We start from the raw sequence: 55,517 nt of genomic DNA, 5'->3' as shown, positions 1-55,517 counted from the left end.
TGACCCAGGCCAGGTCGAAAATCGACAGAACCAGCAGTACACCGCAGGAATGGAGTACGATCTTGAACGAAATATGGCTGACATAGGTCAGTATCCCCAGGATATCGCTGTCAACGATGTAGACCAGATTGACCACCTCGTCGCGCAGGACCCGGTAAGCCATCCAACCGACGATGAAGAGTTTCAGGACCGACTTGAGCGCCTCGACGGCCGCATCCTTGTTGAAGAGCCGCTTCATGCCCGAAACCGGGTTCAGTTTGTCCAAGGACAGCGACATCCGCTCCCAGGAGATGCTGAACGGCTCCTGGACAATGGTCACCAGGAAGGTCGCGATGAGTATGACCACCATGTATGGCGCGAGTACCGCCCCCATCATCAGCATACACTTCAACATCAGGGAGTAGACCCCGGCCGGAGTAACGTCCTGGACCCGCAGGTTGGCCAGAATGTCGTGGGTTCCCCCCTTGAGGGTCGCCAGAATGAAGCCGCTGATGACATACAGGGTGACAATGGCGGCCAGAAGCGTGGCGGTGCTGGTCAGCTCCCGACTGCGGGGGAGATTCCCCTTGTTCTTGGCCTGGGAGATCCGCTTGCCGGTCGGCTTTTCGGTACGTGAGTGTTTGTCCTGTTCGGCCATGGCGTGTTCAGGAAAGGAGTTTGAAAATCGTTTTGAGTTGGAGCGGGAGCTGGCCGAACGTGCCCTGGAGCGTCTTCAGGAAGGCCAGAACGGTGAAGCCGAGCACCATGAAGCCGATACCGATATTGAGCGGCAGGCTGACAATGAAGATGTTCATCTGGGGAAAGGCCCGGGCCATGACGCCAAGGACCACGGTTGTCGCCAGCAGGGACACCATTACCGGTGCCGCCAGTTTGATCCCGATGACAAAGATCTGTCCCACCAGACCGATGATGAATAGTACCAGCTCTTCCTTCACCTGCCAGCTACCGACCGGCAATGTCTGATAGCTGTCAACCAGTGCGGAAAAAAAGAAATGATGTACCCCCAGCGACAGGAACAGGAGCATGGCCAACAGGTTCTGAAAGACCGCCATGGCGGTGAACTGTCCCTCCATGGCAGGATCGAACTGCACCGCAATTGAGAGCCCCATCTGGGTGGCCACCAACTGGCCGCAGAATTCGATCCCGGAAAAAATCACCTGGGCCAACAGCCCCAGGGTAAACCCGATGAGCGCCTCTCTGACCATGAGAATCATGAGCCCTATGGCATCACCATCAAGAGGCGGAACCCTGGTCCGCACCAACGGGAACAGGAGCAGTGTCATAGCCAGGACAGCAACGGTCTTTATCCGCACCGGGACGGCTCGGCCGCCGAACGAGGGAATCGACGAAAAAATCCCGGCCATGCGTCCGAAGACCACGGCAAAGGCCATGAACTCGTTTATGGTGGCAAACGGCAGCGAAGGAATCATTTAAAGGCCGTGACTGGTAACTGCTGACTCGTGATTGGGAAAACCTTAGCGCTCTACTTTCGCATCGTGGCGATCAGGGAAAATATTTCCCGCGTAAAGTCGGTCATATAGGTCATCATCCAGGGAAAGAAGATGATAACTGCCACCATGACCGCCACGATCTTCGGGACAAAGGTAAGGGTTGCCTCGTTGATGGAGGTGACAGTCTGAAAGATGCTGATAAGCAGGCCGATAACGAGACTGAAGATCAGGAGCGGTGCCGAAAGGAGCAGAATGGTCTCAAAGCTGCGCCGGGCGAGTTGGACAACTAGTTCAGGGGTCATGGGAACCTCGAAAAACCGTGACTAGTGACTGGTGACTCGTGACTGGCAAGCCAGAAGCATCAATCACGTTGTTTATCCGAAACTTTTCACCAGGGAACCGATCACCAACCCCCAGCCATCCACGAGCACGAAGAGGAGGATCTTGAACGGCAGGGAGATCATAACCGGAGGAAGCATCATCATCCCCATGGACATGAGGACCGATGCAACCACCATATCAACCACGAGAAACGGAATATAGATCAGAAAACCGATCTGGAACGCGGTCCGTAGTTCACTGATCATGAACGCCGGGATGATGGTAATAGTCTGAATGTCATCTGCATTGCGGGGACGGGGCTGCTTGGCAATGTTTAAAAACAGGGCGAGATCCTTCTCCCGGGTCTGGGAGAGCATGAATTTGCGCACCGGCATGATGGCACGCTTGAACGCCTCTTCCTGGCTGATGGTCTGGGCCCGGTAGGGCTGGAGGGCCTGGGTATTGATCTGCTGCCAGACCGGTCCCATGATGAAGAAGGTGAGGAACAGGGAGAGCCCGATGATGATCTGATTGGACGGGGCCTGCTGGGTGCCGATGGCGTTACGGAGAAAAGAAAGCACCACCACGATCCTGGTGAACGAAGTGGTCATGATGAGGAGTCCCGGAGCCAGGGACAGAATGGTCATCAGGAACAATATCTGGAGAACAACGGAGATTTCGCCGGGTTTGGTGGCCTGCCCCACCCCCACACTGATGGTGGGAAGCGCCACCGGCTCGGCAATGGCTACCGATGCTGTAAGGAGCAGCAGGCCGCATACGGAAAGGACCACACAGAGAGGTCTCATCGACCGACCTCACTTCCAGCCGTTCCGCTTTTGACGCTACTGTAAGAGGAAAGCGGGCGGGTCGTTCGTCGCAGGCGTTCCCAAAAGGTCGAGGCAATTGTTTGCCGTTCTTCTATACCGCCAATCACCTCTATCTCTTCCACCATGTCGATCTGTTTTACAAAATTGAGCTGCTCACCGGAACTGGCGAGCAGCAGGTACTCTCCGGCCACTTCCACCAGGAAGAGCGATTTTTTGGGTGCCAGATAGCGGGTCTCCACAAGCCGGATGTAGCGTTGACCAGCAGCCGGACCGCCGCCGGCATTTAGCCAGCGCCCCCCCAGCAAGGAAAGAACCAGGATCAGCCCCACCACGACCGCCAGCGCTGCAATCATCTGAACGAGGCTGGAAAGGAATCCGAACCCCTCGCTCGTGCCATCGGCAGCAAAAACCGCTGCCGGAAGCAGCAAGATCATGCCCGCCGGAGGCAGAGAATTCACAGCACCTTCTCCACCCGTTCGTTGGGACTCACCACATCCACCAGCCGCACCCCGAACTTCTCGTTCACCACGACCGCTTCGCCACGGGCAACCAGCTTCGAGTTGACGAACACGTCCAACGGTTCGCCGGCCAGCTTGGTGAGTTCCACCACCGACCCCTGGTTGAGCTGGAGGACATCCTTCACCAGGAGTTTGGTCCTGCCGAGTTCGACGGTCAGCTGCAACGGTATATCAAGGATGAAATCCAGATTTTTCCTATCGGGAACCGATTCACGCTGCTCCCCAGCCGGTACGGTATCACTCATATGTCTCGTCCCCTTCCTTCTTCAACACCTGGGTTATCTGTACTGCCTTGTTGCCGCGCCGCACACCGCCGATCCCCTTGTACTTGGGAGCATCCCCCACCTTGATCGTCAGCTCTGCCGGATCGGACTTGTCAATGATGATGGTATCTCCCGGCGCCAGATTCAGGAGTTCGTCCATGGTAATGGTCGTACTCCCCATCTCCACGGCAACTTCCAGGGGGGTATCCATCAGGTCGCTGACCAGTCGCTGGGACCATTGGGGGTCGACGGCCATCATGTCGAAATGCGAACCGGCCTTGAGCTTGTCCCTGAGCGGGTCGATGGTCATATAGGGAATGGCGAAGAGCATCGATCCCACCGAATCCTCCACCTGGATTTCCAGTTCCGCCGATACCACCTGATACTCAGGCGGCACGATATTGACCAGTCTGGGGTTTATCTCGATCTTGAGCAGGCTCAAATGGACCTGCTGAAGCGGGTGCCAAGCCTTTTCCATGTCCACGAGTAGGTCCTTGGCAAGCTTTTCCACCAGGCGCAGCTCTATGGAGGTAAATATGCGGTTGGTCGGTACAATCGGTTTGCCCGTGCCACCGAGAATACTATCCACAAAAGTAAAGATAAGGGTGCTGTCCATGGCCAGAAGCGCCGCCCCTTTCAGGGGTTCCAGCTTGAAAATAGCCAAACAGACCGGTGTAGGAAGCGACTGGAGGAAATCGTCGAATTTGCAGGCTCGAGACCCTGCTTTTCGGTACTCCACCGACTTACGGAGCCGGCTGGAAAGACTTACGCGGCTGTACCGGATAAAACCGTCGAAGATGATGTCCAGGTTGGGGACATATCCCTTATGGGATTCGGTACTGAACAGGTCGTATTTGGCAATGGCCCCTTCCTGCCGGGCCAGTTCCTTTTCCGGGTCGATCCGTCCATCGAAGACTGCCGACAGGAGGGCTTCGATTTCTTCCTTGGTAAGGATGTTTTCCATATCAATCCCGGCTATACCTGTCGATCAACGCTACGTGCCACACCAAAGGACCTATTGAACCACGAAGTCGGTAAAATAGACACGGGTCACTTTGCCCGGAGCGAGAATACGCCCGACCGCAGAGAGGATTTCCTCACGCAGCTGGTTTTTCCCCTGCAGGTCCTGAATGTCGCGAAGCGTCTTGGTGGTGAGAAGAACCAGTATCGCATCCCTGAGCGGTGCCTGCCTGGCATCGAGCTCCGCCTTGACGCCCGGATTGGCCATTTCGAACTCCACTTTCAGCTTGAGATAACGGATCTCCTGGCCGTCGTAGATATTGACGATGAACGGTTCCAGCGAAGCGATATTGGCAGCTGCACCGGCGGCCCCCTCTTTACCCTTCTCGCCTCCACCGCCATGGGCTTCGCCTCCACCCTCAGCGGGCTTGGCTTCGGCGGCAGCCTCCGGCTTGGCAGCCTTGTCATCCTTCTTGCCACCGCCCATCGTGAGCACGAGTATCACGGCGATCACGACAGCGAGGACCGCTCCTCCGATGATGAAGAGCATCTTCTTGTTCTTGGGGGATTCCTTAACCTCCGCATCCTGCTCAGCCATTAAACCCCTCCTTATATGCGTGAATAGAGGCAAGTATTGCCAGAACTACTGAATATGCAACCTGGGTGCCAGAGCCCCGTGTCCCGCATCCGGCGCCACGGCGGCCCATTGTGCACTGACGTCTTCGATAAATCAAGGCTTCTGTGCGGCTTATCCACCACTCCACGCCAAAACCGCATGTCAAACGTTTGACTGGCAACGCGAGATCTCCGTAGCCTGACCCGGCACGAAAACAGGGGAGCGTTGCCGCGTCCCCTGAAATCTCGCTGTAAGCCGTCACTACGACCGTCACCAAATCATTTTAAAATCTTTAAACTTGTCCATTGCATCCATCCACGTCCAAACAAGCTCCACTGTTTCCTCACGGTCATTCACTCTTATCCTGATATGAAGCGATCTTTGTCCACGGACAATATGGATCTCTTCAAAATCAAGCGCTCCCCGTTCATCGAAGAGCCGCAGATTTGTTCCCATGTGAGGAGTGACGGATAAGCTTTTCAGGTTTTCCTTGTATGCATCCATGATCTCTTCATATGCCTTGGGCGCACGGCCGTGCAAACTGCGGAAAAGCTCCGCCAGTCTCAGCTGGAACCGCTCGTTCACCTTGATCCTGTACATCTGGCCCGGCCCTTTCAGGGCACCAACTCCCTGTCCAAGGCCTCAAGGTATGTCAAGTGATCGTCAATGGAAATATAACGTCCTGTGTCTTCCGTATGCCTGGCCGCGGCACACGTTGCCCTGTCAATTTCTTCCAGTGTTTCCAGTTCGGCGAGCACGCGCCTGTATGAAAACCGTATGAGGTCCTGCGGCTTCCGGCCGTGCCGCTCGCAGTAACCTGCTATTCGGCTGAACTCCTCGTTGTCAATCTTGACATTGATCTGATGCTGTTTCTTAACAGTACCCATAGTACCCTCCGTATCCTTGGTACCACTATATAGCCAATGGCATCAAAGTCAACAAAACAACGAGGAATGCTATCGCCGTAACACATCACACGGAAACAGATAAGGCTCTAAGTGCATGTACTTAGAGCCTTATCTTTACACATTTATCCTAGGTACCCGTCATCGCTTCAGATTGAGGACCTCCTGGGTCATCTCGTCAGCCGTGGTAATGGTCTTGGAGTTGGCCGAGTAGGCCCGCTGGGTCATGATAAGGTTGACGAACTCCGTTGCCATGTCCACGTTGCTCTGTTCGAGCGAATTGGACAGGACCTTGTTGCTGGTACCGTTAGGAGCGTTGGCGGCCAGAGAGAATGCAACTGCAGGAATCCCCGCTGCAGCCGTAGGGTTGTACAGGTTGCCACCAGCCTTCTCAAGCGCCGAAGGATCAACGGGCGAAACGATGGCAAGTTTCTGGACAGTCAAGGCATTGGCAGGGGTAGTGGCAACGCCGACCGTACCCGATGTGTTGTAATAAAGGGTCGAAACACCATCCTTGGCAAGGTAGCTGATCAGGCCGTTTGGCTCAATCTTGACAACCTTGGAAAAGTCGGTGGCCACTGCGGCACCGGTATCAAGGAACTTGATCGGGTTGCCTTGAGTGTCGAGCACCTGATACCCTTCCGGATTTATCAGGGTCAGGGTGCTGTCCACATGAAAAGATCCGGCCCTGCTCAACAGTGCCGAATTTTGCGCGGGCACCGGCGCCGCCGTCGTCGGCGGCTTGAGGGCGAAGAAGCTATTCCCCTGAAGCGCCAGATCTGTCACGCTGCTGGTATTCTGGGTGGACCCTGAGGAAAATATATTGTCGATCTTCTGCATGGCCATGCCGCGGCCGACCTGGGAGTTGTTGCCAATGCTTGTGTACAGCATGTCATCAAACAGGGTGCGGCTCGATTTAAAGCCAGTGGTATTGACGTTGGCGATATTGTTGCCGATGACGTTGATGGCTTCACCGTTGTTCAAAAGGCCGCTGACGCCGGTAAACATTGCGGATGTTACGCTCATTTTCGTGCCTCCTTTAGCACTGTTGGGGGATGCGTCTGTCGGTCGGCATCCCGCGGGCTTCCTTCAGGAGGGCCAGCCCGGTTGTTGGTTCAAAGTTCAAAATTCAACGTTCTAGGTTTTGCTTTTACCAGTCACGAGTTACCAGTCACGAGTTACCAGTCACTGGTTACGGCTTCTAGACTATGACTGCCGAATCGATCTTGGTAAAGACATTCCCCTGCATAGCGGCCCGGTCCACGGCGGTAACCACGGTCCGGTTGCTGACGCTGACCACGAACGCCGCGTCACCCATCATAATCAGGGAATCCTTGCCCCCTTTTTGTGCCACGCTGTTGACGGCCCCTTCCAGTTTCTGCAGATCGACATCGTTCAGGGAAATCCCCCTGGCAGCCAGCCGCTCCCGGGCATGCTGGGAAAACTTGAGCCCCTGAGCCGGCAGTTTCTGACCGAGAATGGTTGCAAACGATGTGGTCGGCTTGGCCGAATGGCTCGGTGCCCGCCGTGCCGGTTGCGGTGTCGTTACCTGGATCGGTTCAGGGATGAAGATCTTGTCGATCACGTTCATACCCCTTTCACCTGCAGAACAGCACCCATGCCAATATCAATGCCGCCGGCCGTGAGGATCGGGGTACTCCCATCAATCCTGACCCCGTCGATACGGCCACTGACCAGCGAAGTTCCGGCAACGGCCCCGCCGCTGGCATTCATACCAGTAACCTCGAATGTGTAGGTGCCGGACGACAGCAGTAAACCATTGCCACCCTTGCCATCCCAGGCGATACTACCGTCCCCTGCCGCGGTCTGTCCCGAAGTCAGGGTTCTGACCAGGTTGCCGGCCGCATCCCTGATATCGACCTTCAGGGAAGACGCCGGTTCGCTCAGCCTGAAATTCAGGTTAGCCGGACTGCCGGCCGTGAGAGCCACCTGGTTTCCTGTTGCCAACACATCCTTGCCGATGAAGGAAACGGCCGATACCACCGTGTTGTTATTCTGGGCCGCCAACAGGCTCTGCAGGTTGGTGTTGGTGTTGTAAGCCTGCTCGACCTGGGAAAGCTGGGCGAGTTGAGCGATGAACTGGCTGCCGTCCTGGGGTTTCAACGGATCCTGCTGCTGAAGCTGGGTCACGAACAGCTTGAGAAAGTCGTCCTTGTTCATGCCGGTTGCTTTCTTCATGGCAGCCGCGCCATCCGCAGCATTAGTTGTTGCTGTAACTGCATTCACCATACGTTCCTCCTTTCCAGCTTGCACTGTCCTTAAAAACGGACATCCAGCAAGCTGCTCTCTTGGGGTGCCCAATAGGCGTTCATTGCCCGGCGGCCCACAACCTCATCATCTTCGGCCTGTGCAGTCAGAATACGGCCGGGCCGATTGCCCCGTCCGTCCAGAACCTGCTGCCGATGTTCCTTGAAGAGCTGTTGTTGATCATGTCCCTGCCCACTGGTTACCTCAAACCGGTCCACTACGATCTGTTGCCGGGACAAGGTTTCTTTCAGGCTGTCCATGTTAGCGGTAAGTGCTTCCCGTACTGCCGGGTTCTCGGCCACGATATGAAGCCGCAGCCGCTGGTCGTCAAGTTTCACGTCAATTCTGAGAGAGCCGAGTTCCTCGGGATGAAGCCGCAGGACCACCCGCCCGTCGTCGGCACGGAACTCGGCCTTGCCGAGCTGTTCCTTGACCTGTGCCAGTATCTGCTCATGGCTGGGTGCTTTTACCGCCTCACCGGCTGTCGGGAGCACTGCCGGTTCAACCTTCATCGCGCCGGCACCACCGATCAGCGTTTGCGGTGACTTGCCCACTGTCGCCAGATCCGACGACAGGTCAGCCTTGGCAGGTTTTGCGGCCAATTCAGCCGACTGATTAGTTACAGCATCTTCCACAACTACTTCCAGTAGCGGTCGGTTGAAAATCTGACCACTGGCCGCTGGTGCCGGCGCTTCGGTGCCGCGAACCGATACCGGATCGTGTGCCCCCCTGACCGGAGCCTTTAACGGCTTCCCGCTGAACTGTGCAGCCAGCGCTGAACGTTCTTCTCCAGCCATCGGCATGGCTACCCGATCAGCTTCTATTGGCACGGCCTGAGAAGCCGTGACCTTTTGGTCTTTGGCAATTTCGGCAACAGGGGTTGCCACCGCCATCCGCAATGCCGGTTCCACCATACTTGCCGGTTGTGCAGGTACGCTCAGACCTGGTACCGTCACAGCAACAGCCGGCTGGGCTCCCTTTGTACGGGTATCAACTGAACCAGTAGGATTAACATCGACAGGATTGACTGTGTTGACAAGATTAACGGTGTTGACCGTCTTAACGGCACTCCGGTCTGATGATTCCGACACATCAGGTCGCTTCGGCAGTTGGCTGGTCGGCACAGGTTGCGACAGAAGTTGCAGCGTGGCAGCCAACAGAATTTCGGTGGTTTCCGGGGACGGCTCTGTTGTTACTGCCTGGCCACTCTCCGCTGTTGTTTTCTTAGCATCTTTTGGTGCCATCTCACTGCCTGTATCATTCTGAACAGGTACGAGAAGCATTCCTGCGTCACCAGCCTCCCCCGCCTTCTGCGGGGTTTCACCGTTCCCGGGCAGAGACGCCGGTGCTGCCTGGAAGGCGAACAGTGCGGAGATAGCCGTTTTATCCGGTAACAGGGAAGAAGGGACGTTACCGCCTGCAGCCGGAGGCGTTTGGCCAGACTGCTCTCCTGTTGCCGGCAGCATATCCACGGGAATTGCCATGGTTCGAACCGGGACAGCCGGGACCGGCATTGTCACCGGCATGGATGCTCCTGTCGTTCCAGTCAGCATTCTGCCGAACTGGGACGAGATCGCGTCTCCGCCGGGGGCTCCCGGCAGTTCCGCAGCCACGACGCCGTTCTGGGGCATGGCTGGCGGTACGAGTACTGCTATTGCATTGCTTTCCATTGTATATCACCCCCTTTCCGCGTGGATTGCACCCCAATATCCAAACCGGCTCCGTTGACCGGCGTAGTATCACTTCGACAGATTGAGCCGGGACCATTTGAGGACCCGTGGTTGATTCAGGAACGGAATGAGCTTGATGGCGGTCTTCTGGTCCATCTGATTGAGCATGCCGACAACCGTATCCTCGTCCAGTTTGTCCATCAGCTTGCCCGCTTCCTCTGGTTTGAGCCCCTTGTAAATTTTCAGCATTCGCCGGTAACGCTCGTCCATCTCCTGCTTCTTGGCCTTGACCGACTCGTCCAGGGACTTCTTCACGGCGTTGATTTCAGCAAGCCTGGTATCCAGCTTGGTGGCAAGCTTTTTCAACTCCTGCTCCTTGGCGTTCAGCGCCGCTTCCTTTTCCGCCAACTGGCGACGCCGGATCTCAAAACCGGCCAGTTCGTCGCTGGAAGGTCCCGAACCAAACAACGCCGTTTTTTCGCCGTCCTTGGTCCCTGTCGCGGGAACAACGGCATTTGCCGCCTCGGCGTGGCCAACCCGGCGAAGCAGATCGCTCCCGAGCAACCAGAATATCAGCACCGAAACAAGAACCACTGCACTGAGCAACTTCTTCACTTTTTACTCCGACTGTTTCCCTGAATGGCAATCTCATCCAGAAAATTTCGTTCCTTGGCGGCCACGTCCAGGCGATGGGCCGCGGTCGTCTTATCCTTGAAGGATTCCAGTACCTTTTTGTCCTTGGCCGCGCTCAGCAGGATCTCGCGCTTCTCCTCAACTTCTTCGTTCAGGGTACTTACCGCTTCGCGCTGGTTTTTTATATCCGATGACTGCTTGCGCGAAAACTCGGCGTAGAGTTGAAACTCCAGGGCCAGAATGCCGGCCGTCTCCTTTTCCTTCAACTCCCGCGAAAGCCGTTCGGCCTTTTCCTCTTCGCTCTTGAGGCGCCGGGTGGCGTTATCGAACTCGCTCCGGGCCACCGCTAACTCCTGCTTGCGGGCCTTTTCCACCTCGCGCCGGTAATTCAGCACCTGCTGAAGACGAAACCCATCCTTGGGCATCTTCCGCTCCTCAACTCACTGCAGCAATGGCGATTACGCTGCAGCCGTTTCATCGAACAGTTCCTGAAGCCCGCTTACCGCCTGCTCCACACTGACTCCCGTATGGATGTCCTGGCGGATGTATGCGTTGACTTTCTCCATCTTGGCAATGGCATAATCGATGGCCGGGTTGCTTCCCGCCTTATAGGCACCGATATTGATCAGGTCTTCCGCCTGGCGGTAGGTTGCCAGCAGTTCCTTGAAGCGCGCCGACAACTGTTGATGCCCTTTGATCGTCACGTCCATCATGACCCGGCTGGCACTGGACAGCACGTCGACCGGCGGATAAATGGCCCGGGACGCAAGTTCGCGTGAAAGCAGAATGTGACCGTCCAGAATGCTCCGCATGGCGTCGGAAATGGGCTCATTGAAATCGTCGCCTTCGACAAGCACTGTGTAGAGGCCGGTGATACTTCCCTGAAGGAAGTTGCCGGTCCTTTCCAGAAGCTTGGGCAGGGCGGCAAAGACCGAAGGGGTATACCCCTTGGTGGTGGGTGGCTCGCCGATGGCCAGACCGACCTCGCGCATGGCCATGGCAAAACGGGTGGCCGAGTCCATCATCAAAAGCACCCGCTTCCCCTGGGACTGGAAGTATTCGGCGATGGTGGTGGCGATGTAGGCCCCACGCATCCGCACCAGAGGCGGCTGATCAGAGGTGGCAACGATCACCACCGATTTTTTCAGCCCCTCCTCCTGCAGGTCCTTTTCGATGAACTCCCGGAGTTCCCTTCCCCGCTCGCCGATGAGCGCGATTACGTTGACATCGGCCTCGGTATAGCGGGCAATCATCCCCAGAAGCGTCGACTTGCCCACGCCGGAGCCAGCCATGATCCCGACCCGCTGTCCTTCACCGCAGGTGAGGAGCCCGTTGATGGCCCGGATGCCGAGATCGAGAGGCTTGCGGATCGGTGCACGCTTGAGGGGGTTCACCGGCATGGCATAGATCGGGTACTCCTCTTCGGTGAAAATGGGTCCCAACTCGTCAATCGGGTTACCCAACCCATCAATGACCCGGCCCAACAGGCTCCGACCGACCCCCAGCGACGACTTCTGGCGACGGACCGAAATGAGACTCCCCAATCCCACCCCGCGCAGTTCACCAAGGGGCATGAGCAGGGCCTTGTTTTCACGAAAACCTACCACCTCGGCCTGGATACGGTCGCCACCATGGGTATGGATCTCGCAAAGAGATCCCACCGCCGTATCCGGACAGTACCCTTCGATGACCAGCCCCACCACCTGCGTGACCTTGCCATGGAAGCGTATCTGCCTGTTGGCGGCAATTCCCGGCATGTAGCGGGTCAGATTGATTCTATCGGTCTGCATCATTGCCGCCTCCTTCACCGACACCACTGATGAAGTCAATCGGAGTTCCACGCTCCTCCATGAATCGGTGGAAGATCTCTTCGAGCTGGGTCTCGATACGGGCGTCGATCGTGCCGGTGGGGGTATCCACCATGCAGCCGCCGCGCATGATCTGCTCATCAGGGGTGAGGGTTACCTGATTGTCGCGACCGATGCCGGTGATGAACCGCTCCCGGTCGCTGTTCACCAGTGCGTAATCCTCCGGGTTCAGGCGGATCGTTACCCGATCGAGATCGGTAACGGCATCGAGTGCCGTCGTGATGACGCCGGCGAGGATCTGCTGATCAAGGGTGATCTCCCGCTGGATGATCTTGCGGGCAACCATGATGGAGAGCGCCAACAGGTCTGCTTCGCTCTCCCGCATGACCTTGTCACGAAGATCGGTGAGGCCGGTAATACCGTCCCGAAGTGCCTTGAATACATTGGAGAGACCACGCTCCGCCTGACGCCTGCCCTCTTCCAGCCCACGGTTGAAGGCATCCTGCAGCTGAAGCTGCAACTCGTCCTCGCTTATGCCGGCGATCGCCGGAAGGTCAGCTGGCTCATCTTCCGGCGTGTCGACCTCTTGTTCGGAAAGAGGCGGGACAACTGCCACCGGCTGGGTACAGTCAAGGATCTGTAGCGGAATGAACTCATCGCTCTCCGCAGGAGCCGGGAATGCTCCCCCATCGGCGGACAGCGGCGAAAAGTCGAAAGAGCGGACGGTCTGATCCTTGAGGAGATCAGACTTGATGATCTTGGATGGTCTAAACGAGCACATCGTCTGCCCCGCGCCCGGCCAGCACAATCTTCCCTTCTTCCTCCATCTTCCTGACGATCTTGATGATTTCCGACTGGGCCTTTTCCACATCCGAGAGCCGAACCGGTCCCATCACCTCCAGGTCTTCCTTGATCATGTCCGCAGCGCGGCTGGAGATATTACGGAACACCTTGTCCTTGATCTCGTCCGTCGAGGCCTTCAGTGCCAGGGTCAGGGTATCGTTCGATATCTCGCGCATGATTGCCTGGATGGAACGGTCATCCAGCCTGAAGATATCTTCAAAGGTGAACAGGTGCTTCCTGATGACCTCGGCGAGCGGCGGATTCATCACATCCAGCTTATCCAGGATGTGCTTCTCTTTGCTCCGCTCCAGGTGGTTGAACATCTCGACAACCTTTTCCACCCCGCCGACCTTGAACCGTTGGGTACCGCCCATGGCAGACAGTTCCCGCTTCACCACCTCGTCGATATCGTTGAGGATCTCGGGGGAAACCTGATCCACATCGGCAATCCGGATGATAACCTCGGCCTGGAGGTCGATGGGGAGATACCCAACGATCTCGCTGGTCTGCTTGGGGCGGAGTTTGGCAACGATAACGGCAATGGTCTGGGGGTGTTCCTGGGAGAGGAAGTTGGCAATGGTCTTGGCATCCATGTTGGACAGGATGTCCTCGATATCGCCGAAGGCGGACGACTGCATCTCCATAAGGAGGAGTTCTGCCTTCTGGGGCCCGAGCGCCTTTTCCAGAATCTTCCGGACGTACTCCTCACCTTGGGCGAAGAAGCCGGACTCCGGGTCGGTAATCCGCTGGTACTCATCCACGACTTCCTGGATCACCGGCAGCCCCACATGACCGAGATTAGCCATGGCTGAGCTGATCTTCTTGATCTCGTTGTCCTCCATGTGCTGAAGGATCTTGCTGGTCGCTTCCGTCCCTATGTAGAGAAGGAGGATGGCAGCCTTCTCGGTACCGGACAACGAAGCTACACTTTCTGGCGCAGATGACATTGATTCCCTCAGCGCGTTATTATCGGCCACTGGCTACTTCCTGCTGCTTTCGAGCCAGTTTCGCAGCACCTGCGAAGCCTGATACGGATCCTGCTTAACCTTGTCGATGAGATCCACCTGGGCGGCCGATTGCTGGGTCAGCATCGCTTTACGTGCCTCTACCATTTTACGCACTTCATCTTCGGCATCCTGTTCAGGAACAAAGGAAGTGGGAACACTGGACCGCAGCGTTGTCAAGAGAGGTCTGATCACCATAAATATCAGGACGAGGAATCCTGCCCCAATCAGCAGGTTCTTGAGCAGGCTCATGAATATCGGCGCTGACCACCAGCTAGCCTGATCACCGACACCGACGTCGCCCGTATCCTGAAACGAAATATTGGCAACCGTTACCTGGTCGCCCCGCTGTGGGTTGAATCCGACAGCGCTTTTGACCAGTGCCTCGATCTTCTGTAGTTCGTCAGGGGTGCGGGGAGCATACTTCGGCTTTGCCCCCTCCTTGGCTCCCGGCGGCAGTTCGTACTTGCCGTCCACAAGGATGGCCACGGAGACCTTTTCCACGTTACCCACCGGCTCTATGGTCCTGGCGGTCGAGCGGCTTACCTCGTAGTTGAGCGTTTCGTCGCTCTTGGAACCTCCACCGGTTGCCGGCATCGCCGGCATCGCGCCGGGACGCCCGAGATTGGACTGGACACCGGGAACGCCTGTGGCAGCCGAGGAAGACGAACCTTTTTCCTCGGTGCGCTGCTCGCTCCTGACCGCAGCAGCCTCTGGGTCGTAGCGCTCCTCGAATTTCTCGACCTGCTTGAAATTGAACGATGCCGTTACCCTGGCAGCTGAACGGCCACTCCCGACCACCTTATCCAGAAGCGACTGAAGCCGGTCCTCCAGGTTCCGCTCGTAGTTGCGCTGGAGGTCCTGCATTCCGGCAGTCAGCTTGCTGGACTGATCGCTGGGCCCTCCCTTGCTCAGTATTTTCCCACGCCCGTCCAGCACACTCACATGCTCCGGGTCCATCCCCTCGACCGACGAGGCAATAAGATGGACGATCCCCTGCACATCGCTTTCCCGCAGGGTCCGGTTGGACTTCATTTTCAGCACGACCGAGGCGGTCGCAGGCTTCTCGTTTTCCTTGAACAAGGACTTTTCAGGGATGGCCAGATGTACCCTCGCCTGCTCAACCCCGGCCAACTGGGTTATAGTTCGGGACAACTCTCCCTGCAGTGCCCTTTGGTAGTTGAGTTTCTGAACAAATTCGGTGACCCCGAAGTTCTTGCGATCAAAGATCTCGAAACCGATTCCGCCTCCCTGGGGAAGCCCGTCCGACGCAAGGGAAAGGCGGAGCTCATACACCTTGTCCGCTGGCACCAGGAGTGCCTTGCCGTCCGAAGAAATCTGATAGGGGATCTTCTGCTCCTTGAGTTTTTTGACAATCTCCCCGGCATCTTCGCCGGTCAGGTTGGCAAAAAGCGGACGATAGTCGGTTTTGTTCGCCACAATAATGAGAATGGCAAAGGTCGCAAGCGACAGGCCGACTATTCCTCCGATCAGCCAGCGCTTGGCCGGGGGAAGAGCAAGGAAGGGTTCCAGCAGTTTTTTCAAGCCTTCCGGCATCGAGTTACTCCGCGGATAGAAACAAGGTACGTAGAGAAACGTTGCTCACCCATTGATGCGGGGGGAGCGGGAAGGAAACAAAACCAACCGGGTCAAACCGGCATGCGCATGACTTCCTGGTATGCTTCCACCACCTTATTGCGGACCTGGGTCAGGAACTGAAACGAAATGGACGATTTCTCCATGGCGATCATCACCTCGTGCAGCCCCCTGGCCTGCCCCGTTGCCAGTTCCTGGACCGCCTTATCCGACGCTTGTTGGTCACTATTGACCTGGCTTACCATTTCACCGAGATAAGATGCAAAGCTTACTGCGGGAGACTGCGTCTGTACAGCCTCCTTGGCCGGCTTAAATGCCTGCTCCAAACCGCCGCCCGTCTCTATTCCCTTGATTATCATTATTGAATCTCCTCACCCTATTCCAACTGTCAACGACTGATTTCCAGTGTTTTCAAGGCCATGCTCTTGGTAGCCTGCAACGTGGTCACATTGGCCTCATAGGAGCGGGTGGCAGCGATCATGTCAGCCATCTCCTCCACCACGTTGACGTTCGGCATGGCCACATATCCCTTGGCGTCGGCGTCCGGATGGGACGGATCATACTGTAGCCGCGGGGGATTCTGATCCTCAACCACCTGCAACACGCTCACCTTGTTCAACTGTTGGAGCCCCGCCTTATTAAGAGCCGCACTGAAGGGCTGACTGAGCGGTTGCGCCGCAAACACCGCATCTTTGCGTTTATATGGCCCACCTTCGGCAGTCCGGGTGGAATTGGCATTGGCCAGGTTACTGGAAATAAGATTCATCCGGGTCCGTTCGGCCGTGAGGGCCGAAGAACTTACATCCATTGCCGTAAACAGATCCATCAGTTAGTCCCCTTTATCGCCTGCTTGATTCCTTCAAACTTCTTGGCGAGTATCTGTACCGAGGCGTTGTAGAGAATCTGGTTCTCGGCCATCTTGGCCATCTCCTGCTCCAGCTCCACCCTGTTGCCATCACGCCCCGGATTAGGGGCCGGAGTCTCCTCCAGAGTACCCTGCACCTGGTCAAGAGATCTTCGCATCCCCTTGACCGGAATGTGACGGGGGTGGGCCGGAACCAGTGTCGTCCCCTTTTTCTGGCCTTGGAGCGCCTCCTTGAGCTCTCCCTCGAAAGAGAGCCGGGTCGGCATGTAGCCCGGGGTCTCCGCATTGGCCATATTGGCGGAAATAAGATTATGATTTCTGGTCCTGAGGTCTATGCTCTTCCCCAGAAGTTCAACCGTGTTACTGAAGAGTCCGTCTACTGGCATGACAACACCTCCGCGACTCATGATGAGAGCAAAACCCATACCAGCCCACATACAAACAAATTTTAAACAATTACCATATGTTGAGAAGAGTCGGACCGACAACCGGCAGGAGCATTTTGACACAAGACATTATTTTGACACGAGGGATTTCACGTCAGACAGTTCCTGCTGCAGATCAAGGGAGGCAATCGCCTGGCCAGCCAGCTTACGCCACTGTTCATCGCTCCCCTCTTTGGCAAGCTTTTCCCATTGAGCCCGTGCCTCGGGAATGCGACGGTCCTGGATCAGCAACTCTCCCAGCTTGTACAGGAGTTGATCGTGCTCCCCTTTAGTAGCCACCGCCAGCCCCCCCTTACAGGCATCTATCGCCCCGCGTCTGTTTCCCGACGCCTGCCGGGTCAGCACGAGGGTATAATACGCATCGGCCCTATAGGCTGCCTGGGAGCTTCCCTTCCTGGCCTCGATGAATGCGGACAAAGCACGGTCCGCAACCTGAGGCTTTCCTTTGGCAACCAGGGCCTTACCCAGGTAGTAGTAACTCTCCGGCATCTCGGCCCTGACGTTCGGTTTCAGGAGGTGCGAAAGTTCTGCAATAACGCTCTCCGGGCGTCCTTCCTGAAAACGCAGGGCAGCCAGCCGTTCACGCATCGACCCGGCTTCCGGGCGTTTGGGAAAGCGCTCCAGAAACATGGTGGCAGCTTCTTCCGCAAGCTTGTTGTCGGCGAGCCGGTCAGCATCCGCAAGTATTCGCAGGATCATCTCCGGTGACTGGCTTTTTCCCAAATCATAGCGCATCAGATAGGCCAGGAGTCCAATCTCAGCCTTGATCTGACCGGTAGCGGCAAATGCCTCCATGAGGCTTGGCAGGAAACGGGGATCGGCCACGCAGCCTGCCAGGCCAGACCTGTTGTCTTGGACCAGTTGCAGAAGCCCGTGATAGTCTCTCGCGGCAAACAGTTCCCAGTATACCTTCGGCAGCAGCAGTTCCTTTACCGATTTGGCCGTTGCGACAAAAATACCTGTTGGGAAACGCTTTTCATATTCATCTATCTTTGCCATGGCCAGGATGGTTGGGCCATACAGTGATTCGAGCAGGGCCTCCCTGAATGAAGCCTCATCCTTGAGCGAAAAATCACCCGACGTATTGCCAATCTCCCGATAGGTACGCAGCAGCACGGGATACGTTTCCAGGTTCTGGCTGAAAAATTGCCGATCGGCCAGTTGCATTGCCGCATGATTGGCCCCCCGTGATCCCGGGAAGAGCTTGATGACGGTCCGATAGATCAACAGGGCCTCGGCATCGTTCCCCTGCCTGGCAAGCACATCGGCCAGCCTGGCAACCATGAGAGACGCATACGGTTTGTCGCTGAACGCCGCAATCAGGTGTGAAAAAGTTTTTCTGGTCGGGCTGCCACCTACACGCACCAGAGTATCGGCATACGAGAAGGCGGTTATCGGACGCTCCTGCAGGTATGAAGGGAGTTTCGCCTCGCCCTGGCGAAAGGCATCCAGAGCCGGTTTATACTTGTGGAGCGCATAGCGGGCCTCGCCGAGTCGATAGGCGGCAATGGTCCCGACAGGATGTTCCCGTTTGGCAAACGCGGCAAAAACAGTCTCAGCCTCGGCCGCCTGCCCTTTGTAGAGAAACGCTTCACCGATTGCAAACTGCTTGAGATCTGAAGCGGGAATAATCTGTTTCAGCGTCTGGGGGTCTGTCGGAATGAACGGAAAATCAGCGGTAAGCGGAGGATCATACTCCCTGACCAGTTTTCCGGCCCCGAGCAGGATCTGTTGACGGTCGGCAAGAACCTGCTGCGACTCCTTCATTGCCAGCGACTTACCGACATCGACAACCAGTATTCCGGCCTCTGCCAAGGGGAGCACACGGAAACCGCTTGCCTGCTCGTTGAGACCAATATCGGCCACAACTGCCCCCATCAGATTCCTGACGGTCACACCCTGCACCTGGCGATTGGTAAAAGAGCGCAGCTTTTTAAAGTGCGGAGAACTGGCATGGTCGAGGCGGATACGCAGGCGATTGCCGGGAACCATATCCACCGTATATGAGGAAGTCTTGTCCAGCTTGAAGCGCAAGCGGGTGTACTGATCGCCCGACACGATATCGAGACGGCAGAGACGCGCCGGCAATGGTTCGGCGGCCCCCCCGGGCACCACTGTCATGAGCAGTGCGCAGAGGACGAGCAAAAGCATAGTCCCATGGCGCAGCGCCAAACCGGGAACAGTTGATATCAGGTTTCTCGTGGTGAAAGAAAGCACTCCGCTGCCGTCTCCTACCGATCCCCGCCGGACGAGCACGTCGGTCCCGTGCGGAAATTCGGGCATACATTCGGATACTTCAGAGGCAATTCACATGCCCACTCGAAAAAACTTTTATTACGACACAATATCAACAGGTTAGTTGTGACAAAGTAGAGACGGGCCGAAACAGGCGAGACAATATTGACGTTTTTTTGACACTAGGCAGCCTTCAGGAACTTTTTTACCTTGGCAACCAACTCTTCTCCACTGTATGGCTTGAGAACAATGTCCCTGGCTCCATACTTTATCGCCTTGAGGACACCGCTGCGCGTCCACTCCGGCGCACACATGATAATGGGAAGGGGCTGATCCTGGCTGAGCGACGAAATTTTTATACAGAGGGCAAGTTCCCGATCCTCGGTATCGGCCACACCGACCACGGCAACCCGGGGACGTCCCTGCTGGAGCAGTTCCCTGATATCAGCGCTCAGGGCGCCATCGAGAAGCTTGAGGCCGGTCGATGCCAGGCATTCCCGCATCTTTTCACGCTCCTGCTGATTGTCTTCGAGGATGATGATGGTTTCCTCCGCAGAAACGGCAATCGTTTCATCGACAGCGGCGGCAATCGTTTCATTGGCAGCGGCGGCAATCGGTGGAGCTTCCTCGACAACCGCATCTGCCGGCTTTTCCTCAACAGCAGGGGGGGGATCGAACTGCTCGGCCAGGGGAAGAGGGACCAGGATGTCCAGGTGGTCCATCTCGTACCCGTCCATCTTGGGCGAAGTCCTGAATAGCAGGAACTCCCCGTCAGGGACCGGATCCACCTCGGTTATCGGGTCGACATCGGGGACATACTTCTTCGGTTTGACAAGTTTTAGATGGACTTTGTTGGGGAAACTGGGCTTGAAAATCATGTTGAATGAACCGATGAGCTGGTTCATGATCTCGCCAAATGCATCGGTATCGTCATTCTCGACGATAGCCAGTTTCCGCTTCTCGGAAATCCTGGCAGGAGGAATCCCGAGAAGAAGACCGCTCATCAGGATGGCATCCCTGAGCGTAAAGAGGAGATAGAACTCTCCCGTATACTCTTCCTTCGACTCTACGGTTGCGACAAGGATGGCACTGTCAAGGCCGGTAAAATAGCTTACCCGATTCGTCTTGAGCGAGTCACCTGCCTCGAAGGTAAGTGTCTGCCCGAGGAGCATACTGCTCTCCTCGCCGGCCTGGGCAACAGACCGGGCGAGAACGTCCGTCAGCGTAGCAAACTCAGCCATCAACCCTACCCATTACTTACCCTTCCTTCTGGAGTTTGAGCCCGACGAGAAAACGGTCGCCATCGTTGGTGAAGGGGATAATAATACAATCGCTGTCGGCTGTCGAGTTTACTGTGTATTCCTCTCCGGAAATTACGGTCGGAATGGACAGATTTATATCCAGCCCCCCTTTGGAAAGAGTCTGTTTCACATACCCCCCCAGCATATTGGCCAGTTCGCCAAGGGCATCGTTCACGTCCTCCCCCATTTCAGTTACATCCATCCCCAGCATGCTTGAAGTAATGCGCAGGGCAAATGTCTGCGGACAGTGGATGGAAAGAATGCCGGTATAGGTTCCGGCCAGGCCGACCATGCTGGTGACACTACAATGAAAATGGGTAATGGGCTCCTGAAGAGGGTAGCTGTCATCCAGTTCCATCATCACCATGGTATTGAAGACTTCCTTGGTGGCATGGATCAGGTAGCCAACCATATCCTGTTCTTCCATGCCTACCGCTTCTGAAACATTGGTATTCAGGGTCATGACAGGAGTCCTCCGAGCTTTTCCTGAAGCTGGTCGGGAGTAAACGGCTTCTTGATGCTGTCGCTGGCGCCGCTGTTGATGGCCTCTTTCAGGATATCCTCCCCTCCTTCGGTCGTGATCATGACGATGGGAACGGAATTGCCGTTGCTCCGCACCTGTTTGATGAATTCCAGCCCGTCCATGTTGGGCATGTTGATATCGGAGAGGATCAGGCCTACCTTGTTCCCCTTGAGCGCATTCAACCCCTCGATGCCGTCACCGGCCTCGTAGATTTCATCGACGGCCAGCCCTGCCTGACGAAGGGAGCGGGAGATGATCTTGCGCATAGTGGATGAATCATCGACTATCAAGACGTTTGCCATGGGTGTTCTCCTTTCATAACTGATGGGTTTGAAGTTAATTTTTCAGAATGCTCTGGTGGAATGACATCGAGTGCATCCGCTTCCAAACGTACACGTCAAGCTGCCATACCTGCGTTATTAAACCGTTCCGACCTACGCTAGTGCGTCTTTTTTTCGTGCGTTACCATTCCGGGTATCAGGACGGTGAAGCAACTCCCCTCACCCTCCTGGCTCGTTACGTCAATTTTTCCGCCATGGGCCTCCACAATCGCCTTGCTGATGGCGAGCCCCAGGCCGGTTCCTTTAAAGCCGATGGCACCTTTGGCCCGGAAGTATTTATTGAATATCTTGCCAAGATCCTTGGCTGGGATACCGATGCCCGTGTCGGCAACCGTGAACATAAGGATATCGTCCTCCATCCGTACCGCAACTGACACCCGCCCGCCCTTGGGAGTAAACTTCACCGCATTGCCGACGAGATTGGCAATAACCCGCCAAAGCTGCTTCTCGTCCAGTTTCAGCGGTGGAATGTCCGCCGTAGCGGAGAAGGTGAGCGCTACCCCCTGCTCTTTCGCTTCCTGCTGAAACCCCGCCCCCCAATCTGCCAAGAGTTTTTTCAGATCGCAGTACTCGCGCTGGATCTTTAACAGCCCCACTTCCAGGCGATAGGTATCAAGAATATTCTCGATCATCCTCAGCATCTTGCCGCAGGCCCGCTCTGCCTCTTGGAGACAGAGCATGATCCGATCCACCGCTTCACCTTCTGCAAGTGCCATTGCCATCGACTGCAGGTAACCACCCACAACGGTAAGGGGAGATTTCAGATCGTGGGTCATCATGGCCACGAACTCTTCACGTTGACGCCTCTCCTTCCGTTCCCGGGTAATGTCCCTCACTTCGTAAAGAATGCCGTGCTCTGTTCCGGCGGGATCGGTAAACCTCTGTGACCTTACTGTCAGCACAAGGCCACCGCTGCTCACCTCTACCCCCGCTCCCCTGCTGTTTTCCCCGAGAATCTTGAACAGGGGAGCACGAATGGGGAGCATGTCGACCCGTTTCCCCTGCACATCATCCGGGTCTGCGTTAAGAAGACGGCAGGCCTCCCGGTTGATCGTCCTGATGCCACCCACACGGTCGACAAAAATCACACCGTGTCTCAGTTGATCAATGATGAAGGGAGCCATGCCCTGTTGATCAACTGCTAATCCCCGGTCGTTGCCGGTTCCCTCTTGATGGCGAGTCGAACGGTCCATGACCTTCCATATCGGGCACGATTCTGGCAACTTTAGGAAAAATCATGGCACAAATCGGCACAAAACAGTGAAAATGCTCAAAAAACTTTACGAGATTCCACCCGAAAATGTCTAACTCTCAACAACATAAAAAAGGGGGATGAGCCCGGCCCACCCCCTTTCCCGATTGAAAGAGCGACTCTCTATCCTTGTATTCGTTCAGCGCTCGATGGGGTACCCGCTACGATACCACCCCACAATACCGTCTTTCATGTTGTAGACCTGCCGATACCCCTTTTTCTCCAGAAAGTCCGCAACAGGCCCGGACCGTGAGCCAACGGCGCAGTAGACCACCACCGGCCGGTCCTTGGGGACTTCGAAGTAACGACGCTCGATTTCGCCAATCGGAATCAGGGTGGCACCACGCAGCCGGGCCTGGCGGAACTCCTCCACGGTGCGCACGTCGAGGAGAAAAATCTTCTTGTCCTTGTTGAGCATTATCTTTACGTCGCCGGATGTGACGTTGTGGGCGGGCGAGGCCGATGCTACCCCGACGACACACAGCAGGAACAGAAAAATAACTGCCACCATTCTCATAACCGAACCACCTTTTTCATTATTTACACCTCCAGACAATAGCCGACCGCTGTCGGCTGAAACGCCCCGGGGAACTCGTGCGCCAGGCGGGCTGCCGCCGCAAAACCGGTGCAATGGCTTGCGCAGATCTTCTTGACCCGAAAACGGCGCAGCGCCTGGATCGTTTGCTCCAATTGACTCCCAGTGCAGAACCCCAGATGGGTCCCCCCCACCACAGCATAGACCTCATCTTCGCCGGTCAGTTGCCGGGCCGCTTCAATGGTGTTCACCAAGCCGGCGTGGCAGCAGCCGAGCAATATGGTCAGACCGCGCTCGCCCCTGATGACCAGCGACTGGTCGTCAGGGAGCAGATCAATATGTTCTTTCACGGGATCGCTGTACAATCCCCGATCCCCTGTCTCGAAATCAGTACGGTGCGGCACCTCGCCGGTGAGAAGCAGACCGGCTGCCACTTCCCGTGGCTCACGACTGAGATCGAACCGGGCACCGTGCTCCTGGAGATACTCCTCTGTGTACGGTATTCCGATGGCAATGGCCTCTCCCGTATCCTTCACCCGGTAGCGCGAGGCGAAAACCCCCGGATGGGCCAGCACCCTCCTTGGCCCGCAGATCCGCAGAAGCGGCAAGAGCCCGCCGGTGTGGTCGCAGTGCCCGTGGGACAGGACCACCGTCCCGACCCGGTGGAGATCCTTGTTCAGCCGCTGGGCATTGGCCAATAGCGTCGCCCCTTGCCCCGTATCGAAGAGGAGCGCTCCAGCGGGATGCTCCACCAGGGCGGCAAAACCGTGCTCGCCCAGGGTACCGGTTACCGGCCCGACCGTATTGTCGCACAGCACCGTGATACGATGCTTCATCGCTTGCTGCAACACTCTTTCGGGAACCGGGGTACACCCAGTTTTTCCAGGATGCTGAACATCGGGCAGAACTGGGTGAAGCCGGACTGGAACAGGTTCAGCCCGACAAAGCCGGTGAACCAGAGCCAGTTCTGGCTGTGGAAATGGGCCAGCAGCAGAGAGATCAGCACAAAACTGCCGGCAATGATCCGGACGACCCGCTCGACATAGAATCCTTCTTTCATGACATGCTCCTTTTCACGTTCTCGACAACAGTTCGGCAATCTTCCCCGCCACCTCGCCCGTCAGCACCGGGCAGGTCTCCTTCCCCTTATGGGTCTGGCGGATGGTCTTGCAGCAGGTGACCCCATATTTCTCCTTGAACCAGCCATGCAGCTCACGGGTCAGATGGGTTGTCAGCTTCTTGTCGTTCAACACCAGACCCAGCGCCACGGTGCCGCCCGACACCGCGCCGCAGATACAGCCGACACCGGACCCGCCACCGAAACCGCTCACGGCATTGACAACCGCAGCCGGGGTATCCGGACTGAAATGCCGCCGCACCACCTCCAACACCGCTTCGGCGCAATGATACCTGCCCGAGCGGTAGAGCGCCTCACCTTCCACTTGACACAGCTCAGCCAGTTCCAGCGTTTCCAGGGAAGGCTCTTTCTTCTTTAACCAGTGCATGTATTCCTCTTTTTGCGTGATGTTTCCTTAGTCATCAACGGCTTCACCCACATGATGCCGTTCTTTCCACGATTGCACAAGATAGTAAAGGATCGGAATCGTCACCCGTGACAGTGCGGTGGAGGCGATCTCGCCGCACATCATCGCCAGGGCCAGTCCCTGGAAGATCGGATCGAAGACGATGACGAAGCTCCCCACTACCACCGCAGCCGCAGTCAGGAGCATGGGACGGAAGCGGACCGCTCCGGCCTCGATGATCGCCTCATCCAGCGGCAGCCCCTCCCGCCGCTTCATCTCGGCGAAATCGATGAGAATGATGGAGTTGCGCACAATTATCCCGGCCAGGGCAATGAAACCGATCATGCTGGTGGCGGTAAAAAAGGCGCCCATGATGGCATGGCCCGGCAGGATGCCGATCAGGGTCAGGGGAATGGGGGCCATGATCACCAGCGGCGTGGTGAAGTCCCTGAACCAGGCCACCACCAGCACGTAGATGAGGATCATGACCGCACCGAAGGCCAGCCCCAGGTCACGGAAGACTTCATAGGTAATATGCCATTCGCCGTCCCACTTCATCCCCACATGGTTCTCGTCCCACGGCTGGCGCGCCGCCAGCAGCTCGATCCGGGTCCCGTCCGGTGTAGGGATCTTCTCGATCTCCTTTTGCATCTTCAGGATGGCATAGACCGGCGCCTCGATGACCCCGGCCACGTCGCCGATGACATAGACACTGTCCTTCAGGTTCTTGCGGTAAAGTGTCTTTTGTTCCGCGGCCTGGCTGACCCGCACCAGTTGCGAAAGCGGTACCGTGCCGCCGGCAGTCGGCAGATTGATGTTGGCAAGAGCCGCGGCGGAACTGCGGTCGGCAACCGGCAGGCGCAGATTGATGGTGACCGGCTCCTTCTCCCTGGGAAGATGGAGCAGCCCCGCATCCATGCCGGACAGGGCGAGGCGCAGGGTACTGGCCACCTCGTCGCTGGCAATGCCGGCCAGGGCGGCCTTCTCCCTGTCAACTGCAAACGTGACCTTCTGCTGATCGTCCTCCCGGTACCAGTCCACATCCACCACGCCGGCAGTCGTGCTGAAAATCTCCTTTACCCGCCGGGCAACCTCGGCCCGGGTTGCCGCATCCGGGCCGTAGATCTCTGCCACGAGTGTGGAGAGAACCGGCGGCCCCGGCGGAATCTCGGCCACCTTCACCCGGGCGCCGTACCGGTCCGCCACCGTCTTCAAGAGCGGCCTCACCCGCTTGGCAATATCGTGTGACTGGTCGTGGCGTTCGTCCTTGTGCGCCAGGTTCACCTGGATGTCGGCCAGGTTGCTCCCTTTCCGGAGATAGTAGTGGCGTACCAGGCCGTTGAAGTTGAACGGTGCGCTGGTCCCCACATAGCTCTGGAAGTTGGCGACTTCCGGCACAGTCCGCAGGGCAGTCCCCATCTCGGCGACAATCCGCGCCGTCTGCTCCAGCGTGGTCCCGTCCGGCGCATCGACGATCACCTGCAGTTCGTTCTTGTTGTCGAACGGCAGCATCTTGACCGTCACCAACTTGAAGTAGATCAACGAACAGGAGAGGAGCAGAAGGATCACCACACTCGCCAGAAAGCCGTACCGGAGCCGTTTCCGGTGAATGAGCGCCCCCATGGCGCGGCGATAGAAGGCGGTCAGCTTCGAATCGTCAGCCTCGGCACTGCTGCCGTGCTGCGACTCCCCTTTCATGAACCGGTAGGCGAAATAGGGGGTAACGATGAAGGCAATGAGGAGCGAGAAGAGCATGGCCATGCTGGCACCGACCGGGATCGGCCGCATGTACGGACCCATGAGGCCGCCGACAAACCCCATGGGGAGGATGGAGGCAATAACCGCGAACGTAGCCAGTATGGTCGGGTTGCCGATCTCGTCCACTGCCCTGATCGCCGCCTCCAGCGGCTTGAAGCGGGTTGTGGTGAAATAGCGATGGATGTTCTCGACCACCACGATGGCATCGTCCACCAGGATGCCGATGGAAAAGATCAGAGCAAACAGGGTGATCCGGTTCAGGGTGTAGCCGATCAGGTAAAAGATCAGCATGGTCAGGGCCAGGGTCACCGGAATGGCGATGGCAGCCACGGCGCCGGCCCGCCACCCCATGAAAACGGCAATCAGGATGGTGACCGAGATGGCCGCCAGGAACATGTGAAAGAGCAGTTCATTATTCTTTTCCCGGGCGGTCTCGCCATAGTTGCGGGTAACCGTCACCTGCACGTCCGAAGGGATGGTTTTCCCCTTCAGGAATTCCACCTTCTTCAGCAGGTCCTCGGCTACCCAGGTGGCATTCGCCCCCTTGCGCTTGGCAATGGAAATGGTGACCGCCGGGTAATCGGCCTGTCTGTTCAGCTGCACGGTCGAGTTGTGCATCGCCCCGGCATGCGGTCCCAGGCCGAAAAAGACGTAATCCTGCGGCTCCTGCATGCCGTCCGTTATTGTGGCCACGTCGGCAAGGTAGACCGGGCGCCCCCCCGCAACGCTGACCACCAGGTTGCGCACGGCATCGATACTGTCCAGGAACTGGCCGCTGTCCACCAGGAACTCCCGGTTCCCGGCGGACATGCTGCCGGTCTGCAGGGCAGCATTCCCCTTCTGGAGGGCTCCCGCGACCTGGAGCGGCGAAACCCCGTGGCCGGTCAGCCGGGCCGGATCGAGCATAACCCTGACCTGGCGCGAAAAGCCCCCTTTGATCTCGGTCTCGGCTACGTTTTCCGACTTTTTCAGCTCATCGCACAGCTCACGGGCCACCCGCCTCAGGGAGCCATGGTCATAGCGGTCCGACCAGAGGGTGAGGGTGACGATCGGGACATCGTCGATGGATTTGGGCGCCACCAGCGGCTCGCCCGCGCCGGGAGGCAGTATCCCCCGGTTGCTCATCACCTTGTTGTAGAGCTTGACCAGGGACTCTTCCATATTCTGCCCCACCAGGAACCGGACCGTAACGATCCCCAGACCCGGCCTGGCCATGGAGTAGAGGTACTCGACCCCCTTGATCTCCCACATCCGCGCTTCGATCGGCTTGACCACCCGCTCCTGCACCTCGCCGGGGGTAGCGCCGGGAAGCGGCAGATAGATGTCGACCATCGGCACCACGATCTGGGGCTCTTCCTCACGGGGTGTCATCTTGACCGCAAAGAGACCCAACAACAGGGAGGCCGCAACGATCAGCGGGGTCAGCTTCGAGTCGATGAAGGCCCGTGCAATTCTGCCGGCAACGCCGAGACCGGTCATGGATATATCTCCGAAACGTTTGTCATGGTTCGACCCGCATACCTTCGGTTACCTTCTGCGTATTACCGACGACAATCGTCTCACCGGGAGAGAGGCCTGATACTACCTCAACGCCACCGTCCTGCTCCTTGCCGAGCTTGATCAGGCGCAGTCGGGCGATATGCTCCCGATCCAGCACCCAGAGCGACGTGAGCGCCCCCCGTTCCACCACTACCCCTTTCGGCACCACCAGTCCCGGACGGCTGGCCATCGTGAATCCGGCCCGTCCGAACATGCCCGACCTGAGCCCCTTCCCGGCCAGGTCGATCTTGACCGTAAAGGTGTGCGTGGCAGGGTCAGCAGCCGGAACGATCTCCACCACCCGACCCTTCCCTTGAATTGTGGCACCGTCGATCGTCACTCCCACCACCTGCCCGAGCTTTACCACCTTCATGACCGACTCCGGCACCATCGCTTCGAGACGGTAGTCCCCCTCTTCTTCGATGGTGACGAGCGGCATGCCCGGGAAAACCGTCATCCCTGCGGCTACGCTTTTTGCGGTGACCACCCCGGCCAGCGGGGCAACGACACGGCCATAACCGGCAACGGTGCCGGCAGCCCGTGAGCCCTGGCGGGCCTGTTCGAGCCGGGCTTCGGCCCGGGCAACCGACTGGAGAGCCACGTCGCGGTCAGCCTTGCGTATGTCCAGCTCCTGCTTCGTTGCCGCCTCCTCCCGGTAGAGGGTGCTGAACCGGGCGTACGTAGTCTCTGCCAGGGCAAGACGGGACCTGGCTTCGTCCAGGCCGCGGCCGGCCTCTTCGACGCCGGCCCGGCCAGCGGCGGCAGTGGCGCTCTGCTCGGTTGCCTCGATAGTGAGAAGGAATCGTCCCTTTGTGACCCGGTCACCCTCCCTGACCGCCAGCGAGGTGACGGTACCGGCAATCCGGGCCGCAACCGCAGCGCTGTTCCTGGATCGGACCGTGCCGGCGGCCACGAACTCTTCCGCTACCGTCGCCTCCCGAACCGTCTGCACCAGGACTCCCTTCACAACACCCGGCTGCACTGCTCCCGGCACAGGCTTTTCCTTCGAGCCGCAACCGCCGGCCAGCAGCATACCGATGACCAGGACAACGGGTATCACGCGTAGTGTACCACTCATTGCATAACCTCCTTGAGGAGCATCCCTGAGGCATGGAGCAGTTGCACCGATGCCCGGGCGGATTCCACCTCCATCTCTGCCACCTGGGCCCGTGCCCGGTTCAGGACGGTCTGCGCATCCAGCAGTTCAACCATGAGCGACACCGAGCTCTCGTACCGCCTGGTCAGGAGCCGTACCCCTTCGGCAGCATCGGCAGCCGCATGCCGCGAAACCTCCAGCCGTTTTCCCGTCTCTTCCCGCCGCAGGCTGCTCTCCGCCACCTGCAACCGGATCTCCTGGCGCAGTTCGGCCCGGTACTCCTCTACCGACCTTTTCTCCGCCCTGGCCTTTTCGGTATCATGCCCCCGTTTGTAACCGTCGAACAGCTCCCAGCGCAACGTGGCACCAACCAGCCAGGCATCGTTGTCCCGACCGAACGGGATGTCCCGATCGTTCTGCTGATAACGGGCAATGCCATGTACAGTCGGGTAGTAGGCAGCCCTGGCATTCCGGATGCCGAGTTCAGTCTTTTCCACCTCCGCCCCCATTTCTTTCAGTTCCAGTCGATTCTCCAGGGCCAGGCGTTCCAGTTCGCTACGGTTACCCGCAACTGCCGGAGCCTCATAGTTTACTGCGATATCGAGCCCTTTGCCATCGTCAGTCCCGGTCACCGCGGCGAGCCTGAGCATGGCCATCTGCACGGCATTTCCGGCAACTATGGCCTGCTGCTCCTGGTCCGCGACAAAGGTACGCGCCCTCAGCTCGTCGGACTTGAGCCCAACCCCGGCCGCCCCCCTGACCGAGGCCAGCCGCAGGTGCTCACGGGCATCCTGCACCGCCTGTTCAGCAACCTGCGCCTGTGCCTTGGCCTTCTGCAGGTCCAGGTAAACGTTCACAGTTTTGAGTGCAATATCCTCCCGCCTCCGCTGCAGGGCAAGATCCCGTTTTTCTACCTCCTTGCCAGCCATGGCCACGACACTGCCGATACGGAAATCCAACAGCGGCTGTTCAAGGGTGATCGCGGTCTGGAAGTCGCCGGTAACGTCCGGGTGGTTCAGGTCGCCGGCCAGAGAGAAGCGCCCCTCGTCCAGCCGCATCATGAAGGCCCGGGTCGGGGAGTTGGTCAACACGGCGCTCTCCTCCAGGGTGAGACGGGGAAGGTAGCGGCTGCGGCTGGCCGACCGCTCAGCCGTTGCTGCCGCCTGCTCGTGGGAGGCAGCCAGAAGGAGATGATTTCTGGCAAGGGCCTGCCGGACGGCATCGCCCAGCGAGATGGACGCATCTGACGCCCAGACTGTCAACGGTGCCAGGATTGAGACAACAAGCACCAAACTATTTGCGAGATGCACGGTATACCTCCACGTATTACATATAATTTTTTATATATATTTTATTTCATATGCAGTCAAGCGGAATCATGCAACAATCGTCGGGCATTTTTGCAATATTAACACACACCAAGCATGCATCCATACAGAACACGAGATTGCCGTGAAATGCATTGACAAGAAACTGGGCGGCATCTAGACTGCAAGCCGCCAGCGGGGAGATGACAGTGTTCGACAAGGAAGTCTGGAAAAAACGTTTCAAGGAGATCCTCTCCCTCGACAGCCACCCCGGCCATATCGCTGCCGGCTTCGCGGTCGGGGTTTTCATCAGTTTCACCCCCTTTTTCGGCATCCACACCCCCCTGGCCATTGCGGCCGCCTTCCTCTTCCGACTGAACAAGCTGACCTGCATCACCGGCGCCTGGATCAACACCCCCCTCACCGTGGTCCCGGCCCTGGGGCTCAGCTACAAGCTCGGCCGCATGCTGCGCGGTCTGCCACCCATCGAGATGAAAGTTAAGGGGCTGGAATGGCAGCACCTGAAGATCTACGCCAAGTCCCTGCTCCTCGGCTCGTCGCTGATCGGTTTCGTCTGCGCGGTCATCGGCTACTTTGCCTGTTACTATCTGGTGGTGCGGTTCAGGAAAAAGGATGAGGCCCTGGCCGAGCTGACCAGGGAGATGGAAGAGGTAGGAGAAGAACTGGACTAAGAAGGCGGGATGATCTCCCGCCTTTCTCATATCCTGAGCCAGCTGGAGTGATTCGTCTATTTGCCGAGAAACGGACTGAGTACGAGGTAGGTAACCCCCGCCACCACCGCCGAGGCCGGAATGGTCAGGACCCAGGCAACCACGATCCGGTTGGCCACGTTCCAGTTGACCGCCGTGAGCCGGCGGGACAGGCCGACCCCCAGAATGGCGGAGGTGATGACATGGGTGGTGCTGACCGGCATCCCAAAGGATGAAGCCCCAAGGATCACCCCTGCCGAGGCGGTCTCCACGCAAAAGCCGTGGACCGGCTGGAGCTTGACGAAGTCCTTGCCGACAGTCTTGATGATCCGCCAGCCGCCGCCAGCGGTACCGAGCCCCATGGCCACGGCACAGGCAATCTTTACCCAGACCGGCACGACAAAGGTGGGAAGCATGCCGTAACTCACCAGGGCCATGGTGATGACCCCCATGGACTTCTGGGCATCGGCCGTACCGTGGGAAAAGGCCATGACGGCGGCAGACAGGATCTGGAGCTTGCGAAATCCCTTGTTCAGCACGTGGGGGGCCTTGTCCTTGACTATCCAGAGCAGGGCGACCATGAATACGAATCCGAGGACGGTGCCGATAATGGGGGAAATGATCAGGGAGAGGATGATATTTTTCAAGCCGCCCCAGTGCAGGGTCCCCAACCCGTCATGGGCGATGACGGCCCCCATGAGACCGCCGATAATGGCGTGGGAGGAGGAAGAGGGAAGCCCGTAATACCAGGTGACCAGGTCCCAGATGATTGCACCCAGGATACCTGCCAGCACGACCATCTGGGTGATGTGGCTGGCGTCGACGATACCCTTGCCGATGGTGGCAGCCACCTTGGTGGAAACCATGGCGCCGAGAAAATTGAGGCCGGCGGCCATGAGAATGGCGCTTCTGATCGAGAGCGCCCGTGTCGAAACACAGGTGGCGATGGCGTTGGCAGTGTCATGGAACCCGTTGATGTAATCGAACGCCAGGGCGGCGAAGATCACCAACGCCAGCATGACGAGCGCCAGATCAACCATTTTTCACCACCACGCTCTCCAGGATGTTGGCCGCGTCCTCACACTTGTCGGTGGCCCGCTCCAGTGTCTCGTAGATCTCTTTCCACTTGATCAACTGGATCGGATCCTTTTCCTCGTCGAACAGACGACTGATGGCCTCGCGGCAAACCCTGTCCGCCTCGTTCTCCAGGGCATTCACCTCGACGCAGTACTCGGCGATCGGTTCCAGCTTCCCTCCCAGCAGGGCAACCGCCTTGTCCAGGGCCTGACACGACTTGAGGATGATAAAGGCAAGCTGTTTTGCCTCAGAGGTCGGCTTCTCCACGTTGTACATGACCATACGCTGTGATGATGCATCGATCAGGTCCATTATATCGTCGAGCTTGGATGCAAGGGAGTAGATATCTTCACGATCGAACGGGGTGATGAAACTCTTGTTGAGCTTCTTGATGATGTCGTGGGTAAGGGAGTCCCCCTTGTGCTCGGCATCCTTGATCCGCCGCTGGCTCCCGGCTGGGTCCTCGAAATCGTCGATCATCTCCTTGAGGAGTTCGGCCCCCTTGATGGTGTTGGCCGTCATCTCCTTGAACATCTGGAAAAACTTTTCTTCTTTGGGGATCAGTCCGAACATGTGGTCCTCCCTGACCGATAGTGTACGGTGCCGGCATCCCTATTCCCGGGATATCCGGCTAAAGCCGACCACTGATAGCACACTTTTGCCGTACTGCCCAGAAGAATTGTCACAATGTGGTTACAGCACCCCCCTGCAAACCATTTCTCCTTGATTTCACGTGTCTCATTCCGTAAGGTGAGGCGCATAAACTTGACTACGGAGAATCGCCATGGAACCGCTACATGCCCTCATCCTGGGTGCCATTCAAGGGCTGACGGAAGTCCTCCCCATCAGCAGCTCGGCCCACCTGATCCTGATTCCGGAGATACTCCATTGGCCCGAATCCGGCCTTACCTTTGATGTGGCTCTGCACCTGGGGACACTCTTCGCTCTCACTGCATATTTCTGGCGGGACATTGTCGACCTAGTTTACCATTTTTTCAACGGCCTCACCGGCAAGGGCTTTCACACTCCGGAAAGCCGCCTGCCGTTGTACATAATCGCCGGAACCGTCCCCGCAGCCATTGCCGGCAAGACCCTGGAAGGACCTGTAGAAGATTTTTTTCGCGGTAGCCCGCTCCTCATTGTCTCTTTTCTGGTAGCCTTCGGCCTGCTGCTCGCCCTATCCGACACCATCAGCGCCAAACGCTGGAAACTGGATCGGATGAACCTTAAAAACGCTCTATTAGTCGGCTTTGCCCAGTGCCTGGCCCTGATGCCGGGGGTTTCCCGCTCAGGGATCACCATTACCGCCGCACTTTTTCTGGGCTACAACAGAGAGACTGCCGCCCGCTTTTCGTTTCTGCTCTCCCTTCCCATCGTTGCCGGCGCCGGCATTCTTAAAGTCGGAAAACTACTGAAAACCGGTATCCCAGTGGGTGAGGGAATGCCGCTTCTCATTGGCATCGCCAGTTCCGCCATTTTCGGCTACCTGAGCGTGGCACTCCTGCTCCGCCTGGTGCAGCACCGAACCTTGTATACATTCGTCTGGTACCGAGTCCTGGCCGGAGCCGGCTTTGTCGTCTATTTTCTGGGAGTGCGATAAAGACAGGGAGGTGCCGTGCCACCCATCACCAACTGGCCTGAGGACGAGCGTCCCAGGGAAAAAATGCACAAGTTCGGCCCCGATGCGCTGAGCGACGCCGAACTCCTCGCCCTCATCATCCGCTCCGGTGACCACGCTTCTCGACAAAGCGCCATCGACCTGGGAAGGAATATCCTCAAGGAATTCGGCGATCTGCGCAATATTGCGGGCGCCACCATGGCCGAAATCTGCGCCATCAAGGGTGCCGGACCGGCAAAAGCGGCGTCAGTGCTGGCGGCACTCACCCTTGCGCAGCGGATAAACACCGCCCGACTGGCAAACCTGGAGCGTTTCACAACCCCGTCCCAGGTCTTCCAGCATTTCCACTACCGCTTTAGAGACCGCCGCAAAGAGTATTTTCTGATCCTTCTCCTGGACGGGAAAAACAGGATTCTGCGCGAGGTACAGATTTCCGAAGGATCCCTGAACCAAAGCATCGTTCATCCCCGGGAGGTCTTCAACCCCGCGGTGAGGGAATCGGCTGCAGCCGTCATTCTGGTCCATAACCACCCGAGTGGCGACCCAACCCCGAGCAGAGAAGACCTGGAGATTTCCAAACGGCTGAAGGAGGCCGGCGAACTGCTCGGCATTCGCGTCCTGGACCACATAATCGTCGGCGACAACGCCTATGTCAGTTTCGTTGAACGAGGCCTTTTCTGACCCTGCACCCGTGGTTAATCAATGGAGATACCTTCTTATTGCCGCCTCAAATCCCTCCGGCTCAAAACCGAATGTCTTTCGCCATTCACCGCCACACACATTTCCCTCCGTCAACATAGTCAGTTGATCCATGGTCAGCGGAAAAAACGAAAACCTCTGGAATAGCGGGACCACCAATTTCATGAGACCAAGCGGATTCGGCACCTTCAAAACCCGCGCTTTGCCCAGAACCCGGCCGATGACGTCCAGCAGTTCATTGTAGGAAAAGCGGTCCGGGCCGCAGAGCTCAAAGGTATGGCCGATGGTTTCCGGCATCTCCAGAGCAACGGCGAAACAGCGCGCAACGTCGTCGACGCTGATGGGCTGTAGCTGATACCGGCCATCGCCGATTACCGGCACGGCCGGGTAAGACCGGATGTATCCCGCCAGCATGTTCACGAAAGCATCGCCCTGGCCGAAAATGAGGGATGGCCGGAAAATGGTGAAATCGAGTCCGGACGCACGGACCAGTTCTTCTGACTGAAATTTTGTCTGGTGGTAGCGGGAGATGGCGCCGGGGCGCGCCCCCAGTGCCGACATCTGCAGGTACCGCTTGACCCCGGACTGGCGGACAGCTGCCACCATGGCCCGCGCTGCCTCAACATGGAGGCGGTCGAATGTTATCCCCCGACCTGGAAACTCGCGGATAATCCCCACCAGATTGACAACCGCGTCGCACCCCCGCAACGCCTCGACATAGCTTTCAGACCGGGTCACATCCCCGGCAATCATCTCAACCCCCGCCACATACGAAGTCTGCCGCTGATGGGTCAGCAGCCTCAGCTGGTGGCCACGTCCCAGGAGCTCCGCACAGAGATGGCCACCCACAAATCCGGTGCTGCCGCTGGCAAAAATCTTCATCCACGCGCCTCCTTCCTGACAACGGACAAATATATAGCCCTTTGATGATATTTTAACGCACCTGCCGGTCAACGCTACCAGGTACACGCAGATACAAATATGGGTGTTCAAAATCACAAAACCGACCAACAAGGCATAACGCCTTTAATTACAACAACTTTATCCATTTTAATCTTTTCACCCTGTTCACCTCTTTACCAGCACAGCACGTCCAAAAACACTTTACGGCAAAGCGTTATCACGGCATTTATCCTTCAATGTTAACATGTTACAAACTATTTTCAGATCGTGACACAGATGGTACCGTTTTTGTAATACCGGAAGGCAACATACCACGAAAGGGGCACGCAATGACCATCACAAGCGCATTTCAAGCTGCCGGTCGCTTCACAGCTGCCATCCTGTGCACCCTGACCTGTTTGACCGAAATCAGTACCGCACACGCAGACGACGGAAGATGCACCTACAGCACCCAGTTGGCACTTCCGGGACAACGGGACATTTATTCTGCCCAGATCAAAAGAATTAAAGACGCCGCCATTTCTGCATATGACGAGATGGGCTCTGAAAGCATAGCCTTCATGTACAAAGGTGAACGCATCGAGCTCGACCCGATTTCTTTCGACTGTATCACCTGCCACGACGGGATCAGCGCCACATTGCACGATATCCGCTTCAAGAACGACACTGGTCGGACTAACAACATACAAATGGTCATGGGCCCCCATCCGATCGGCATGCACTACGGCAGCGCATCCTACGCAAAACCCGGAAGCCTGCGGGACCAGGTCTCCCTCAACAACGACATGGTGTTGGTAAACGGTCGCGTTGGCTGCCTGAGCTGCCATAATCCGCTCAATCCCGAACAAAAGCACCTGATTGTTGGATTGGATCAAAGTCAACTCTGCCTGGCCTGCCACGTACGATAGGTCAGATGTATAGGATAGGAGGAACCGCCGTGGGATATAGATGCCGAATACATGAAGACAAAGCTGGAGAGTGTGACTTCAGACTGATCGAAATGATCATGACGAAAAAGAGCGCCATTCAGTCAATACCGGTGAAAACTGTCATTACCATTGACAATCATGCTGAAACACTTCGCTACGTACAGACCAACATGACCGATTTTATTACCAACTGTGTCAGGGTGGAAGCCATGGAAGCAAATGCACGCAACAAAGTGGAAGACAATGCCCGCCTTTTCGAACAGCACCTGGAGCCATTTTTCACCGTGGTGGCAGCCACGACCCAGAAAAACGTGCTGGACAAACTGTCCAGCGCCCTGAAAAAGGCGCTCATCCTGATGGCAATGGAGAAATACCACTGCAATAAAGAGTCGATATGCAAAGCCCTGGGCCTGACCCGGGAAAAGCTGGAACGTGAAATAGTCCTATGTGGTCTCAGTCCGAAAAAACGGGCAGCCTGACCAAGCGGCGAGGGAACGCTTCCCTTGCCGCATCTTTTCAGTCTCTTGCTTTTGCAAGCCGTGCTTTGGTGGAACATCACCAGCACGGCTTTTCATTGCAGGCTTATTTTAGCCGGACCACTCACGCCATTGTTGTAATTCCCCAAAAATTCTGTACAATTTAGGCCCGATACAATACCGATACACGGGAGAGGAAAGATGCAGAACATTCCCATTTCTCAGTCCCAACCGGGAATGACCCTGGCCAAAGATGTGGTCCGTCCGGATAATCCCAATGGATCGCCCCTGTGCGGCAAAGGAGTGGAACTGACCGCCCCGCTCATCATGCGGTTACAAAATATGGGAGTGCAAAGCATCATCGTTGAGGGCCACCCCCTATGGCTGGAAGGGGACAAAACCCTGGAGGAACTCCTGGCAGACCTCGACCATCGCTTCCGCAGACTAGACGACCACCCGCGGATGCAAGCTATCAAGGATGTCTACCGTGACTGCATCATCAATTCCATGGAGGGATCGGCGCAGAATGTCAGATAGGCGCTCCGAAATTCTGGCCGTTATCAAGGACACCAGATCGCTGCCGACCATCCCGGCGATCATCGGCAAATTGAACGCCATGTCGATGAGCGACAAGGCCTCGATCCAGGAAATGGCGCGGATGGTCTCCTCCGACCAGGTGCTGTCAGCACGGGTCCTGAGGCTGGCAAACTCGCCGTCGTATGGTTTCTACCGGGTGTCCACCATCTCCAATGCCATGATCCTTCTCGGTGTGGATGTAGTAAAGAGTCTTGCCCTCAGCTCTTCGATCTTCGAGATCATGGAGAAGAGCGTGCTTGGCCTCTGGGAACACTCCCTGGGGGCAGGGGTGGCTGCCAACATTATCGCCAAAAGGCTCCGGCTCCCCGATTGCGAAGAAATCTCCACCGCCGCCCTTCTCCACGACATCGGCAAGGTGATAATGAAGATAAAGTTTCCCGATGAGTACTCTCAACTTCTAAGTTCAATACAGAATGACGAGAACTATTTTCAGGAAGCCGAGTTGGAACTGTTCGGCATAGATCACGCTGAGGTCGGGGGATGGCTTGCCAAGTACTGGTTTCTGCCGGACAAACTGATCGAGCCGATAGCCTGTCACCACAACGTAGAAAAGGCCGGCAATCACCAGGTGAAGGCAAGCGTCGTCCATCTGGCTGATATCCTCATCAAGGCAAGCGGTTTTGGGTTCAGCGGTGATGACGTTGTCCACCCGCTCAGCGAACTGGCCTGGCAACGGCTCAACCTGAACGATGTCATCCTCAGGGACATCATCGAGGAACTGGAAGACAAAATGGTGGAAGTAAAAAACTTCACTCTGGAGCTGCAATCGGCCGATGCGCTCTAACCTCCGAATAACCCTCATTTCCGGCGATCAGCAACTCGCCGCCCATCTCCGGCTACGGCTGCAGAGCAAAGATTATCAGGTCATCCTTCTCCCGAGTTTCGCCAACGTCATCGGCATGATTTACTCCGATCCGCCGGACCTGATCATCCTCGACCTGTCTTCGTCTTCGACCGACGAGGGTGACAAGATCGTCAAGACCATCAGGGGGGACAGTTTTTTCAGCACCATCCCGATCATCGGCATCCTGACCGAGATGTCCGCAGAGGAAATGGATTGGAGCGCCACACCACTGGATGATTTTATCACCCTGCCGATCAAATATTCTGAACTCTTCAGCCGCATTCAGCTCGCCATGGGACGCATCGAGCGGATTTTCGACAACAACCCACTGACCAGGCTTCCGGGCAACGCCTCTATTCAGCGGGCAGTGGAAGCGGTCATGGGAACACCGATGGCAGTCTGCTACATCGATATCAACAATTTCAAACCATACAACGACGTGTATGGCTTTTCCCATGGCGACGAAGTGCTCCGGATGCTGGCCAGAATCATGTTCAACGCCGTCAAAGAGTCGGGCGGCGGTTTCTGCGGTCACATCGGCGGCGACGATTTCGTATTCATCGTCCCCACGGAGCAGTCTGAGCCGGTCTGCAAAACAATCATCAGCAACTTCGGGCAGATCGCCGATGAACTGTTCGATGACGTAGCCAAGGCTGATGGTTTTTTCATGGCCTGTAACCGGAAAGGCCAGGAAGAAAAGATCCCCCTCCTGAGTATCTCCATTGCCGTTGTCCCCACCGACTCTCCCCGCATTCTGCACTACGGAAAGCTCACCGAAGTGGCGGCCGAACTGAAGAAGCTGGCCAAGCGCAGCAGCGAAAGCAGTTATGTTATTGACAAACGCTGGTGATTTCCTCTAAAGAATCTGAAAGCGGCGTCGATAACAGAGCCATTACCTCGTGCCGCAAGAAGCGGAAGGAGCCTTACCGGTGAAAAAAAGACAATTTGAAAGGGTTGATTGTCGGACTACCGCCCTGATAACCTTTCAGGGGCGGGCCTTCAGGGGCGAGGTGGAAAACCTGAGCCTTAAAGGGTTGTTCGTCAAAACAGACCAGCAGATTGACCTCAACGAAACAGTTCAGGTCACCGTCTACTTCAACGGTGATTCAGGGGACATGTCGTTCGGTATTGACGGCAAAGTGGTTCGTTGCGACGAGCAGGGAATCGGCCTCAGCTTCCAGAAAATCGACACCAAATCCCTGGTCCACACCCTCAACTCAGGAGCCGGCACCAGCGCCACGCCCGGAACAGACTGTCTCGCCTGCACAGCTGCCTAGAGAGAAAGAATCTGACGCCAAAAAGGGCTGCGAACGCGGCCCTTTTCTTTTTTCCAGCCTACACGATCTCCTTCTCTATCGCTGCCAGCAACAGGTCATTTTCTCTGACACCACGCACCGCCAGCCGCACAAACCGTTCGCCAAGCCCCTGAAACGAACTGCAGTCCCGAATCAGCATCCGTTGCCCGAGGAGCCGTTCCTGCAGAATCGGGGTGGGAAGATTGCCGGGTAGCTTCACCAGCAGGTAATTGGCAGCGGCCGGAAATACCCGGACCCCAGGAAGGGCGGCAAGGCGCTCGGCCATGCTAGTCCGTGCCGAGCCTGTCATGGAAAGGGTACGACGATGGTAATCATGGTCTGCCAGGGCGGCCAGACCGGCTGCCTGTGCCAGATGGTTAACGCTCCAGGGAGGCCGGATTGCTGCCAGGCGCGCTGTGACCGCAGCTGATGCCATGGCGTAGCCAAGACGCAGCCCGGGCAGTGCCCAGAACTTGGTCATGGAGCGGAGGACCACCCCGGCATCGCCGGCTGCCACCAGATGCTTGGCCGATTCATCCTCGCAGAAATCCATGAACGCCTCGTCCACCACCAGAAAGGTTCCCTCTTCCCGACAGAGATCGGCCACTGCCGCCACTTCGTCCCGTTGATAGAGCCGGCCGGTAGGGTTGCCCGGATTACAGAGAAAAAGAATATCGCAACCAGATCTCAGCCTCTCGGCAAGCGCGGCCAGGGGGAGAACGAAGCCGTCATCATCCGACAGAACAAGTTGCTCCACCTCCCAACCCGCTTGCTGCAGGGCATATCCGTACTCGGAAAAGGTCGGCACAATCAGGAGGGCACGCTTGCGCCCCCCCTCCAGAAGCCGCGGCAGCAGATAAATAAGTTCGGTGGAGCCGTTGCCGACGCAGAACTGCTCCGTCGCCAGCCCGTGATGGAGTGCCAGGGCCTGACGCAACGCCGTGGCCTCGCTGTCCGGGTAATGCACCGCCTGCACCAGGGCATTCTGAACCGCATCCCGGACCTTTACCGAGATCCCGAGCGGATTGATGCTGGCGGAAAAATCCAGAATTTCCTCCGGGCTCACTCCCAATTGCCGGGCAACGGCAAAGACCCTTCCCCCGTGATCGAACAGTTTCATCCCGCTCATCTCCAATACTGCCAGACAGTAATAGCAGCAAGCCACCCCGCCAGGAGCACCCCCTCGGCGCTGTACATCAACCGTACCGCACCGCGCCAGGCGACCCTGTCGAGCGGCCTGACAGGGTCGCCGATGGTCGGCTTGACCACCGGCCGGCCAAAATAGCTGTTTGTCCCGCCGAGTTGGACCCCCAGCGCTCCGGCAGTTGCCGCCTCCGGGACACCGCTGTTCGGCGAGGCGTGGTTGCGGCCGTCCCGCGCCATGATCCGCCAGCTGTTCCTGGAGGAATACCCGCACAGCGGTGCGACGAGGACCATCAGCAGTCCGGTCAGCCTGGCCGGCAGGTAATTGGCCAGATCGTCGCACCGGGCCGAGGCCCAGCCGAAGCGCAGGTACCGGTCGTTCTTGTACCCGACCATGGAGTCGAGGGTGTTGATCGCCTTGTAGGCCAGTGCCAAAGGCGGTCCGCCGAGCAGCAGAAAAAACAGCGGCGCAATGACGCCGTCTGAACTGTTTTCCGCCACAGTTTCCACCGTTGCCCGCCAGATCTCCGGTTCATCGAGATCTGCGGTATCCCGGCCAACGATATACGAGAGATAGCGTCGCGCCTCCGGAAGGTCCCCCCGCTCCACAGCAGCGGCCACCAGCCCCGACTCGCGGTGGAGGGACCGGGCCGCCAGGGCAGTCCAGGCCATGAGGGCAGACACGGCAATACCGGCAGACGGATGCACGGCTGAGGCCACTGTCACGACTGCCAGGGCGATGCCGTAGGTAAGTGAAACGGTCAGCAGCAGCAGGACTATGCCGCCAAGGCGCTCGCTGGCTATGAGCCGTCTTAGCAGCCCCTCCAGAAAAGCGATCATCCTCCCGATCAGGATGACCGGATGGGGTAGCCAGCGGGGATCGCCCAGGATAAGGTCGAGTACCACCGCAACGATGGGGATTGACAGCTGGGGGTTCATCCGCATGCCTCGGCCAGCTGCGGGGTGTGCCCATCCATGGAGGGGCTGCTCATGCAGGCGTCAAACCGCAGATGGCCCAGACCTTGGCCAGATCCAGATGCCGTTCCAGGTGATCGGCCAGGAGGTCAAGGGGATCGGCGGCCCGGATCGGCACCGATCGCTCGGTCAAACCTTTGGCCGTACGGAGCCGGTTCAGGAAGGCGGTGCGAAACCGATCGTTGTCGAAAATGCCGTGCAGATAGGTCCCGAACACCCGCCCGTCTCTGGAGACCGCGCCGTCGAGGATCTCGGTCTCCTCTCCGGAACGCCGGGTGATCCTGGCAAAGGAGTCGGCCTTGGGACCGAGGATGGTCTCCCCCATATGGATCTCGTAGCCGGTCAGCTCCCGGCTGCAGCGGGTGGCGACCAGAAAACCGGCCGGCAGGAGTTCGGCCGTCACCTGGTGGGTCTCCTTGTGGGGCAGCATCACCGTCACCACGTCCAAGAGCCCCAGCCCCTCGGCTTCACGCTGGTCGCCGGATTCCACGCCATGGGGGTCGCTCACCCGCATTCCCAGCATCTGATACCCGCCGCAGACGCCGACCACCGGGCCGCTAAAGGTCTTAATGGCCGCGGCCAGCCCCGAATCCTGCAGGAAGGCCAGATCGGCAATGGTCGCCTTGCTTCCGGGCACGATCAGTAAATCAAGCCCTTCCAGCAGTTGCGGTTCATCCAGGTAGGAGAGCTCAACATCCTCTTCCCCCTCAAGTGCATCGAAGTCGGTATAGTTGCTGATACGCGGCAGCCTGACCACCCCGATGCGAACCGTCCCTTCCCCCGAGCCCTGAGTTCTCCGTCTCTCCAGCGCCACACTGTCCTCTTCCGGAATTCTGAACCCGGTAAACCAGGGAATCACCCCCAGGACCGGCACGCCGGTACGCTGCTCGACGAAGCTGATTCCCGGCCCCAACAGGGAGGAGTCGCCGCGGAATTTGTTGATAATGACACCGGCTATCCTCGCCCGTTCGTCCGGTTCCAGGAGCTCAAGGGTACCGACGATCTGGGCGAAGACCCCGCCACGGTCGATGTCGGCCACCAGCAGCACCGGGCAGTCGGCCATCACCGCCACCCGCAGGTTGGCGATGTCGTGGGCCTTCAGGTTGATCTCGGCAATGCTCCCGGCCCCCTCGATCACCACGAAATCGAACGCCTCCCGCAGCCGGGCGTAACTCTCCCGCACCTTCTCGAACGCCTGCGGCTTGAAGGCGTTGTACTCCTGTACCGACATGGTGCCAACCACCTCGCCCTGGACGATCACCTGGCTCCCCAGATCGGTGGTCGGCTTGAGCAGTACCGGGTTCATGTCGGTGTGTGAAGGGATACGGCAGGCAGCAGCCTGGACCGCCTGGGCCCGGCCGATCTCTCCTCCTTCGGGGGTCACGGCCGCGTTCAGGGCCATGTTCTGGGACTTGAACGGCGCGACCCTGAGCCCGCGGCGCCTGAACAGGCGGCAGAGCCCGGCCGTCAGGACCGACTTCCCCACATCCGAGGCGGTACCGGCGACAAAAAGTGCCGTGCACCTTTTGTCGGTGAGGGGTGAGGGGTGAGGGGTGAGGAGCGATTCTTCCGCCTTTCGCGCCTCACTCCTCACTCCTTTCTCCTCACTCTTCGCCGCATACCCCCGCGGCGTCACTATCCGGCCGGCTCTGTCTACGAACGTCGCAGCGTTACCGATGATGACCGTGCTGAACATGTCGATCGGATGCTCAAGCATCGCTCCCAAAGTGGTGACGATCCGCTCTTCTCCCTCCCGGCAGGCATTACGGACGATCCCCACCGGCGTTTCCCGGCGGCGGCCGTTCAGAAAGATTGCCCGCGCCTCTTCCAGCTGCTTTACCCGTCCTTTGCTCCGCGGGTTGTAGAGGGCAACGACGAAATCGGCTGCTGCTGCTGCCTTGAGCCGCTTCTGGATGGTCGTCCAGGGGGTCAGGAGGTCGGAGAGAGAGATGGCGGCAAAATCGTGCATGAGCGGGGCGCCCAGGACCGATGCAGCCGCCTGCAGAGCGGAGATACCGGGTACCACCACGACTTCCGGCGGATTCTCAGCCGCTTCCTTTTCCAGGAGTTCCAGCACCAACCCGGCCATGCCGTAGATCCCGGCATCGCCGCCGGAAACAAGGGCCACGGTCCTGCCGGCAACGGCAAGCTCCAGGGCGGCGCGGCAGCGCTCCACCTCGCGCATCATGCCGGAGGAAACCACTTCCTTGCCGAACAAGAGCGGCCGGATCAGATCGAGGTAGACTTTGTAGCCGACCACGGCCTCACTGGCCCGGATGGCAGCCTGGGCCTCGAAGGTCATATGTCTCAGGTCGCCCGGACCGGTCCCGACGACGAACAGCTTTCCCATTACTAACCTCTCTGTGGAGTCGTGACGGATGCCGTGCCGACAAAAACGACTGTGCCCGAGTACCAGCCACTGTAGGCGACATGGAGCGTCCAGCGGCCTGTCTGTTTGAGCCCGTCAGGGCGAGTTACAGGCCGCTAGCGCAATGAGCCGTACAGCGGCGGTGCGAGCGGCACGCGGAGCGAAACGGTGCGGTAGCCGTCACGACTCCACCTTCACCCCATCTCAGCAATTGCCAGTGTCACGTTGCCGTCCTTCACCTTCTTCAGGAGCAGCTCCCCGCCGTGTGAAGCCAGGAGTGCCGCCGGCTCGGCCACCCCTGTAGCGCCGATGGCCTTCAGGGCATGTTCCGACACCGGGCTCGGCGCTGCCACGCTGTTCAGCTCCTCGCTCGAAAACCATTGCAACGGCACTTCCAGCGAGGCAGCGCAGTCAACGAGCCCGGGCTCTTCCCGTTTGGCCTCTGCCGTGGCAAGGCAGGCGATGCTGCGGGGCGACAGAAAAAGCCGCTTCAGGTTGGCCGTGATCACCCCTTCGATCTCATCCCGGGTCGTGCCTCTGTTGCAGCCAACCCCCAGCACCAGGTTCCGCGGTCGGAGTACCAGGAGGTTCTCGGCCTGAAACTGGGGGGGAACGATACTGTTGGCGACAAAGACGACCCCCTTGGCGCCGCTGCGCACCGCGGCAACAAAGGTGTCGAAAAAGACCAGCCTGCCCCGGCCATGAAAATACGAGCGGACCAGCCCAGTGGCATCCACCACGGCGATCTCCCCGTTGTCCAGGAGCAGGCTGTTCAGGACCTTTACCCGGCCCAGGTCGTCGATGACCCACCCATGGTCCTTGGCCAGCATATCGAAGGAGGGGAGGCCGTTGGCGTCGGTGGCAGTGGTGATGACGGCCCTGGCCCCGGTAACGAAGGCGCACCGCTCAGCCAGTTCATTGCCGCCGCCCAGGTGGCCGGAGAGGAGCGATATTGCGAACTTGCCCGCCTCGTCCATCACCACCACTGCCGGGTCCACTTCCTTCCCGGCCAGCAGGGGGGCGGTCAGGCGGACCACAATGCCGGTGGCCATGATCGCAACGATGCCGTCATGATCCTGCCACAGCCGGGGGAGAAGTTCCTTCAGGTCGTCGAAGCCCCGGGCCGCAGCGCCGGCCTGGCCGCGGTATTTCCGCAGCACGTACAGATCGGCGCCGAGCCCCTCGTGCAGCCTGGCGCCGAGGCGGGCACCATTGCGGGTTATGGCGATGATGGCAACAGGCACGGTCAGGCAACTATGCCACTGCGGAATTCATGGGAAAACTCCCGGTCGTACAGCTTGGACACCGCCTTCAGTCCCTCGCGCCGCGCCTTCAGCACATCGCCGACGAGGATCAGGGCCTGCTTGCCGATGCCCGCCTCCCGCACCCTGGCGGCAATGTCCGCCAGGGTCCCCTCGACGGTCTGTTCGTCGGGCCACGAGGCCCTGGCCACCACGGCCACCGGGGTCGCCGGGGTGTAGGCCCCCTGCAGGAGTTCCGCCACCACCCGCTCGATCATGGAAACCGACAGGTAGATGACCATGGTGGCACCGATACGGGCGATCTCGGCCAGCCGCTCCCGCTCCGGCACCGGGGTCCGGCCGGCCAGGCGGGTGATGATGACGGTCTGGGAGACCTCGGGCAAGGTCAGTTCCTGCCTGAGGGCGGCGGCGGCGGCAAAGGCGCTCGTCACCCCCGGCACCACGCTGTAGCCGATGCCGAGCCGGTCCAGTTCGGCCATCTGTTCCTGGATGGCACCGTAGATGGCAGGGTCGCCGGTGTGGAGCCGCACTGCCCGCTGCCCGGCAACTGCCGCCTCGGCCAGGACCTGCGTCGTCTCGGCCAGAGTCATGCCGGCCGAGTCATACACGACCGCGTTCGGCGCATGGATACGCACCAGTTCCCGGTCCACCAGGCTTCCGGCAAAGACCACCACATCGGCCTCACCCAGCAGGCGGGCTCCCTTAACGGTGATCAGCTCGGCATCGCCCGGGCCGGCACCGACAAATGCAATGGACGACAAAGAATACCTCCCGACTGCCGCGACAACCGCAGCAGATCATCCTTACTTCGACTGCGGTGTCGTCAGGTACTGCTCGAACGGTTCCCAGTAGCGCTGCTGCACCAACCGGCCGCTCTTCCTGTCCACGAACTGCACCTGCCTGCCGATCCAGACGTTGCCGGTCACGGAGTCGAGCTTGAACAGGTGCCGTTCCGAAGTCTGCTCACCACTGACGGCACTGGTGGCATACTGACCATCGAACAGACGATAACGGCCCAATTCGATGACCGGTGCCGGTGCAGGGGGGGGAACCGCCACTTGAGGCGCTTCCGCTGATTGAGTCGAGCTATCGGGTGCCGCCTCATCAGCGGCAACGGCCGACACGCACGGGAGAAGGAAAAGGGCGAGCAGGGCCAGAATGAACGACAACCGGACGGTCCGCATGGTTCACCTCGCTATTGAATGTTTCGTGACGATCAGGAGGGAGAGATAGTCCAACGGCTTCCCCACCAGGGTATCCAGGGCAGAGACCACCTCCTCGTCCGTCCCTCCGACCCGCCGGACAAAGACCGCATGGTTCTCCAGCCCCAATTCCTTCAGCAGGGTATAGACCCGGTCGAACACCCGATGCACCTTCATCAGGATCACGGTATCGAAGGCGGCAAAGGTGCGGCGCAGTTCGTCGTCCTCGTAGGTCGCCGGCAGGATGGCGATCCGGTCGGCAGTCATCCCGAGCGGCACGCCGGCCGCGGCAGCAGCGGCATTGATGCTGGAGATCCCCGGCACCACCTCGACCGGAATCTCCGGATAGCACTCCTTGAAAATCCGATAGAGATAGAGGAAGGTGGAGTAGAGGAACGGATCGCCAATGGTGATGAATGCCACGTCCTGGCCGGCCCTGACCCGCTCCGCCACTTGGGCCGCCGCCTCTTCCCAGAAAGCGGCCAGTCCCGCCTGGTCCTTTTTCATGGGAAAAACTTGGACCAGCAGTTCCTGCCGGGACCGGTCGATAAACGGCTCGACAATGGAAAGGGCATAGCTGGCCGCATCGGCCGCCCCGGTCGGGGCGCAGATGACCGGCACCTCCCGGATGATCCGCTCGGCCTTGCGGGTGAGGAGTTCGGGATCGCCGGGGCCGACGCCGACCGCGTAGATTTTTGCCACTATTCGTCACCTTTCCAGGCGGTAATGATGTAGACAGGATTCTGGGACTCGAACAGCTTGTACTCCGACAGCCCGCGGGTCTTGGCGATATTGACGCAGGTGACCTCCACGGTGTAGCCGTGGTCCTCCAGAAACTCCACCGCCTTGGTCAGGGTGTCCAGGGTGACGGCGTTCAGGACGATCATTCCATCCTGTTTCAGACGCCGGTCCACCGCCTCGATGATCTCCTCCAGCATGCCGCCGGAACCGCCGATGAACACCCGGTCCGGATCGGGGAGATCTTCGAGCCCTTCCGGGGCAAAGGACTCCACCAACTTGACGTTACGGGCCACGAACTTTTTCAGGTTGTCCCGCAGGAACACGACATACTGCGGGTTCCGCTCCAAGGCGTAGATCTTGCCGTTGGGCATCAGGTTCGATGCCTCGATGGATACCGAGCCGCTGCCGGCGCCGATATCCCACAAGATCAGATCGTCCTGCAGCTGGAGCTTGGCCAGGGTAACGGCCCGGACCTCCTGCTTGGTGATCAGTTTCTTGATCGCCGCGAACTCCTCGTCTTCGACGCCAATCAGCGGATACTGGGTAAGGGAAGGCTCCCAGGCCTTGATCAGAATCAGGATGTTCAGGGGGGAGGCGGGAATATCCAGAAGCCCCTTCACGTCGGTCCTGGTGAACCGCTCCTCCGGCGTGCCGAGATCTTCACAGAGCCAGGCCTCGTACCCTTCCGCGCCACGTTCGATCAGCTCCCGGGCAATGGCTGCCGGGGTGTTCACCTTGTCGGTCAGCACCGCCACCTTCTCGGCGGCCACAATCCGGTCGATGGCCCGGTGCAGTTCCCGGCCGTGGCACGAGACGAAGATGGCATCGTCCCATGGTTCCTTGATCCGGGCAAAGGCATACTGGACGCTGGTGAGGTTGGGAAAGATCTCGATCCGTTCCTTGGGGATGTTTCGCAGAAGGAAGCGGGCCACGCCAAAGAAATTGGGATCTCCCGAGCCGAGCACCACGGTCCGCCGGTCGGTCTCCCTGAGGAAATCGAGCATCTCCGCCAGCTCTCCCAGGACCCGCTTTTCCCCGGCAAAGTCGGGGAAAATATCCAGATGCCGCTGGTGGCCGATCAGGACTTCAGCCTTGCCGATCACCTCCAGGGCCTTGTTGCCGAACCCTTCCCATCCCGTGATACCGGCACCGACCAGATAGACTTTTTGTTGGGGCATGCCATCCTCCGAAAACCGAGTTCCAAATCAGGCGCAATATAGCACTTCCCCGCCATACCCCGCCAGCAAAACCGTGACCGGCAGCGTCGGCGTCACCTGCCGGGCAAACGCCGCCGCGTGGCTGCAGACCAGCGCCACGAGCGCCGGCTGGTCACCCGACATCTCCAGCACCTGACGGGCGGTGTTCGCCTCGCGAACGTGAGAAGTGAGGAGTGAGGAGTGAGGAGTCTCGGCAAGCCATGACGCCAGCGCCCTCAGATCGAGCTCCGACGAGGTCACATGGGTCTGTTCATGGCAGCAGGCGATCTTCAGGAGCTTGGCGAACTGGCCGGCAAGGACGGCCCGCCCCACCCCCTTCCTGGCACAGGCCCGCAGGGCGTACCCCACATGGTCCCCCATCATCACGAACGCCTCCTCCTTGAGAGGGTTACCATTCCCCGGTCCTTTAGGCCCTCTTGGGTCCCAGTCCCCAGTCCCGAAATACCGCTGCGCCACCATCTCCGACGTGCGCCCAGTGGACAGGACCACGGTCCTGCTGCCACAGGCCAGGGCCACGTCTATGGAGGCGTCGATGGTGTCGGTCCAGGCCTTGGCCGAGATCGGGCGCACGATGCCGGTGGTGCCCAGGATGGAAAGCCCACCGATAATGCCGAGCCGGGCGTTCAGGGTCTTCTTCGCCAGTTCCCCCCCGTTGGGGATGCTGACAACAACGTGAGGGGTGAGGGGTGATGAGTCAGGAGGGAAAACCTCCCGGACCGCCGCTTCGATCATCCGGCGTGGTATCGGGTTGATGGCCCAGTCGCCCACGGCCACGGCCAGACCGGGCTTGGTGACCCGGCCGACCCCTTCGCCCCCCGCGACAACAATACTGCCGTTCTCCCCGGGAACCAAGGAGAGCTCGGCCCTGATCTCGGCACCGTTGGTCACGTCCGGGTCATCACCGGCATCCTTGATGACCGAACAGATGGCCGTCCCCCCCTGCAACTCGCAGGAATTGAGGTGAAAGGCGGCGGTCATACCGGCCGGGAGGAGGAGTTCAACCGCAGCCACCGGCTGCCGGTCGCGCAGCATAAGCGCCGCCCCCTTGGCGGCCGCGGCAGCGCAGGCCCCGGTCGTGTAGCCATGGCGAAGGTTTTTGCCGGACATGGGGCTCAACGACGAGTGAGAACCAGCGGCAGATGTGCCCCGGACCGGAGAGCAGCCAACGCCTGCTCCTCCAGCTCCCCTTTCCCCAGATCCTCCTTGCCGACAACTTCCTCGATGTCGATCCGGACGATGCCGGTAATGGCCAGTTTCTCCTCCGGATAGGCGCCAAAGGTCTCCGCCGGCTGGTACTTGGCCATCAGGGCGTCCAGGGCGCGGACCTTCTCCGCCGACTCCTCGATCAGCCGTGCCTGCCCCCGGATGATGATACTCCGGTAGAGGTATTCGGCCCGACAGGGATGCTCGTGCGTCCCCTGCACATAGGCGATGGGGAGGTCCAGTTCGAAACAGACCCGGCTCTCGTAGCGAATGTGGTCCAGCTTCTCGCCTTCCGGGGCACAGTGGAAATAGAGCCGTCCGTCAAGGTAGGCGAAGTTGAGCGGCTTGATCATCGGCCAGCCATCGGGACCGATGGTGCCGAGCCGCCCCACCGGAACGGTGTTGAGCAGGTCGACGATGACGGCCATGTCGGTGATCCGCTTGTTCGATTTGCGCATACGTCAGAACCTCTCTTCCTCTGCCATGATCAAGAGCGCATTGATCACCGCCGCCGCCACGTTGGAGCCTCCCTTGCGGCCCTGGTTGGTGATGAACGGAATACCATAACCAGCAGCCTCCCTGACCAGCTCTTCCTTGCTCTCGGCAGCGCCGACGAACCCCACCGGCAGCCCTACCACCAGGCCGGGGCGCAAGCCCTCCTCCCGCACCAGCCGCAGGAGCTCGAACAGGGCGGTCGGGGCATTGCCGATGACGAAGATACCGTTGGCAGGGTCGGCAGCGGCCGTGCGCATGGCAATGGTCGAACGGGTGACGCCGAGCTTGGCGGCAACCTTGGCCACCACCGGATCGGCCACCAGGCAGGAGGCGGCGATGGCGAAGCTGTCCAGGCGCGGCTTGGCTATGCCGGCCAGGGCCATGGTGGTGTCGGTCACGATGCCGCGCCCTTTACGGAGCGCCGCGACCCCACGGGCCACGGCATCGGGAGAGAAGAACATGGACCGGCTGTAGTCGAAATCGGCGCTGGTGTGGATGACGCGCCGCACCACCGGCCACTCGGCCGGCGACCATGGGTGGGGACCCACCTCGGCGTCGATGAGCCGGAACGACTCGGCCTCGATCTCCTCGGGCCGCAGGTGTACCGACATCAGTGCCACCCCGTGGCGGTCAGCCCTTCATTGATCCGCTCCACCACCACCTCGGCCAGCTTCCGGTGCACCCCGAGATGCGTTCCCATGGCGAACTCCACGTTGGGATACCGTTTCTTCGCCTCGGCCATCTCTTCGGGCAGGTCCTCCTGCACATGGGCGCCAACGAAAAGGAAATAGGGGATGAGAAGTATCCGCTTCGCCCCTTGCGCCACGCAGGCGTCGATTCCGGTCTGGATGTTGGGGAGGTGCTGCTCGCGGAAGGAAACCTCCACGATCTCGTACCCGGTCATCTCCCTGACCATGGCGGCGATCTCCCTCGCCGCGTCGTTGGCCTCGGGAATGCGGCTGCCGTGGGCCATGAGAAGGATTGCTGTCTTCATGGTTGCTCCTCCAATCATGCGTTTGCCGGGCCAGAAAATTGCTGAACCGTCTTAAAGCCCCGTTAGGGGCGCTCGCCTGTAGCCGGGGGATTCATCCCCCGGATCTGTTGCCGATAAATCTCTGCGTCACGTACGTGATGCATGGCATTCTGCCACTATAACCGGGGAATAAATTCCCCGGCTACAGGCATTCTATCCCTATACGGGATGAAGGTCGGAACCTAACCGGATACAGAAGCCATGTCTAACGGTTCTCCACCATCTCCATCATCTCCCGCCGCGCCTCGCCGATGGTGAGCGGCAACCGCTTGAAGGGGAGCATCTCCTCGTGTTTCAACTGGTAGATCAGCTCGGCAATATGGGGGAGTCTGAGCTTCACCTCGGCCATCTCCGACGGCGCGGTGAAGACCTCTTCCGGGCTCCCGCCGCGCACCAGCCGCCCCTTGCTCAGGATATGGAGCTGATCGAGAAAGAGCGGCACCAGGTCGACACTGTGGGTGGCCATGACAATAGTCACTCCGTCCTCCCGGTTCAGCCGGGTGAGGAGCTGCATCATCCGGTACTCACCCATCGGGTCCAGCCCGGCAGTCGGCTCGTCCAGCAGCAGGATACCGTGCCCCATGGCCAGAAGACCGGCGATGCAGACCCGCTTCTTCTGGCCGTAGCTGAGGGCATGGATGTTCTTGGCGCCGTACTCGGCCATCTCCACCTGGGTAAGGGCCGTCTCCACCCGCCGGTTCACCTCGGCCTCGGCAAAGCCCATGTTGCGCGGCCCAAAGGCGACGTCCTCACACACCGAATGGGCGAAGAGCTGGTCGTCGGGATTCTGGAACACCAGTCCCATCTTCCGGTAGATGTCCCGGGGGTGGAGCCGGCGGATCTCCTCGCCATCGAGGGTGACGCTGCCGCTGTACTCCTTGATCAGGCCATCCATGATCTTCAGGAGCGTCGTCTTGCCCGAACCGTTGGCCCCGAGGATACCGCAGAACTTCCCCCTGGCAATGGCCAGCCGGATATCCGCCAGGGCAACGGTACCGTCGCTGTATCGGAACGACTGGAGGTCGACCGTCAGCCTGGCTAGATCTGCCATAACACCCCCATGGCAACAACAAACAGGAGCACTAGCGCAACCTCCCGCATCAGGAACGGCTTGTGGCCGACAAGCGGCATGGTGCCGTCATAGCCGCGCTGGACCATGGCCGTGGTGATGGTCTGGCTGCTGTCGAACGCCTTGATCACCATGGCTCCGGTGAGGGTGCCGAAGGAGGAGAGCCCCCGCCGGTACCCGGCATAGCCGAGCCGGTTCTTCTGGGAGTGGTAGACCACCATGGCGTCGTCGAACAGGACAAAGAGGTAGCGCCAGGCAAAGAGCGCCACCTCGATCAGCCCCTGCGGCACCCGCAGCCAGGCCAGGGCCGCCATCAGATCGGTGAACGAGGTGGAAAAGCCGACCAGGGCCACCACCGACACCGCGCCGACGATCCGGCCGACAATCAGGAGCCCCTCCCGCAGGCCGTCGCTGTAGCCGGTGATGGTCACCCCCAGCAGGGACCAGGAGAAAAGCGGCGACTGGCCACCGGCAAAGAGCTTCAGGAGCAGCACCATCCCGGCGATGAAGAGCGGCTGGCTGAAGCGGATCGCCAACTGTCGCGGCCGCACCCCCAGATTGAGACAGAGTCCAATGCAGAGCCCTGCCAGGAGCAGGGGGAAGGCGGTCCCCCGGTAACTCAGCACCATCGCCAGCAGGGTAAAGGCGCAGAGGAGCTTGACCCTTGCATCGATGCGGGTGAGCGGATGATCATAGCTGTGCTGGCGAAGAATCGTTTTCACTGTCCCTTGTCCCGCGTCTTCTCACTCACCAGCATCCGCCAGTAGTAGCCGCCGGCAAACCCGGCCACTACGCCGGCAACGAGAAAAACGAAGAGGAGCAGATCCCCCTCGCCCGGATCGATGAGCGGCTTGCGGGCCTCCCGGCCGTGCTCCCTGGCGATCTTTTCCACCACCGCCTCGTCCACCCCGGTCCAGGGGCGCGGCGCCAGACTGAAGAAGTAGAAGACGAAGAGAAGCGTCGGCAGGATGATGGCATGAAGCAGGAGGACCTTCAGTTTCCGTTTCCGTTCAGGCATGGGCCGAGACCTCGCTCTCTTTGAGCACCCGCATCCTGACCAGCAGATCGGGGCGCTTCTTGTGCAGCAGCAGTACCATGCCGGCGGTCATGGCCCCTTCAAGTATACCCAAAGGAAGCTGGGTCGGGATGAAGGCGATGACGATCTTGGTCACCAGAGGCCAGAAGGGGGACGTGCCCCGGATGCCGGATGCAAGCTCAACCGAGGTGGTCAGGTAGGTGGCCCAGTCGGTAAAGAGGCCGGCCAGAAAGGCGGCCACCCCCAGGTTCGCGCCCAGGCCGCGCAGCCCGCGAAAGGCGAACCAGCCGGCAAAGGAACCGACCACCCCCATGGAGACGATGTCCGCCCCCAGGGTGGAGAGGCCGCCGTGGGCCAGGAACAGGGCCTGGATCAGGAGCGCCACCGTACTGATCAGGACGCTCACCAGCGGCCCGACCAGGATCGCGGCGATGCCGGTACCACAGGGGTGGGAGCAGGTGCCCGCCGTAGGGACCGGGATCGGCATGCAGGAGACGATGAAGACCACCGCCGCCATCAGCCCCACCAGTGGCTTGACGGAGAGGTCGTCTTTCGCCAGGACGTTCAGCTGCCGCGCGCCGAGCGCAACAAACGGCGCCGCCACCGCGAACCAGAGGGCTGCCCAGGGAAGAGGGAGTATCCCTTCGCTGATGTGCATGGCGTGGGCCGGGGTGGCCATTGCCAGGAGCAGAAATGTCAGGGTGACGCGATACATTGAGACCTCAAAACCTTTATGGGACACGGATGAATCGGCGTGGGAGTTGACCGGGCGGGTTTTGAGGCCCGGTCTAACTTCCTTGTTGGGCATGCTCAGGAACAAATTTAATTTCAAGGTGGCAACCGACGGCATGAGCATACTTTTTGAGGGTGGTTAGGGAAGGGGCATGCTTACCGGCTGCTTCCAGCCTTGATATTGCGCTCTTTGTTGTTCCCATGATTTCAGCGACGGCTTCCTGCGAAAGACCTACTCGCGCACGAGCTGCAAGCATTTCTTTTGCCAGTGCATATTCCTCTTCCAAGTCTTGGTATGCCTTTTTGAATTCTTCGCGTTTCTTGGCTTTTTCAAGAAATGCTGAATGGTCATGGGTTACTGGTTGATATTTCAAGTTAGCCATTTTGGACCTCCTTTAATCGTTTTCGGGCTATTTTTAGTTCTTGTTCTGGGGTAGCTTGCGTTTTTTTTACAAACGCATGCAGTACGATAATCCTTTGGCCGACAACGAAGCAATAAAACGCACGACCAATTCCCTCCCGGCCGCGAGGCCGTACCTCAAAAACACCACCACTCATTGCCCGTGAATGCGGCATGCGCAGGTTCGGCCCGAATTCCATAAGTAGTTCAAGAATACGTGCATAGTCGGCAAGAATGCCATCAGGCCAAGATTCAATCTCAGCCAGCACACGAGCATGGAAATATTCGATGGTGTAATTCATGTGGCAAGGTTAGCAAATATGAGAACCATTGTCAATTTCGAGGAGTTTAATCGATCTTATCGCTCAACGTCACAAGGCGCACCGGCGGAGCGGAGCGAAGTCCATGTGCCGCCGCGAGTTGGGCTTCCTCTTCACTCTTCGTCCATGTCTGCACAAGTTTTCTTATCTCTTGCCAGACTGTATTTCGCTAGCCTTTCGAATCCGACGTAAAAAGCATTTGAGCCAGAAGTGTTCTTATCTGCTTTTCTTGCGTCAACAATAAATTTTTGCACATCTTGATTACACCAAGCCTTTTCCGTGACTCCGTGACGGCAAATTCAGCAATTTGAATTTGCCGTCACGGAGTCAGGATTACTTCAATTTGTGCTCAATCGTCATTGAGCAGTTTCCCTATACAAAGTAATTTGTTTCTTATAAAGGAGGCTTGTTTCTTATATAGGGAGTTCCACTTCTTCTGGCTGCCAACGCTTCCCTCAGCTCTTCGGTTGGGTAGGTTCGGCCGCCGTAGGCATCCGCCAGTCCCCGGTCGACGGAGTCCACAAAGGATTTGCAATATGACAGTTCTTCGTAGTCGTCCGGTTGATGCGTGGACTGACCATCCAGAGCCGCAACACCTCGCGGCTCTTCCGGGTTCTTTCCTTCCGCGGTTTCCTTTTTTACAACTTTTTCCGTGTCGGGTTTTCGGTTCACACCGCTAGTACCACTTAACATTTAATATTTCGTTTAATTGCGGTATATGGCATACTGGCGTAACTCATTCAAGGAGGCCACCATGTCGCCAAGATAC

At 58.6% G+C, this 55,517-nt stretch carries 65 protein-coding genes and 1 pseudogene (1 of these 66 running past the window's edge); 9 read left to right on the top strand and 57 right to left on the bottom strand.

Features of this window, described 5'->3' with window-relative positions; genetic code table 11:
* The 35 genes from flhB to JN12_RS13925 all read right to left on the bottom strand — a co-directional run.
* Window positions 1-637 carry the 5' portion of a flagellar biosynthesis protein FlhB gene (gene flhB, locus JN12_RS14095; protein ID WP_145023823.1) on the bottom strand. It extends 428 nt beyond the left edge of the window, so the window shows 637 of its 1,065 coding nt (coding positions 1-637); its start codon is at window positions 635-637; its stop codon lies beyond the left edge, outside the window.
* A gap of 7 nt (window positions 638-644) precedes the next feature.
* Complete coding sequence (fliR, locus tag JN12_RS14090) at window positions 645-1,430, bottom strand: flagellar biosynthetic protein FliR (protein WP_145023821.1); 786 nt, start codon at window positions 1,428-1,430, stop codon at window positions 645-647.
* Between the two features lie 53 nt (window positions 1,431-1,483).
* Window positions 1,484-1,753, bottom strand: a complete 270-nt coding sequence (fliQ, locus tag JN12_RS14085) for a flagellar biosynthesis protein FliQ (RefSeq protein ID WP_145023819.1) — start codon at window positions 1,751-1,753, stop codon at window positions 1,484-1,486.
* A 72-nt stretch (window positions 1,754-1,825) separates the two neighbouring features.
* A complete protein-coding gene (fliP, locus tag JN12_RS14080) occupies window positions 1,826-2,578 on the bottom strand; it encodes a flagellar type III secretion system pore protein FliP (protein ID WP_145023817.1) in 753 nt (250 codons plus the stop codon).
* Entirely contained in the window at window positions 2,575-3,033 is a 459-nt protein-coding gene (locus tag JN12_RS14075) for a FliO/MopB family protein (RefSeq protein WP_145023815.1), read from the bottom strand. The genes fliP and JN12_RS14075 overlap by 4 nt, the downstream gene beginning before the upstream one ends.
* 20 nt (window positions 3,034-3,053) lie before the next feature.
* A complete protein-coding gene (gene fliN, locus JN12_RS14070) occupies window positions 3,054-3,362 on the bottom strand; it encodes a flagellar motor switch protein FliN (protein ID WP_145023813.1) in 309 nt (102 codons plus the stop codon).
* Window positions 3,355-4,344, bottom strand: a complete 990-nt coding sequence (gene fliM / locus JN12_RS14065; protein WP_145023811.1) for a flagellar motor switch protein FliM — start codon at window positions 4,342-4,344, stop codon at window positions 3,355-3,357. Before fliM ends, fliN begins: the two co-directional genes overlap by 8 nt.
* A 51-nt stretch (window positions 4,345-4,395) precedes the next feature.
* On the bottom strand, window positions 4,396-4,938 hold the full coding sequence (locus JN12_RS14060) for a flagellar basal body-associated FliL family protein (protein ID WP_145023809.1): 543 nt from the start codon (window positions 4,936-4,938) through the stop codon (window positions 4,396-4,398).
* 288 nt (window positions 4,939-5,226) lie between these two features.
* Window positions 5,227-5,556 (bottom strand): hypothetical protein, encoded by a 330-nt coding sequence (locus tag JN12_RS14055; RefSeq protein WP_145023807.1) that lies wholly within the window; start codon window positions 5,554-5,556, stop codon window positions 5,227-5,229.
* 14 nt (window positions 5,557-5,570) lie between these two features.
* Window positions 5,571-5,843, bottom strand: coding sequence for a hypothetical protein (locus tag JN12_RS14050; protein WP_145023805.1), 273 nt, complete (start codon window positions 5,841-5,843; stop codon window positions 5,571-5,573).
* A 159-nt stretch (window positions 5,844-6,002) separates the two neighbouring features.
* On the bottom strand, window positions 6,003-6,887 hold the full coding sequence (locus JN12_RS14045; RefSeq protein ID WP_145023803.1) for a flagellar hook-basal body protein: 885 nt from the start codon (window positions 6,885-6,887) through the stop codon (window positions 6,003-6,005).
* A gap of 175 nt (window positions 6,888-7,062) precedes the next feature.
* On the bottom strand, window positions 7,063-7,446 hold the full coding sequence (locus JN12_RS14040; protein WP_246125869.1) for a TIGR02530 family flagellar biosynthesis protein: 384 nt from the start codon (window positions 7,444-7,446) through the stop codon (window positions 7,063-7,065).
* Window positions 7,447-7,448: 2 nt separating this feature from the next.
* Window positions 7,449-8,111, bottom strand: coding sequence for a flagellar hook assembly protein FlgD (locus JN12_RS14035; RefSeq protein ID WP_145023799.1), 663 nt, complete (start codon window positions 8,109-8,111; stop codon window positions 7,449-7,451).
* 29 nt (window positions 8,112-8,140) lie between these two features.
* Window positions 8,141-9,799, bottom strand: a complete 1,659-nt coding sequence (locus JN12_RS14030) for a flagellar hook-length control protein FliK (protein ID WP_145023797.1) — start codon at window positions 9,797-9,799, stop codon at window positions 8,141-8,143.
* A 69-nt stretch (window positions 9,800-9,868) separates the two neighbouring features.
* Window positions 9,869-10,414 (bottom strand): MotE family protein, encoded by a 546-nt coding sequence (locus JN12_RS14025; RefSeq protein ID WP_145023795.1) that lies wholly within the window; start codon window positions 10,412-10,414, stop codon window positions 9,869-9,871.
* Window positions 10,411-10,857: a flagellar export protein FliJ gene (fliJ, locus tag JN12_RS14020; protein WP_145023793.1), complete on the bottom strand. Its 447-nt coding sequence runs from the start codon at window positions 10,855-10,857 to the stop codon at window positions 10,411-10,413. Before fliJ ends, JN12_RS14025 begins: the two co-directional genes overlap by 4 nt.
* Window positions 10,858-10,890: 33 nt before the next feature.
* Complete coding sequence (gene fliI, locus JN12_RS14015; protein WP_145023893.1) at window positions 10,891-12,222, bottom strand: flagellar protein export ATPase FliI; 1,332 nt, start codon at window positions 12,220-12,222, stop codon at window positions 10,891-10,893.
* Window positions 12,209-13,021, bottom strand: a complete 813-nt coding sequence (locus JN12_RS14010; protein ID WP_170241928.1) for a FliH/SctL family protein — start codon at window positions 13,019-13,021, stop codon at window positions 12,209-12,211. Before JN12_RS14010 ends, fliI begins: the two co-directional genes overlap by 14 nt.
* Window positions 13,008-14,000, bottom strand: a complete 993-nt coding sequence (gene fliG / locus JN12_RS14005; RefSeq protein WP_342795415.1) for a flagellar motor switch protein FliG — start codon at window positions 13,998-14,000, stop codon at window positions 13,008-13,010. Before fliG ends, JN12_RS14010 begins: the two co-directional genes overlap by 14 nt.
* A gap of 63 nt (window positions 14,001-14,063) precedes the next feature.
* Window positions 14,064-15,644, bottom strand: coding sequence for a flagellar basal-body MS-ring/collar protein FliF (fliF, locus tag JN12_RS14000; protein WP_145023787.1), 1,581 nt, complete (start codon window positions 15,642-15,644; stop codon window positions 14,064-14,066).
* A 92-nt stretch (window positions 15,645-15,736) separates the two neighbouring features.
* Window positions 15,737-16,042, bottom strand: a complete 306-nt coding sequence (fliE, locus tag JN12_RS13995; protein WP_145023785.1) for a flagellar hook-basal body complex protein FliE — start codon at window positions 16,040-16,042, stop codon at window positions 15,737-15,739.
* 29 nt (window positions 16,043-16,071) lie between these two features.
* A complete protein-coding gene (flgC, locus tag JN12_RS13990) occupies window positions 16,072-16,509 on the bottom strand; it encodes a flagellar basal body rod protein FlgC (protein ID WP_145023783.1) in 438 nt (145 codons plus the stop codon).
* The gene (flgB, locus tag JN12_RS13985; RefSeq protein WP_145023780.1) at window positions 16,509-16,934 is read right to left on the bottom strand and encodes a flagellar basal body rod protein FlgB; all 426 of its coding nucleotides are present in this window, start codon (window positions 16,932-16,934) and stop codon (window positions 16,509-16,511) included. The genes flgC and flgB overlap by 1 nt, the downstream gene beginning before the upstream one ends.
* Before the next feature lie 129 nt (window positions 16,935-17,063).
* Window positions 17,064-19,277, bottom strand: a complete 2,214-nt coding sequence (locus JN12_RS13980) for a tetratricopeptide repeat protein (RefSeq protein WP_145023778.1) — start codon at window positions 19,275-19,277, stop codon at window positions 17,064-17,066.
* Between the two features lie 134 nt (window positions 19,278-19,411).
* Entirely contained in the window at window positions 19,412-20,470 is a 1,059-nt protein-coding gene (locus JN12_RS13975; protein WP_145023776.1) for a response regulator, read from the bottom strand.
* A gap of 16 nt (window positions 20,471-20,486) precedes the next feature.
* Entirely contained in the window at window positions 20,487-20,993 is a 507-nt protein-coding gene (locus tag JN12_RS13970) for a chemotaxis protein CheX (protein ID WP_145023774.1), read from the bottom strand.
* Window positions 20,990-21,355, bottom strand: coding sequence for a response regulator (locus tag JN12_RS13965; protein ID WP_145023772.1), 366 nt, complete (start codon window positions 21,353-21,355; stop codon window positions 20,990-20,992). Before JN12_RS13965 ends, JN12_RS13970 begins: the two co-directional genes overlap by 4 nt.
* A gap of 137 nt (window positions 21,356-21,492) precedes the next feature.
* Window positions 21,493-22,587, bottom strand: a complete 1,095-nt coding sequence (locus JN12_RS13960; RefSeq protein WP_145023770.1) for a sensor histidine kinase — start codon at window positions 22,585-22,587, stop codon at window positions 21,493-21,495.
* Window positions 22,588-22,785: 198 nt separating this feature from the next.
* The gene (locus JN12_RS13955) at window positions 22,786-23,163 is read right to left on the bottom strand and encodes a rhodanese-like domain-containing protein (protein WP_145023768.1); all 378 of its coding nucleotides are present in this window, start codon (window positions 23,161-23,163) and stop codon (window positions 22,786-22,788) included.
* A gap of 23 nt (window positions 23,164-23,186) precedes the next feature.
* Complete coding sequence (locus tag JN12_RS13950; protein ID WP_145023766.1) at window positions 23,187-24,017, bottom strand: MBL fold metallo-hydrolase; 831 nt, start codon at window positions 24,015-24,017, stop codon at window positions 23,187-23,189.
* On the bottom strand, window positions 24,014-24,241 hold the full coding sequence (locus JN12_RS13945) for a YgaP family membrane protein (RefSeq protein ID WP_145023764.1): 228 nt from the start codon (window positions 24,239-24,241) through the stop codon (window positions 24,014-24,016). The genes JN12_RS13950 and JN12_RS13945 overlap by 4 nt, the downstream gene beginning before the upstream one ends.
* 13 nt (window positions 24,242-24,254) lie before the next feature.
* Window positions 24,255-24,686, bottom strand: a complete 432-nt coding sequence (locus JN12_RS13940; RefSeq protein WP_145023762.1) for a C-GCAxxG-C-C family protein — start codon at window positions 24,684-24,686, stop codon at window positions 24,255-24,257.
* Between the two features lie 27 nt (window positions 24,687-24,713).
* Window positions 24,714-27,941, bottom strand: coding sequence for an efflux RND transporter permease subunit (locus JN12_RS13935; RefSeq protein WP_145023760.1), 3,228 nt, complete (start codon window positions 27,939-27,941; stop codon window positions 24,714-24,716).
* 22 nt (window positions 27,942-27,963) lie between these two features.
* Window positions 27,964-29,079: an efflux RND transporter periplasmic adaptor subunit gene (locus JN12_RS13930; protein ID WP_145023758.1), complete on the bottom strand. Its 1,116-nt coding sequence runs from the start codon at window positions 29,077-29,079 to the stop codon at window positions 27,964-27,966.
* On the bottom strand, window positions 29,076-30,407 hold the full coding sequence (locus tag JN12_RS13925; protein ID WP_145023756.1) for a TolC family protein: 1,332 nt from the start codon (window positions 30,405-30,407) through the stop codon (window positions 29,076-29,078). The genes JN12_RS13930 and JN12_RS13925 overlap by 4 nt, the downstream gene beginning before the upstream one ends.
* A gap of 206 nt (window positions 30,408-30,613) precedes the next feature.
* Between JN12_RS13925 and JN12_RS13920 the strand changes: the two genes are divergently transcribed.
* Window positions 30,614-31,096 (top strand): DUF2062 domain-containing protein, encoded by a 483-nt coding sequence (locus tag JN12_RS13920; RefSeq protein ID WP_145023754.1) that lies wholly within the window; start codon window positions 30,614-30,616, stop codon window positions 31,094-31,096.
* Between the two features lie 56 nt (window positions 31,097-31,152).
* Here the strand turns inward: JN12_RS13920 and JN12_RS13915 are convergent, their stop codons facing one another.
* Window positions 31,153-32,154 (bottom strand): inorganic phosphate transporter, encoded by a 1,002-nt coding sequence (locus tag JN12_RS13915; RefSeq protein ID WP_145023752.1) that lies wholly within the window; start codon window positions 32,152-32,154, stop codon window positions 31,153-31,155.
* Entirely contained in the window at window positions 32,147-32,764 is a 618-nt protein-coding gene (locus tag JN12_RS13910; protein WP_145023750.1) for a DUF47 domain-containing protein, read from the bottom strand. The genes JN12_RS13915 and JN12_RS13910 overlap by 8 nt, the downstream gene beginning before the upstream one ends.
* Before the next feature lie 211 nt (window positions 32,765-32,975).
* Between JN12_RS13910 and uppP the strand changes: the two genes are divergently transcribed.
* Complete coding sequence (gene uppP / locus JN12_RS13905) at window positions 32,976-33,791, top strand: undecaprenyl-diphosphatase UppP (RefSeq protein ID WP_145023748.1); 816 nt, start codon at window positions 32,976-32,978, stop codon at window positions 33,789-33,791.
* Between the two features lie 15 nt (window positions 33,792-33,806).
* Window positions 33,807-34,490 carry a RadC family protein gene (gene radC, locus JN12_RS13900; protein WP_281287735.1) on the top strand — a complete coding sequence of 228 codons (684 nt, stop codon included), beginning with the start codon at window positions 33,807-33,809 and terminating at the stop codon, window positions 34,488-34,490.
* Between the two features lie 18 nt (window positions 34,491-34,508).
* On the opposite strand, the gene JN12_RS13895 is transcribed toward radC, so the two are convergent.
* Window positions 34,509-35,390 carry a complex I NDUFA9 subunit family protein gene (locus tag JN12_RS13895; RefSeq protein ID WP_145023746.1) on the bottom strand — a complete coding sequence of 294 codons (882 nt, stop codon included), beginning with the start codon at window positions 35,388-35,390 and terminating at the stop codon, window positions 34,509-34,511.
* A gap of 350 nt (window positions 35,391-35,740) precedes the next feature.
* Here JN12_RS13895 and JN12_RS13890 point away from each other — a divergent pair, with 350 nt between their 5' ends.
* The 6 genes from JN12_RS13890 to JN12_RS13865 all read left to right on the top strand — a co-directional run bounded on the left by JN12_RS13890 (window position 35,741) and on the right by JN12_RS13865 (window position 39,534).
* A complete protein-coding gene (locus JN12_RS13890; RefSeq protein ID WP_170241927.1) occupies window positions 35,741-36,319 on the top strand; it encodes a cytochrome c3 family protein in 579 nt (192 codons plus the stop codon).
* A 29-nt stretch (window positions 36,320-36,348) separates the two neighbouring features.
* On the top strand, window positions 36,349-36,819 hold the full coding sequence (locus JN12_RS13885) for a hypothetical protein (RefSeq protein ID WP_145023742.1): 471 nt from the start codon (window positions 36,349-36,351) through the stop codon (window positions 36,817-36,819).
* Between the two features lie 198 nt (window positions 36,820-37,017).
* Complete coding sequence (locus JN12_RS13880; RefSeq protein ID WP_145023739.1) at window positions 37,018-37,353, top strand: hypothetical protein; 336 nt, start codon at window positions 37,018-37,020, stop codon at window positions 37,351-37,353.
* Window positions 37,343-38,197 carry an HDOD domain-containing protein gene (locus JN12_RS13875; protein WP_145023737.1) on the top strand — a complete coding sequence of 285 codons (855 nt, stop codon included), beginning with the start codon at window positions 37,343-37,345 and terminating at the stop codon, window positions 38,195-38,197. Before JN12_RS13880 ends, JN12_RS13875 begins: the two co-directional genes overlap by 11 nt.
* Window positions 38,187-39,107, top strand: a complete 921-nt coding sequence (locus JN12_RS13870) for a diguanylate cyclase domain-containing protein (RefSeq protein ID WP_145023735.1) — start codon at window positions 38,187-38,189, stop codon at window positions 39,105-39,107. Before JN12_RS13875 ends, JN12_RS13870 begins: the two co-directional genes overlap by 11 nt.
* A 79-nt stretch (window positions 39,108-39,186) precedes the next feature.
* Complete coding sequence (locus JN12_RS13865; RefSeq protein WP_170241926.1) at window positions 39,187-39,534, top strand: PilZ domain-containing protein; 348 nt, start codon at window positions 39,187-39,189, stop codon at window positions 39,532-39,534.
* Window positions 39,535-39,592: 58 nt separating this feature from the next.
* On the opposite strand, the gene cobD is transcribed toward JN12_RS13865, so the two are convergent.
* From cobD to JN12_RS13770, 19 genes and pseudogenes are all read right to left on the bottom strand, one after another.
* Window positions 39,593-40,672 (bottom strand): threonine-phosphate decarboxylase CobD, encoded by a 1,080-nt coding sequence (gene cobD, locus JN12_RS13860; RefSeq protein ID WP_145023731.1) that lies wholly within the window; start codon window positions 40,670-40,672, stop codon window positions 39,593-39,595.
* Between the two features lie 5 nt (window positions 40,673-40,677).
* Window positions 40,678-41,634 carry an adenosylcobinamide-phosphate synthase CbiB gene (gene cbiB / locus JN12_RS13855; protein ID WP_246125867.1) on the bottom strand — a complete coding sequence of 319 codons (957 nt, stop codon included), beginning with the start codon at window positions 41,632-41,634 and terminating at the stop codon, window positions 40,678-40,680.
* Window positions 41,635-41,683: 49 nt separating this feature from the next.
* The gene (locus JN12_RS13850) at window positions 41,684-44,020 is read right to left on the bottom strand and encodes a cobyric acid synthase (RefSeq protein WP_145023727.1); all 2,337 of its coding nucleotides are present in this window, start codon (window positions 44,018-44,020) and stop codon (window positions 41,684-41,686) included.
* A 212-nt stretch (window positions 44,021-44,232) separates the two neighbouring features.
* Complete coding sequence (locus JN12_RS13845; RefSeq protein WP_145023725.1) at window positions 44,233-45,282, bottom strand: cobalt-precorrin 5A hydrolase; 1,050 nt, start codon at window positions 45,280-45,282, stop codon at window positions 44,233-44,235.
* Between the two features lie 2 nt (window positions 45,283-45,284).
* Window positions 45,285-46,061, bottom strand: a complete 777-nt coding sequence (gene cobM, locus JN12_RS13840; protein WP_145023723.1) for a precorrin-4 C(11)-methyltransferase — start codon at window positions 46,059-46,061, stop codon at window positions 45,285-45,287.
* Window positions 46,062-46,103: 42 nt separating this feature from the next.
* Window positions 46,104-46,484 carry a hypothetical protein gene (locus tag JN12_RS13835; RefSeq protein WP_145023721.1) on the bottom strand — a complete coding sequence of 127 codons (381 nt, stop codon included), beginning with the start codon at window positions 46,482-46,484 and terminating at the stop codon, window positions 46,104-46,106.
* A gap of 3 nt (window positions 46,485-46,487) precedes the next feature.
* Window positions 46,488-47,204, bottom strand: a complete 717-nt coding sequence (cobI, locus tag JN12_RS13830; protein WP_170241925.1) for a precorrin-2 C(20)-methyltransferase — start codon at window positions 47,202-47,204, stop codon at window positions 46,488-46,490.
* Window positions 47,204-48,421, bottom strand: a complete 1,218-nt coding sequence (gene cbiE, locus JN12_RS13825) for a precorrin-6y C5,15-methyltransferase (decarboxylating) subunit CbiE (RefSeq protein ID WP_145023717.1) — start codon at window positions 48,419-48,421, stop codon at window positions 47,204-47,206. Before cbiE ends, cobI begins: the two co-directional genes overlap by 1 nt.
* Before the next feature lie 27 nt (window positions 48,422-48,448).
* Window positions 48,449-49,567 carry a cobalt-precorrin-5B (C(1))-methyltransferase gene (locus JN12_RS13820; protein ID WP_145023715.1) on the bottom strand — a complete coding sequence of 373 codons (1,119 nt, stop codon included), beginning with the start codon at window positions 49,565-49,567 and terminating at the stop codon, window positions 48,449-48,451.
* Window positions 49,568-49,572: 5 nt separating this feature from the next.
* The gene (locus tag JN12_RS13815) at window positions 49,573-50,121 is read right to left on the bottom strand and encodes a pyridoxamine 5'-phosphate oxidase family protein (RefSeq protein WP_145023713.1); all 549 of its coding nucleotides are present in this window, start codon (window positions 50,119-50,121) and stop codon (window positions 49,573-49,575) included.
* A gap of 3 nt (window positions 50,122-50,124) precedes the next feature.
* Window positions 50,125-50,769, bottom strand: coding sequence for a precorrin-8X methylmutase (locus JN12_RS13810; protein ID WP_145023711.1), 645 nt, complete (start codon window positions 50,767-50,769; stop codon window positions 50,125-50,127).
* Entirely contained in the window at window positions 50,769-51,152 is a 384-nt protein-coding gene (locus JN12_RS13805) for a sirohydrochlorin chelatase (protein ID WP_145023709.1), read from the bottom strand. Before JN12_RS13805 ends, JN12_RS13810 begins: the two co-directional genes overlap by 1 nt.
* Window positions 51,153-51,396: 244 nt before the next feature.
* A complete protein-coding gene (locus tag JN12_RS13800; RefSeq protein ID WP_145023707.1) occupies window positions 51,397-52,242 on the bottom strand; it encodes an energy-coupling factor ABC transporter ATP-binding protein in 846 nt (281 codons plus the stop codon).
* On the bottom strand, window positions 52,230-52,982 hold the full coding sequence (gene cbiQ / locus JN12_RS13795) for a cobalt ECF transporter T component CbiQ (RefSeq protein ID WP_145023705.1): 753 nt from the start codon (window positions 52,980-52,982) through the stop codon (window positions 52,230-52,232). The genes JN12_RS13800 and cbiQ overlap by 13 nt, the downstream gene beginning before the upstream one ends.
* Window positions 52,979-53,179: pseudogene (locus JN12_RS13790) on the bottom strand (cobalt ABC transporter permease); the annotation flags it as partial. The gene cbiQ and the pseudogene JN12_RS13790, both read right to left, overlap by 4 nt.
* A gap of 91 nt (window positions 53,180-53,270) precedes the next feature.
* Entirely contained in the window at window positions 53,271-54,011 is a 741-nt protein-coding gene (locus JN12_RS13785; RefSeq protein WP_145023701.1) for an energy-coupling factor ABC transporter permease, read from the bottom strand.
* A 73-nt stretch (window positions 54,012-54,084) separates the two neighbouring features.
* Entirely contained in the window at window positions 54,085-54,411 is a 327-nt protein-coding gene (locus tag JN12_RS13780; RefSeq protein WP_145023699.1) for a helix-turn-helix domain-containing protein, read from the bottom strand.
* The gene (locus JN12_RS13775; RefSeq protein WP_145023697.1) at window positions 54,404-54,730 is read right to left on the bottom strand and encodes a type II toxin-antitoxin system RelE/ParE family toxin; all 327 of its coding nucleotides are present in this window, start codon (window positions 54,728-54,730) and stop codon (window positions 54,404-54,406) included. Before JN12_RS13775 ends, JN12_RS13780 begins: the two co-directional genes overlap by 8 nt.
* A gap of 411 nt (window positions 54,731-55,141) precedes the next feature.
* Window positions 55,142-55,420 (bottom strand): hypothetical protein, encoded by a 279-nt coding sequence (locus tag JN12_RS13770; protein WP_145023695.1) that lies wholly within the window; start codon window positions 55,418-55,420, stop codon window positions 55,142-55,144.
* Window positions 55,421-55,517: the final 97 nt, after the last annotated feature.

The organism is Geobacter argillaceus, assembly GCF_007830735.1.
GTDB classification, from domain to species: Bacteria; Desulfobacterota; Desulfuromonadia; order Geobacterales; family DSM-12255; genus Geomobilibacter; species Geomobilibacter argillaceus.
Note: the sequence above shows the minus strand (reverse complement) of the source record. Positions and strands in the feature narration are given on the sequence as shown.

Coding starts and splice junctions, on each gene's coding strand:
- flgB (WP_145023780.1), bottom strand. CDS start 16,934: ATGCCAGTAGACGGACTCTTCAGTAACACGGTTGAACTTCTGGGGAAG.
- JN12_RS13880 (WP_145023739.1), top strand. CDS start 37,018: ATGCAGAACATTCCCATTTCTCAGTCCCAACCGGGAATGACCCTGGCC.
- JN12_RS13955 (WP_145023768.1), bottom strand. CDS start 23,163: ATGAGAATGGTGGCAGTTATTTTTCTGTTCCTGCTGTGTGTCGTCGGG.
- fliP (WP_145023817.1), bottom strand. CDS start 2,578: ATGAGACCTCTCTGTGTGGTCCTTTCCGTATGCGGCCTGCTGCTCCTT.
- JN12_RS13975 (WP_145023776.1), bottom strand. CDS start 20,470: ATGGCTGAGTTTGCTACGCTGACGGACGTTCTCGCCCGGTCTGTTGCC.
- cbiB (WP_246125867.1), bottom strand. CDS start 41,634: ATGAACCCCCAGCTGTCAATCCCCATCGTTGCGGTGGTACTCGACCTT.
- fliE (WP_145023785.1), bottom strand. CDS start 16,042: ATGATAATCAAGGGAATAGAGACGGGCGGCGGTTTGGAGCAGGCATTT.
- JN12_RS13875 (WP_145023737.1), top strand. CDS start 37,343: ATGTCAGATAGGCGCTCCGAAATTCTGGCCGTTATCAAGGACACCAGA.
- JN12_RS13820 (WP_145023715.1), bottom strand. CDS start 49,567: ATGTCCGGCAAAAACCTTCGCCATGGCTACACGACCGGGGCCTGCGCT.
- JN12_RS13800 (WP_145023707.1), bottom strand. CDS start 52,242: ATGGCAGATCTAGCCAGGCTGACGGTCGACCTCCAGTCGTTCCGATAC.
- JN12_RS13945 (WP_145023764.1), bottom strand. CDS start 24,241: ATGAAAGAAGGATTCTATGTCGAGCGGGTCGTCCGGATCATTGCCGGC.
- JN12_RS14075 (WP_145023815.1), bottom strand. CDS start 3,033: ATGATCTTGCTGCTTCCGGCAGCGGTTTTTGCTGCCGATGGCACGAGC.
- JN12_RS13870 (WP_145023735.1), top strand. CDS start 38,187: ATGCGCTCTAACCTCCGAATAACCCTCATTTCCGGCGATCAGCAACTC.
- fliI (WP_145023893.1), bottom strand. CDS start 12,222: ATGCAGACCGATAGAATCAATCTGACCCGCTACATGCCGGGAATTGCC.
- JN12_RS13960 (WP_145023770.1), bottom strand. CDS start 22,587: ATGGACCGTTCGACTCGCCATCAAGAGGGAACCGGCAACGACCGGGGA.
- JN12_RS13780 (WP_145023699.1), bottom strand. CDS start 54,411: ATGGCTAACTTGAAATATCAACCAGTAACCCATGACCATTCAGCATTT.
- JN12_RS13810 (WP_145023711.1), bottom strand. CDS start 50,769: ATGTCGGTACACCTGCGGCCCGAGGAGATCGAGGCCGAGTCGTTCCGG.
- fliJ (WP_145023793.1), bottom strand. CDS start 10,857: ATGCCCAAGGATGGGTTTCGTCTTCAGCAGGTGCTGAATTACCGGCGC.
- JN12_RS13950 (WP_145023766.1), bottom strand. CDS start 24,017: ATGAAGCATCGTATCACGGTGCTGTGCGACAATACGGTCGGGCCGGTA.
- cbiE (WP_145023717.1), bottom strand. CDS start 48,421: ATGCCCCAACAAAAAGTCTATCTGGTCGGTGCCGGTATCACGGGATGG.
- fliN (WP_145023813.1), bottom strand. CDS start 3,362: ATGAGTGATACCGTACCGGCTGGGGAGCAGCGTGAATCGGTTCCCGAT.
- JN12_RS13910 (WP_145023750.1), bottom strand. CDS start 32,764: ATGTTCGGACTGATCCCCAAAGAAGAAAAGTTTTTCCAGATGTTCAAG.
- fliR (WP_145023821.1), bottom strand. CDS start 1,430: ATGATTCCTTCGCTGCCGTTTGCCACCATAAACGAGTTCATGGCCTTT.
- JN12_RS13815 (WP_145023713.1), bottom strand. CDS start 50,121: ATGCGCAAATCGAACAAGCGGATCACCGACATGGCCGTCATCGTCGAC.
- JN12_RS13895 (WP_145023746.1), bottom strand. CDS start 35,390: ATGAAGATTTTTGCCAGCGGCAGCACCGGATTTGTGGGTGGCCATCTC.
- JN12_RS13890 (WP_170241927.1), top strand. CDS start 35,741: ATGACCATCACAAGCGCATTTCAAGCTGCCGGTCGCTTCACAGCTGCC.
- JN12_RS13935 (WP_145023760.1), bottom strand. CDS start 27,941: ATGACCGGTCTCGGCGTTGCCGGCAGAATTGCACGGGCCTTCATCGAC.
- JN12_RS13805 (WP_145023709.1), bottom strand. CDS start 51,152: ATGAAGACAGCAATCCTTCTCATGGCCCACGGCAGCCGCATTCCCGAG.
- uppP (WP_145023748.1), top strand. CDS start 32,976: ATGGAACCGCTACATGCCCTCATCCTGGGTGCCATTCAAGGGCTGACG.
- JN12_RS13965 (WP_145023772.1), bottom strand. CDS start 21,355: ATGGCAAACGTCTTGATAGTCGATGATTCATCCACTATGCGCAAGATC.
- fliQ (WP_145023819.1), bottom strand. CDS start 1,753: ATGACCCCTGAACTAGTTGTCCAACTCGCCCGGCGCAGCTTTGAGACC.
- JN12_RS13915 (WP_145023752.1), bottom strand. CDS start 32,154: ATGGTTGATCTGGCGCTCGTCATGCTGGCGTTGGTGATCTTCGCCGCC.
- JN12_RS13940 (WP_145023762.1), bottom strand. CDS start 24,686: ATGCACTGGTTAAAGAAGAAAGAGCCTTCCCTGGAAACGCTGGAACTG.
- flgC (WP_145023783.1), bottom strand. CDS start 16,509: ATGGATCTGTTTACGGCAATGGATGTAAGTTCTTCGGCCCTCACGGCC.
- JN12_RS14035 (WP_145023799.1), bottom strand. CDS start 8,111: ATGGTGAATGCAGTTACAGCAACAACTAATGCTGCGGATGGCGCGGCT.
- JN12_RS14010 (WP_170241928.1), bottom strand. CDS start 13,021: ATGTGCTCGTTTAGACCATCCAAGATCATCAAGTCTGATCTCCTCAAG.
- JN12_RS13835 (WP_145023721.1), bottom strand. CDS start 46,484: ATGCGGACCGTCCGGTTGTCGTTCATTCTGGCCCTGCTCGCCCTTTTC.
- JN12_RS14030 (WP_145023797.1), bottom strand. CDS start 9,799: ATGGAAAGCAATGCAATAGCAGTACTCGTACCGCCAGCCATGCCCCAG.
- JN12_RS13775 (WP_145023697.1), bottom strand. CDS start 54,730: ATGAATTACACCATCGAATATTTCCATGCTCGTGTGCTGGCTGAGATT.
- JN12_RS14055 (WP_145023807.1), bottom strand. CDS start 5,556: ATGTACAGGATCAAGGTGAACGAGCGGTTCCAGCTGAGACTGGCGGAG.
- JN12_RS13785 (WP_145023701.1), bottom strand. CDS start 54,011: ATGTATCGCGTCACCCTGACATTTCTGCTCCTGGCAATGGCCACCCCG.
- JN12_RS14045 (WP_145023803.1), bottom strand. CDS start 6,887: ATGAGCGTAACATCCGCAATGTTTACCGGCGTCAGCGGCCTTTTGAAC.
- fliM (WP_145023811.1), bottom strand. CDS start 4,344: ATGGAAAACATCCTTACCAAGGAAGAAATCGAAGCCCTCCTGTCGGCA.
- JN12_RS13980 (WP_145023778.1), bottom strand. CDS start 19,277: ATGCCCGAATTTCCGCACGGGACCGACGTGCTCGTCCGGCGGGGATCG.
- JN12_RS13850 (WP_145023727.1), bottom strand. CDS start 44,020: ATGGGAAAGCTGTTCGTCGTCGGGACCGGTCCGGGCGACCTGAGACAT.
- JN12_RS13930 (WP_145023758.1), bottom strand. CDS start 29,079: ATGAGTGGTACACTACGCGTGATACCCGTTGTCCTGGTCATCGGTATG.
- cobD (WP_145023731.1), bottom strand. CDS start 40,672: ATGAAACTGTTCGATCACGGGGGAAGGGTCTTTGCCGTTGCCCGGCAA.
- JN12_RS14050 (WP_145023805.1), bottom strand. CDS start 5,843: ATGGGTACTGTTAAGAAACAGCATCAGATCAATGTCAAGATTGACAAC.
- fliF (WP_145023787.1), bottom strand. CDS start 15,644: ATGCCGGAAGGCTTGAAAAAACTGCTGGAACCCTTCCTTGCTCTTCCC.
- JN12_RS14060 (WP_145023809.1), bottom strand. CDS start 4,938: ATGGCTGAGCAGGATGCGGAGGTTAAGGAATCCCCCAAGAACAAGAAG.
- JN12_RS13970 (WP_145023774.1), bottom strand. CDS start 20,993: ATGACCCTGAATACCAATGTTTCAGAAGCGGTAGGCATGGAAGAACAG.